71 protein-coding genes and 1 tRNA gene (2 of these 72 only partly in view) are annotated in these 54869 nt (G+C 29.3%); 18 read left to right on the top strand and 54 right to left on the bottom strand.

What is annotated here, in order from left to right; genetic code table 11:
- The 11 genes from AC5SLN_RS02865 to AC5SLN_RS02815 all read right to left on the bottom strand — a co-directional run.
- Positions 1–251, bottom strand: the beginning of a protein-coding gene (locus AC5SLN_RS02865; protein ID WP_494594034.1) for a sodium-translocating pyrophosphatase. It extends 1855 nt beyond the left edge of the window; only the first 251 of its 2106 coding nucleotides appear in the window; the start codon lies at positions 249–251; its stop codon lies beyond the left edge, outside the window.
- Positions 252–337: 86 nt separating this feature from the next.
- A complete protein-coding gene (gene thiL, locus AC5SLN_RS02860; RefSeq protein ID WP_494592448.1) occupies positions 338–1297 on the bottom strand; it encodes a thiamine-phosphate kinase in 960 nt (319 codons plus the stop codon).
- On the bottom strand, positions 1290–1694 hold the full coding sequence (locus AC5SLN_RS02855; protein WP_011282132.1) for a transcription antitermination factor NusB: 405 nt from the start codon (positions 1692–1694) through the stop codon (positions 1290–1292). The genes thiL and AC5SLN_RS02855 overlap by 8 nt, the downstream gene beginning before the upstream one ends.
- Before the next feature lie 2 nt (positions 1695–1696).
- Positions 1697–2083 carry a 6,7-dimethyl-8-ribityllumazine synthase gene (gene ribH / locus AC5SLN_RS02850; protein ID WP_006996882.1) on the bottom strand — a complete coding sequence of 129 codons (387 nt, stop codon included), beginning with the start codon at positions 2081–2083 and terminating at the stop codon, positions 1697–1699.
- Complete coding sequence (gene ribB, locus AC5SLN_RS02845) at positions 2083–3183, bottom strand: 3,4-dihydroxy-2-butanone-4-phosphate synthase (protein WP_006996881.1); 1101 nt, start codon at positions 3181–3183, stop codon at positions 2083–2085. Before ribB ends, ribH begins: the two co-directional genes overlap by 1 nt.
- Positions 3170–3763 carry a riboflavin synthase gene (locus tag AC5SLN_RS02840; protein WP_494594033.1) on the bottom strand — a complete coding sequence of 198 codons (594 nt, stop codon included), beginning with the start codon at positions 3761–3763 and terminating at the stop codon, positions 3170–3172. Before AC5SLN_RS02840 ends, ribB begins: the two co-directional genes overlap by 14 nt.
- Positions 3764–3767: 4 nt before the next feature.
- Complete coding sequence (gene ribD / locus AC5SLN_RS02835; RefSeq protein ID WP_494594031.1) at positions 3768–4868, bottom strand: bifunctional diaminohydroxyphosphoribosylaminopyrimidine deaminase/5-amino-6-(5-phosphoribosylamino)uracil reductase RibD; 1101 nt, start codon at positions 4866–4868, stop codon at positions 3768–3770.
- Positions 4849–5307, bottom strand: coding sequence for a transcriptional regulator NrdR (nrdR, locus tag AC5SLN_RS02830; protein ID WP_006996878.1), 459 nt, complete (start codon positions 5305–5307; stop codon positions 4849–4851). Before nrdR ends, ribD begins: the two co-directional genes overlap by 20 nt.
- Positions 5307–6617, bottom strand: a complete 1311-nt coding sequence (gene glyA / locus AC5SLN_RS02825) for a serine hydroxymethyltransferase (RefSeq protein ID WP_494594029.1) — start codon at positions 6615–6617, stop codon at positions 5307–5309. Before glyA ends, nrdR begins: the two co-directional genes overlap by 1 nt.
- A 2-nt stretch (positions 6618–6619) precedes the next feature.
- Positions 6620–7045, bottom strand: a complete 426-nt coding sequence (gene rpiB, locus AC5SLN_RS02820; RefSeq protein WP_494594027.1) for a ribose 5-phosphate isomerase B — start codon at positions 7043–7045, stop codon at positions 6620–6622.
- A 1-nt stretch (position 7046) separates the two neighbouring features.
- On the bottom strand, positions 7047–7688 hold the full coding sequence (locus tag AC5SLN_RS02815) for an aspartyl/asparaginyl beta-hydroxylase domain-containing protein (protein ID WP_494594025.1): 642 nt from the start codon (positions 7686–7688) through the stop codon (positions 7047–7049).
- Positions 7689–7760: 72 nt separating this feature from the next.
- On the opposite strand from AC5SLN_RS02815, the gene hemB reads away from it, so the two are divergent.
- Complete coding sequence (gene hemB / locus AC5SLN_RS02810) at positions 7761–8750, top strand: porphobilinogen synthase (RefSeq protein WP_494594023.1); 990 nt, start codon at positions 7761–7763, stop codon at positions 8748–8750.
- Here hemB and recO read toward each other — a convergent pair whose 3' ends face one another.
- From recO to dapA, 10 genes are read right to left on the bottom strand one after another with little or no spacing between them, the layout of a single operon-like run.
- Positions 8751–9431, bottom strand: coding sequence for a DNA repair protein RecO (recO, locus tag AC5SLN_RS02805; RefSeq protein WP_494594021.1), 681 nt, complete (start codon positions 9429–9431; stop codon positions 8751–8753). It lies immediately after the preceding gene.
- Positions 9428–10096 (bottom strand): ribonuclease III, encoded by a 669-nt coding sequence (gene rnc, locus AC5SLN_RS02800; RefSeq protein WP_494594019.1) that lies wholly within the window; start codon positions 10094–10096, stop codon positions 9428–9430. Before rnc ends, recO begins: the two co-directional genes overlap by 4 nt.
- Positions 10096–10830 carry a signal peptidase I gene (gene lepB / locus AC5SLN_RS02795; protein ID WP_494594017.1) on the bottom strand — a complete coding sequence of 245 codons (735 nt, stop codon included), beginning with the start codon at positions 10828–10830 and terminating at the stop codon, positions 10096–10098. The genes rnc and lepB overlap by 1 nt, the downstream gene beginning before the upstream one ends.
- The gene (acpS, locus tag AC5SLN_RS02790; protein ID WP_006996870.1) at positions 10827–11213 is read right to left on the bottom strand and encodes a holo-ACP synthase; all 387 of its coding nucleotides are present in this window, start codon (positions 11211–11213) and stop codon (positions 10827–10829) included. The genes lepB and acpS overlap by 4 nt, the downstream gene beginning before the upstream one ends.
- Before the next feature lie 2 nt (positions 11214–11215).
- Complete coding sequence (locus AC5SLN_RS02785) at positions 11216–11935, bottom strand: pyridoxine 5'-phosphate synthase (RefSeq protein WP_494594015.1); 720 nt, start codon at positions 11933–11935, stop codon at positions 11216–11218.
- Positions 11932–12519 carry an orotate phosphoribosyltransferase gene (pyrE, locus tag AC5SLN_RS02780; protein ID WP_494594013.1) on the bottom strand — a complete coding sequence of 196 codons (588 nt, stop codon included), beginning with the start codon at positions 12517–12519 and terminating at the stop codon, positions 11932–11934. The genes AC5SLN_RS02785 and pyrE overlap by 4 nt, the downstream gene beginning before the upstream one ends.
- Positions 12476–14221 carry a bifunctional (p)ppGpp synthetase/guanosine-3',5'-bis(diphosphate) 3'-pyrophosphohydrolase gene (locus tag AC5SLN_RS02775; protein ID WP_494594012.1) on the bottom strand — a complete coding sequence of 582 codons (1746 nt, stop codon included), beginning with the start codon at positions 14219–14221 and terminating at the stop codon, positions 12476–12478. The genes pyrE and AC5SLN_RS02775 overlap by 44 nt, the downstream gene beginning before the upstream one ends.
- Before the next feature lie 19 nt (positions 14222–14240).
- Positions 14241–14762, bottom strand: a complete 522-nt coding sequence (gene folK / locus AC5SLN_RS02770; protein WP_006996866.1) for a 2-amino-4-hydroxy-6-hydroxymethyldihydropteridine diphosphokinase — start codon at positions 14760–14762, stop codon at positions 14241–14243.
- A complete protein-coding gene (gene smpB, locus AC5SLN_RS02765; protein ID WP_020169462.1) occupies positions 14728–15198 on the bottom strand; it encodes an SsrA-binding protein SmpB in 471 nt (156 codons plus the stop codon). Before smpB ends, folK begins: the two co-directional genes overlap by 35 nt.
- Positions 15198–16079 carry a 4-hydroxy-tetrahydrodipicolinate synthase gene (gene dapA, locus AC5SLN_RS02760; protein WP_494594011.1) on the bottom strand — a complete coding sequence of 294 codons (882 nt, stop codon included), beginning with the start codon at positions 16077–16079 and terminating at the stop codon, positions 15198–15200. The genes smpB and dapA overlap by 1 nt, the downstream gene beginning before the upstream one ends.
- A 41-nt stretch (positions 16080–16120) precedes the next feature.
- On the opposite strand from dapA, the gene AC5SLN_RS02755 reads away from it, so the two are divergent.
- Complete coding sequence (locus AC5SLN_RS02755) at positions 16121–18334, top strand: lytic transglycosylase domain-containing protein (RefSeq protein WP_494594010.1); 2214 nt, start codon at positions 16121–16123, stop codon at positions 18332–18334.
- Here the strand turns inward: AC5SLN_RS02755 and AC5SLN_RS02750 are convergent.
- A tRNA-Ser gene (locus tag AC5SLN_RS02750) sits at positions 18335–18426 on the bottom strand.
- A gap of 68 nt (positions 18427–18494) precedes the next feature.
- Here AC5SLN_RS02750 and AC5SLN_RS02745 point away from each other — a divergent pair.
- From AC5SLN_RS02745 to AC5SLN_RS02715, 7 genes are read left to right on the top strand one after another with little or no spacing between them, the layout of a single operon-like run.
- Positions 18495–19748, top strand: coding sequence for a sarcosine oxidase subunit beta family protein (locus AC5SLN_RS02745; protein ID WP_494594009.1), 1254 nt, complete (start codon positions 18495–18497; stop codon positions 19746–19748).
- A complete protein-coding gene (locus AC5SLN_RS02740; RefSeq protein WP_006996861.1) occupies positions 19748–20023 on the top strand; it encodes a sarcosine oxidase subunit delta in 276 nt (91 codons plus the stop codon). The genes AC5SLN_RS02745 and AC5SLN_RS02740 overlap by 1 nt, the downstream gene beginning before the upstream one ends.
- 4 nt (positions 20024–20027) lie before the next feature.
- Positions 20028–23036 (top strand): sarcosine oxidase subunit alpha family protein, encoded by a 3009-nt coding sequence (locus AC5SLN_RS02735; protein ID WP_494594007.1) that lies wholly within the window; start codon positions 20028–20030, stop codon positions 23034–23036.
- Positions 23029–23592, top strand: coding sequence for a sarcosine oxidase subunit gamma (locus AC5SLN_RS02730; protein WP_006996859.1), 564 nt, complete (start codon positions 23029–23031; stop codon positions 23590–23592). Before AC5SLN_RS02735 ends, AC5SLN_RS02730 begins: the two co-directional genes overlap by 8 nt.
- 36 nt (positions 23593–23628) lie before the next feature.
- On the top strand, positions 23629–24396 hold the full coding sequence (locus AC5SLN_RS02725; protein ID WP_494578653.1) for a transporter substrate-binding domain-containing protein: 768 nt from the start codon (positions 23629–23631) through the stop codon (positions 24394–24396).
- A gap of 40 nt (positions 24397–24436) precedes the next feature.
- Complete coding sequence (locus AC5SLN_RS02720; protein ID WP_494594005.1) at positions 24437–25177, top strand: amino acid ABC transporter permease; 741 nt, start codon at positions 24437–24439, stop codon at positions 25175–25177.
- The gene (locus AC5SLN_RS02715; protein ID WP_494594003.1) at positions 25177–25440 is read left to right on the top strand and encodes a GNAT family N-acetyltransferase; all 264 of its coding nucleotides are present in this window, start codon (positions 25177–25179) and stop codon (positions 25438–25440) included. Before AC5SLN_RS02720 ends, AC5SLN_RS02715 begins: the two co-directional genes overlap by 1 nt.
- A gap of 39 nt (positions 25441–25479) precedes the next feature.
- Here AC5SLN_RS02715 and AC5SLN_RS02710 read toward each other — a convergent pair whose 3' ends face one another.
- The 7 genes from AC5SLN_RS02710 to gatC are packed head-to-tail and all read right to left on the bottom strand — an operon-like array spanning position 25480 to position 32123.
- A complete protein-coding gene (locus tag AC5SLN_RS02710; protein ID WP_271479691.1) occupies positions 25480–25965 on the bottom strand; it encodes a thermonuclease family protein in 486 nt (161 codons plus the stop codon).
- Complete coding sequence (locus tag AC5SLN_RS02705; protein ID WP_271563449.1) at positions 25928–27298, bottom strand: MATE family efflux transporter; 1371 nt, start codon at positions 27296–27298, stop codon at positions 25928–25930. The genes AC5SLN_RS02710 and AC5SLN_RS02705 overlap by 38 nt, the downstream gene beginning before the upstream one ends.
- Positions 27299–27307: 9 nt before the next feature.
- On the bottom strand, positions 27308–28213 hold the full coding sequence (gene trhO / locus AC5SLN_RS02700; protein ID WP_494594001.1) for an oxygen-dependent tRNA uridine(34) hydroxylase TrhO: 906 nt from the start codon (positions 28211–28213) through the stop codon (positions 27308–27310).
- On the bottom strand, positions 28213–28863 hold the full coding sequence (locus AC5SLN_RS02695; protein ID WP_494593999.1) for an O-methyltransferase: 651 nt from the start codon (positions 28861–28863) through the stop codon (positions 28213–28215). Before AC5SLN_RS02695 ends, trhO begins: the two co-directional genes overlap by 1 nt.
- Positions 28864–28899: 36 nt before the next feature.
- Positions 28900–30378 (bottom strand): Asp-tRNA(Asn)/Glu-tRNA(Gln) amidotransferase subunit GatB, encoded by a 1479-nt coding sequence (gatB, locus tag AC5SLN_RS02690; RefSeq protein ID WP_494593997.1) that lies wholly within the window; start codon positions 30376–30378, stop codon positions 28900–28902.
- Positions 30379–31836 carry an Asp-tRNA(Asn)/Glu-tRNA(Gln) amidotransferase subunit GatA gene (gatA, locus tag AC5SLN_RS02685; protein ID WP_494593995.1) on the bottom strand — a complete coding sequence of 486 codons (1458 nt, stop codon included), beginning with the start codon at positions 31834–31836 and terminating at the stop codon, positions 30379–30381.
- Positions 31836–32123 carry an Asp-tRNA(Asn)/Glu-tRNA(Gln) amidotransferase subunit GatC gene (gatC, locus tag AC5SLN_RS02680; protein ID WP_006996849.1) on the bottom strand — a complete coding sequence of 96 codons (288 nt, stop codon included), beginning with the start codon at positions 32121–32123 and terminating at the stop codon, positions 31836–31838. The genes gatA and gatC overlap by 1 nt, the downstream gene beginning before the upstream one ends.
- 51 nt (positions 32124–32174) lie before the next feature.
- Here gatC and ruvX point away from each other — a divergent pair, with 51 nt between their 5' ends.
- From ruvX to AC5SLN_RS02645, 7 genes are read left to right on the top strand one after another with little or no spacing between them, the layout of a single operon-like run.
- On the top strand, positions 32175–32630 hold the full coding sequence (gene ruvX / locus AC5SLN_RS02675; RefSeq protein WP_006996848.1) for a Holliday junction resolvase RuvX: 456 nt from the start codon (positions 32175–32177) through the stop codon (positions 32628–32630).
- Positions 32631–32672: 42 nt separating this feature from the next.
- The gene (locus AC5SLN_RS02670) at positions 32673–33614 is read left to right on the top strand and encodes an aspartate carbamoyltransferase catalytic subunit (protein WP_006996847.1); all 942 of its coding nucleotides are present in this window, start codon (positions 32673–32675) and stop codon (positions 33612–33614) included.
- Positions 33615–34901, top strand: a complete 1287-nt coding sequence (pyrC, locus tag AC5SLN_RS02665) for a dihydroorotase (RefSeq protein ID WP_494593993.1) — start codon at positions 33615–33617, stop codon at positions 34899–34901. It abuts the gene before it with no gap.
- Between the two features lie 2 nt (positions 34902–34903).
- Entirely contained in the window at positions 34904–35479 is a 576-nt protein-coding gene (plsY, locus tag AC5SLN_RS02660) for a glycerol-3-phosphate 1-O-acyltransferase PlsY (RefSeq protein WP_494593991.1), read from the top strand.
- Between the two features lie 37 nt (positions 35480–35516).
- Positions 35517–38108, top strand: a complete 2592-nt coding sequence (topA, locus tag AC5SLN_RS02655) for a type I DNA topoisomerase (RefSeq protein WP_494593989.1) — start codon at positions 35517–35519, stop codon at positions 38106–38108.
- A complete protein-coding gene (locus AC5SLN_RS02650) occupies positions 38105–38407 on the top strand; it encodes a hypothetical protein (RefSeq protein WP_494593987.1) in 303 nt (100 codons plus the stop codon). The genes topA and AC5SLN_RS02650 overlap by 4 nt, the downstream gene beginning before the upstream one ends.
- Positions 38408–38409: 2 nt before the next feature.
- Positions 38410–38871, top strand: a complete 462-nt coding sequence (locus tag AC5SLN_RS02645) for a RidA family protein (RefSeq protein ID WP_494593985.1) — start codon at positions 38410–38412, stop codon at positions 38869–38871.
- Here AC5SLN_RS02645 and AC5SLN_RS02640 read toward each other — a convergent pair.
- Together AC5SLN_RS02640 and AC5SLN_RS02635 are read right to left on the bottom strand one after the other, a co-directional pair.
- On the bottom strand, positions 38868–40166 hold the full coding sequence (locus tag AC5SLN_RS02640) for a UDP-glucose dehydrogenase family protein (protein WP_494593983.1): 1299 nt from the start codon (positions 40164–40166) through the stop codon (positions 38868–38870). The genes AC5SLN_RS02645 and AC5SLN_RS02640 overlap by 4 nt on opposite strands.
- Positions 40166–40978, bottom strand: coding sequence for a sugar phosphate nucleotidyltransferase (locus AC5SLN_RS02635; RefSeq protein ID WP_494593981.1), 813 nt, complete (start codon positions 40976–40978; stop codon positions 40166–40168). Before AC5SLN_RS02635 ends, AC5SLN_RS02640 begins: the two co-directional genes overlap by 1 nt.
- Before the next feature lie 4 nt (positions 40979–40982).
- Here AC5SLN_RS02635 and panC point away from each other — a divergent pair, with 4 nt between their 5' ends.
- The gene (gene panC / locus AC5SLN_RS02630) at positions 40983–41825 is read left to right on the top strand and encodes a pantoate--beta-alanine ligase (RefSeq protein WP_494593979.1); all 843 of its coding nucleotides are present in this window, start codon (positions 40983–40985) and stop codon (positions 41823–41825) included.
- On the opposite strand, the gene mgtE is transcribed toward panC, so the two are convergent.
- Positions 41822–43195, bottom strand: a complete 1374-nt coding sequence (gene mgtE, locus AC5SLN_RS02625) for a magnesium transporter (RefSeq protein ID WP_271563419.1) — start codon at positions 43193–43195, stop codon at positions 41822–41824. The genes panC and mgtE overlap by 4 nt on opposite strands.
- A 61-nt stretch (positions 43196–43256) precedes the next feature.
- On the opposite strand from mgtE, the gene lipB reads away from it, so the two are divergent.
- Positions 43257–43877: a lipoyl(octanoyl) transferase LipB gene (lipB, locus tag AC5SLN_RS02620; RefSeq protein WP_494593978.1), complete on the top strand. Its 621-nt coding sequence runs from the start codon at positions 43257–43259 to the stop codon at positions 43875–43877.
- On the opposite strand, the gene AC5SLN_RS02615 is transcribed toward lipB, so the two are convergent.
- The 22 genes in view from AC5SLN_RS02615 to rpsS are tightly spaced (at most 55 nt apart) and all read right to left on the bottom strand, a layout consistent with a single transcriptional unit that may run on beyond the window.
- Positions 43858–44772, bottom strand: coding sequence for an RluA family pseudouridine synthase (locus AC5SLN_RS02615; protein WP_006996836.1), 915 nt, complete (start codon positions 44770–44772; stop codon positions 43858–43860). The two genes, lipB and AC5SLN_RS02615, sit on opposite strands and share 20 nt — an antisense overlap.
- Before the next feature lie 24 nt (positions 44773–44796).
- Entirely contained in the window at positions 44797–45234 is a 438-nt protein-coding gene (rplQ, locus tag AC5SLN_RS02610; RefSeq protein ID WP_006996835.1) for a 50S ribosomal protein L17, read from the bottom strand.
- On the bottom strand, positions 45234–46262 hold the full coding sequence (locus AC5SLN_RS02605; RefSeq protein WP_006996834.1) for a DNA-directed RNA polymerase subunit alpha: 1029 nt from the start codon (positions 46260–46262) through the stop codon (positions 45234–45236). The genes rplQ and AC5SLN_RS02605 overlap by 1 nt, the downstream gene beginning before the upstream one ends.
- Before the next feature lie 3 nt (positions 46263–46265).
- Complete coding sequence (gene rpsK, locus AC5SLN_RS02600) at positions 46266–46718, bottom strand: 30S ribosomal protein S11 (RefSeq protein WP_006996833.1); 453 nt, start codon at positions 46716–46718, stop codon at positions 46266–46268.
- A gap of 7 nt (positions 46719–46725) precedes the next feature.
- On the bottom strand, positions 46726–47109 hold the full coding sequence (gene rpsM / locus AC5SLN_RS02595) for a 30S ribosomal protein S13 (RefSeq protein ID WP_006996832.1): 384 nt from the start codon (positions 47107–47109) through the stop codon (positions 46726–46728).
- Between the two features lie 55 nt (positions 47110–47164).
- Positions 47165–47806, bottom strand: coding sequence for an adenylate kinase (locus tag AC5SLN_RS02590; RefSeq protein WP_006996831.1), 642 nt, complete (start codon positions 47804–47806; stop codon positions 47165–47167).
- A gap of 4 nt (positions 47807–47810) precedes the next feature.
- On the bottom strand, positions 47811–49091 hold the full coding sequence (secY, locus tag AC5SLN_RS02585) for a preprotein translocase subunit SecY (protein WP_006996830.1): 1281 nt from the start codon (positions 49089–49091) through the stop codon (positions 47811–47813).
- A 10-nt stretch (positions 49092–49101) separates the two neighbouring features.
- The gene (rplO, locus tag AC5SLN_RS02580) at positions 49102–49563 is read right to left on the bottom strand and encodes a 50S ribosomal protein L15 (RefSeq protein ID WP_006996829.1); all 462 of its coding nucleotides are present in this window, start codon (positions 49561–49563) and stop codon (positions 49102–49104) included.
- Positions 49563–50075 carry a 30S ribosomal protein S5 gene (rpsE, locus tag AC5SLN_RS02575; protein ID WP_006996828.1) on the bottom strand — a complete coding sequence of 171 codons (513 nt, stop codon included), beginning with the start codon at positions 50073–50075 and terminating at the stop codon, positions 49563–49565. Before rpsE ends, rplO begins: the two co-directional genes overlap by 1 nt.
- 2 nt (positions 50076–50077) lie before the next feature.
- Positions 50078–50434: a 50S ribosomal protein L18 gene (gene rplR, locus AC5SLN_RS02570; protein ID WP_006996827.1), complete on the bottom strand. Its 357-nt coding sequence runs from the start codon at positions 50432–50434 to the stop codon at positions 50078–50080.
- Entirely contained in the window at positions 50434–50973 is a 540-nt protein-coding gene (gene rplF / locus AC5SLN_RS02565) for a 50S ribosomal protein L6 (RefSeq protein WP_006996826.1), read from the bottom strand. Before rplF ends, rplR begins: the two co-directional genes overlap by 1 nt.
- A complete protein-coding gene (rpsH, locus tag AC5SLN_RS02560; protein ID WP_006996825.1) occupies positions 50973–51368 on the bottom strand; it encodes a 30S ribosomal protein S8 in 396 nt (131 codons plus the stop codon). The genes rplF and rpsH overlap by 1 nt, the downstream gene beginning before the upstream one ends.
- Before the next feature lie 10 nt (positions 51369–51378).
- The gene (gene rpsN / locus AC5SLN_RS02555; RefSeq protein ID WP_006996824.1) at positions 51379–51684 is read right to left on the bottom strand and encodes a 30S ribosomal protein S14; all 306 of its coding nucleotides are present in this window, start codon (positions 51682–51684) and stop codon (positions 51379–51381) included.
- Positions 51685–51686: 2 nt separating this feature from the next.
- Positions 51687–52241: a 50S ribosomal protein L5 gene (gene rplE, locus AC5SLN_RS02550; RefSeq protein WP_011282153.1), complete on the bottom strand. Its 555-nt coding sequence runs from the start codon at positions 52239–52241 to the stop codon at positions 51687–51689.
- Entirely contained in the window at positions 52241–52489 is a 249-nt protein-coding gene (gene rplX / locus AC5SLN_RS02545) for a 50S ribosomal protein L24 (protein WP_006996822.1), read from the bottom strand. Before rplX ends, rplE begins: the two co-directional genes overlap by 1 nt.
- Positions 52490–52858: a 50S ribosomal protein L14 gene (rplN, locus tag AC5SLN_RS02540; protein ID WP_006996821.1), complete on the bottom strand. Its 369-nt coding sequence runs from the start codon at positions 52856–52858 to the stop codon at positions 52490–52492.
- Positions 52855–53091 (bottom strand): 30S ribosomal protein S17, encoded by a 237-nt coding sequence (gene rpsQ / locus AC5SLN_RS02535; protein WP_011282154.1) that lies wholly within the window; start codon positions 53089–53091, stop codon positions 52855–52857. The genes rplN and rpsQ overlap by 4 nt, the downstream gene beginning before the upstream one ends.
- Entirely contained in the window at positions 53084–53275 is a 192-nt protein-coding gene (gene rpmC / locus AC5SLN_RS02530; protein ID WP_006996819.1) for a 50S ribosomal protein L29, read from the bottom strand. Before rpmC ends, rpsQ begins: the two co-directional genes overlap by 8 nt.
- Position 53276: 1 nt before the next feature.
- Entirely contained in the window at positions 53277–53687 is a 411-nt protein-coding gene (rplP, locus tag AC5SLN_RS02525; protein WP_006996818.1) for a 50S ribosomal protein L16, read from the bottom strand.
- Between the two features lie 2 nt (positions 53688–53689).
- Entirely contained in the window at positions 53690–54370 is a 681-nt protein-coding gene (gene rpsC / locus AC5SLN_RS02520) for a 30S ribosomal protein S3 (protein WP_011282155.1), read from the bottom strand.
- Positions 54354–54752, bottom strand: a complete 399-nt coding sequence (rplV, locus tag AC5SLN_RS02515; RefSeq protein ID WP_494593977.1) for a 50S ribosomal protein L22 — start codon at positions 54750–54752, stop codon at positions 54354–54356. The genes rpsC and rplV overlap by 17 nt, the downstream gene beginning before the upstream one ends.
- 2 nt (positions 54753–54754) lie before the next feature.
- Positions 54755–54869: the end of a 30S ribosomal protein S19 gene (gene rpsS / locus AC5SLN_RS02510; RefSeq protein ID WP_006996815.1), read on the bottom strand. 179 nt of this gene lie beyond the right edge of the window; 115 of the gene's 294 nt are visible here — the last part of the coding sequence; the start codon falls outside the window, past its right edge; it ends in the stop codon at positions 54755–54757.

Genomic DNA, 54869 nt, shown 5'->3' with positions numbered 1-54869 from the left:
CCTAAACCAACTAATGGACTGAACACAAAGCAAATAATAACTAAAACAACAACTCCAACCACGGCAATTGTTTTATATTGTCTTGCTAAATAAGCCTTAGCACCAATTTGAATTGCTGATGCTATTTCTTGCATCTTGGCATTTCCTGCACTTGAATTAAGGATATTCATTCCTGTAAAAAAACCATAAACGATTGAAAGAGATCCAGCTGCTATGGTAAATAATAATATTGTTTCTATTAGTGAGTTCATTTTGCCTTTGGTTGTTTGGTTGTTAAATTTTATTCTTTAAAGTCCGGACAATACAAAAAAAGCAATAAAAGGCAATATTTAACTTTTTAAAACTTATGAAAATAACCTTTATTTTTAAGGGTAATTTGCCGATTTTCATTATCTACAATGGATGATTTTTTAACATGGCTTTGAATTGTGCCAATTTTAGTTAGCTTAACTCTACAATTAGTAGCTATTTTTCTTATGATTCTCATCTTATTTTTAGAAGCTGTAAATAAGACCTGATAATCATCACCATTAGAAATGTAATTAATCTTAGATAGTTTTTTAAGAGCAAGTATCTTCTTTAGGTTACTTGAAATTGGAATATCTTTTAAAAAAATTTTATAAGATAATTTCTGATTATTAATCATTTTATCAAGGTCCGCTATAAGTCCATCAGATATATCAATTGAGGTATTGGCAAACTTTTTAATTTGATCAATTAATTTTAATTGAATATTTGGCATAAAATATTGATTAGTAAAATATTTTTTTAATCTTGAATTAAGCTTAATTTTATTTTTTAAAACTAATAGCCCTAAATAGCTGTCTCCTATATTTCCAGAGACATATACATCATCATAAAGTTTAGCTTTGTTTCTATAGATAATATTATCGGCAAAACCTATTGAAGTAATTGTAAAACTTAACTTGTTAGAAAAAACTGTATCTCCACCACTTAAAAATATTTTATATTTATTTTGTTCTTGATTAAGTGATTTGCTGATTTTTGATAAATTTAATTTAGAAAAACTTTTTTTATTACCAGAACCAGAAATAAAATAATATTTTGGTTTAATACCTTTGCATATTAAATCTGAAATTGATGATCTAATTATTTTCTTAATGACAAGATCAGGTCTTTTAAAGTCTATGAAATGATTGCCTTCTGTATATGTATCAACAGATACTGCTAATTTATTTTTTTTATCAAAAAAAACATCATCATTCAAATTTAAGGCACTTGGTGATTTTTTAGAAAGTTTTTGAAAATAATTTTTTATTAATTCAAATTCATGCATTAGTAGTTCTTATTTTTTTAGCTATTTTGTCTAATATTGCATTTAAATATTTAGTTTGACCATCTTCTAAAAAAAAGTTTGATGCATCAAGATATTCTTTAATAATTATTTTGGAAGAAACTTTAGGTTTGTATAAAAACTCAAATATAGCAGATTTTACTATCACTTGAAAAACCTGGTCTAAATTAGTTAACTCTAAGTCTTCACTTAGATATTTTTTAACCTCTTCTTTAATAACTTCATCTCTTTCAATGGTACCTAAAACAACATCCTTAATGAATTTTTTAAATCTATGTTTGGGAAAAGTTAAGTCTGTGTCATCATTAAAAAAATTTCCATATAACTTTTGGATAATAATTACCCTCGGACTTTGATTGGGATTATATGGAGTTCTCATTGTTATTGAGATAGAACAGATATTACAGCTTGAGCTGCTTCTCTACCCTTTTTCTTCCTAGCTATAGCTTGACGCATATTAAGACAGGTAATAATTCCATTACCAATGGGTTTTTTGCTATCTACAGAAAGTTTCATTATTGCATCAGTTGAAGAATGAGAAATAAAATCAAAATGAGGTGTTTGGCCTTTAATAACACAACCAAGAGCTAAAAAAGCATCATATTTTTTAATATTCTTTGAAATCGTGACTGGTATTTCAAAAACACCAGGAACATTAATAATTTTTATTAAACTAGATTTGGGTAATATGCTCTTTGCACTACTTAGTAAACCCTTTGATATATCTTTATAATAATCAGCAATAACTATTAAATATTTTCTTTTCATTAAATAATTTCCTGTTTAGTAATCTTTATATCATAACCTTCCAAACCAATAACTTTTTTAAGAGACTTAGTAATTAATATCATATTTTTAATCTTTAAATCTTTAATTATTTGAGCACCAATACCATAATTTCTTATAAGCTTATCATTTCCTTTTTTATAGAAATTTTTATTTTTATAATCCTTAAGTGTTTGTGTAACAGATTTTAAATTTGTATCTTTTATAAAAACTAAAACACAGTTATTAAATTTCTTAAAATAATTTAAAGTTTTATCAAATGAATTTGGTAATTGTTGATTGATTAAATAATTTTGAACTACGTTAGAAGAAATTACTCTAACTCTTGGTATTATCCCTTTTTTAATATTTCCTTTAATCAAAGCAAAATGCTCAGATCCATCCAAAAGGTTTTCATAAATTCGAATTTTATATTTTTGATTTTTTACTTTAATATCTGATTGTTTTTTAAGTTTAATTAGTTTTTCTTTTTTTAAACGATAAGCAATAAGGTCTTCGATTTTACCTATCTTTAAATTATGTTTGTTTGCAAAATCGAATAAATCTTGACCTTTGGCCATTGTCCCATCTTCATTCATTATTTCACAAATAACTGCAGAGTTATTTTTTTTAGCAAGTTTTGAAATATCAACAGAGGCTTCTGTGTGGCCAGCTCTTACTAAAACGCCGCCATCTTTCGCAATAATTGGAAAAACATGTCCAGGTGAAACTATGTCTTTCTTATTTGCATTTTTTTTTGAAGCAATTTTAATTGTCTTTGCTCTATCTTTTGCTGAGATACCTGTTGTTATTCCTTTTTTTGCTTCAATAGAAATTGTAAATGCAGTTTTATTCCTTGATTGATTTATTGGTGACATCAAAGATAAATTTAAACGTTTTGCTTGTACACTATCTAGCGCCAGACAAATTAATCCGCGACCATATTTTGCCATAAAATTTATATTTTTAGCACTTGAGTCTGTGGTTGATATTATTAAGTCTCCTTCGTTTTCTCTTTTCTCATCGTCAACTAAGATAAACATACCGCCCTTCTTTGCGATATTTATTATACTTTCAATGGATGCATAATTATTTTTTTTCATTAAAATAATTTCTAACGTATTTAGATAAGATATCTATCTCTATATTAACTAGACTGCCTTTTTTTAACGAAGATAAATTTGTTAGCTTAAAGGTGTGTGGAATAACCCAAACTTGAAAACCTTTTTTGGTTACTTTGGAAATTGTTAAAGAAATTCCATTTATACATATAGATGCTTTATCAATTAAATTTGCTCGTTCTTTTTTGACAATTTCAAAATCAAATAAATACGATTTATCAATTTTTTTAATACTCTGTATTTTACCTACCGCATCAATGTGGCCTTGGCAAATATGTCCTGATATCTTTTGACCAAATTTTAAGGGAAGTTCAAGATTGATTTTATCATTTATTTTTAAAAATTTAAATTTTGATCTTTGTATAGTTTCATCAGAAAGATAAAATTCCATTATCTGTTTTTTGATATCGATCAATGTTAAGCAAACACCATCACAAGCAACTGATACACCCAGATCTTTATGTGTTAACTTTAAATCAGCTTTTACAAAAATATTAATACCTTTTGATCTTTTTTCAAATTTAGTAATTAAACCTTGATTAAAAATTATTCCATTAAACATAATATTATTTGTAAAGTGTAATTACATCTTTGCCTAACTTTTTATTAATTTTTAATTTATTTTTATAATTTTTCTTTAATTCTTTAAGAAAACCAATCTCTTTATGATTGACTAACTTTGATAAACTTTTAGTACATTTGTATAAATAAAATTCATTAAATAATTTTTTTTTAATAAGGTGTTTAGATAGATCATTTCCCCCTTCAACTAATAAATTCCTACAGCCAAGGACATAGAGTTTCATTAAAATTGATTTAATATCAAAGCTATTTTTATTTAATTTACTTTTGATTAAAGTTATACCTTTTTTTTTAAACATTAATTTCACCTCAGCTTTGGCGTTATGATAAAAAATTATAGTATTGTTTTTATTTGCTGTTTTAAAAATATATGAATTCTTTTTAATTTCTAAGTTTCTATCTAAAATTATTCTTTTAGGAGAAAATTTACTCAAACCTTCTAGTCTGCAATTGAGTTTTGGGTCATCTTTATTTAAAGTTTTGGAGGAAATCATTAACGAGTCATTTTTATATCTAAGAAAATGTGTAAATTTATCAGTATGAATATCTGAAATTCTTTTAGTATCTTTGCTATATATCAAATTATTTTTAGAAATTGCAATTTTACCAGTAACATAAGGAAGGTTTTTTTTTCTATTAAAAAAATAAGGTGCATAAAATTTATTAATTTGTTTTTTGAGTAAATCTTTTTTTACTAAAATATTTTTTGACTTAAGAATTTTTAAAGTTTTACCTTTAACTTTTTTATCAATATCTTCAACTCCATAGACAACTTCTTTAATTTTATTTTTAATTATAATATTTGTGCACGGAGGCGTTTTTCCATAATGACTACATGGTTCAAGGGTCACATACATTTTTGAGTCTTCTAAATTTTCATGTGAATTTTTAATGGCATTAAATTCCGCATGAGGTGTACCTTTAAAACCTGTTTGACCAATTGAAAGTATTTTATTATTTTTAACAATTACACAACCTACAGAAGGATTAATTCCAGTTAGTCCATGACGAGCTTTTGCCAAATTCAAGGCAAGCTCCATAAAAATTTTATCTTTAATTGAAAATTTATCTTTTTTTGTAGACATCTAATTTGTCCACGAATTGCACAAAGTCTTTTTCTTCTCTAAAATTTCTATAAACAGATGCAAATCTAACGTATGCAACAGGATCAAGATCTTTCAAACCTTCCATAACCATTGTGCCAATTGTATTTGATGAAATTTCACTTTGACCAAGTTCTTCTAAAGCTCTTGAAGTCCGACTAATAAATTTTTCTGCAGTTTCGGTATCAATAGGTCTTTTCTTTAATGCTATATAGATTGATTTAGAAAGTTTATCTCTATCAAACGATGATTTTCTTCCATTCTTTTTGACGACCATTATTTCTCTAAATTGTACTCTTTCGAAAGTTGTGAATCTAGCTCCACACACACAAAGTCTTCTTCTTCTTATGGCTGTTCCATCTTCTGTGGGTCTAGAATCTACTACTGATGTTTCACCTTTTTTGCAAATTGAACAAATCATTATTTTAAATTTTTATAGATTGGAAAGTTAGATGTAAGACCTATAACTTCATTTCTAACCTCTTCTTCAATTTTACTGTTATCCTCAGGGTTTTCAGACAAACCTTTTACAACTTTGGTAATTAATTCTCCTACTTTCTCAAACTCTTTTAAACCAAAGCCTCTAGTTGTTGCAGCTTGAGTTCCAAGTCTTATCCCAGAAGTAATCATTGGCTTTTCAGAATCAAAAGGTATTCCATTTTTGTTACAGGTAATATTAGCATTTGAAAGGCTTTCAGCAGCGGCATTACCCTTAACATTGAAAGGTCTTAGATCAACTAACATTAAGTGTGTATCAGTTCCACCAGAATAAATTTTAAAACCATTATTCTTAAGTGTCTCAGATAAAATTTTGGCATTTGCCAAAACTGATTTGATATAATCTTTAAAATCTGGTCTTAAAGCTTCCAAAAACCCAGCAGCCTTTCCAGCGATGACATGCATCAACGGTCCACCTTGATAACCAGGAAATACTGCAGTATTAAATTTTTTTGCTAGGTCTTCATGATTAGTTAAAATAATTCCACCTCTAGCACTTCTGAAAACTTTATGAGTTGTTGAAGTAACTACGTGTGCGTGTTCACATGGGTTAGGATAACCTTTACCAGCAACTAAACCTGAAAAATGAGCCATATCCACCATCAAATATGCCCCTACTTTATCAGCAATCTCTCTAAATCTTTTAAAGTCAATTACTCTAGAATAAGCGCTACCACCACAAATTATGAGTTTTGGTTTATGTTCTAATGCAAGTTTTTCAACATTATCATAATCAATAAGTTCAGACTCTTTATCAACGTCATACCCTATAGGATTAAACCATTTACCTGACATTGATATTTTTAACCCATGAGTAATATGTCCACCAGAATTTAAACTCATTCCCATAAATGTATCACCAGGATTTAATAGCGCTAAAAATACAGCACCATTTGCTTGAGCCCCAGAATGTGGTTGGGCATTTGCAAATTTACAATCAAAAATTTTCTTTAATCTCTCTATGGCTAAATTTTCAGCAACATCAACATGCTCGCATCCATTATAGTATCTTTTTCCAGGATATCCTTCTGCATATTTATTTGTTAATACAGAGCCTTGAGCTTCTAAAACAGCTTGAGAAACTATATTTTCAGAAGCAATTAATTCTATATGTTGTTGTTGTCTTTTTAACTCATCACTTATGGCTTTATGTAATTCTGGATCAGTAACAGATAAGCTGTCTTCAAAAAAGCTTTTATAATTTTCATTTAAATAGTTTTTTTCACTAGACATAATTAAATCTTTTTAATTCTTTTTGCGTGCCTTCCACCTTCAAACTTTGTATTTAAAAAAACGCTAACACAATTTAAAGCAGTTTTTTTAGTAAGAAGTCTTGATCCTAATGTAATGATATTTGCATCGTTATGCAATCTTGATAATTTAGTCGATTTCAAATTAAAACACTGAGCAGCACGTATATTTTTATGTCTATTTGCAACAATATTCATTCCCATCCCAGAGCCACATACGAGTATGCCGGCATGATTATTGTTTGTTTTAACTTTTTTAGCAACTTTATGAGCATAGTCTGGATAGTCAACACTTTCACTATTGAACGGACCTAAGTCTGTATAGTTAATTTTCTTTTTTTCTAAATGAAGTTTAATTAATTCTTTTAATTTATAGCCAGCGTGATCAGAGGATAAAAATATTTTTTTCAATTTAATTAAACTTATAATCTAAAACACAGGCTACCAAGTGAACTCTGTTTTCTTCACCACCATTAAAGGCATTATGGTATTTTACATTATTAGTTACCCACACTGAGCCATCAGCAGGCATGTGTTTTGCGACATTATCAATAACCATTAAGCAACCAGGGTTTGTAATTATAGGTATATGTAACCTTGGCTCTGGATCTCTATGCCAACTCAATGTTGATCTTGGCTCCTTAAGTAAAATTCTAACTCTACCTAATTTGTATTTTGAAGAAAGTGCATCAAATACTTCCTTGAAATAAGTGTTTTCATAGTCTGGTATAAATTCAGAGTATGCGGACTCATCTATTGAAACATCTCTAGTAACTTCTTTTCCTGATTTGTCTGGTTTTGTCCAGTAAGAGCCTCTAGCCTTGCTTCCTTTAATAGAATCTGGATCTCCAGGAATTTGTGTTAAACAAATAGCGCCAAAGTGAGCAATGCCTCCGCCATCATCAAATTTTCTTGTTTGAACAATTTGGTTATAAGCTTCTTGGAGTTTATTAATATCAAATTTAATATCTTGTTTTTGAAAATCACTAAAATCTAAAACTTTTTGATCTTTTTTTAGATCTAAGTCAATTATGTTAATGTTGTCTAAGCTCATGCAGTTGTTTTCTACCTTTTTTAATATATATTTGTATAATACATTTGTCGCATTTTAAAAGCAGATTTAAACATGATTACAGGAAATTACCCAAATTTAAGACTTAGACGTAGTCGTAAAAATGATTGGTCTAGAAGATTAGTTCAAGAAAATAGCCTGTCATCTAGCGATTTTATATTACCTATATTTTTGATTGATGGAAAAAATACAAAACAATCCATTAAAACAATGCCTGATGTTTATAGATACACAATAGATAAACTTGGAATTATTGTTGATAGAGCAATCAAAAGCAAAATACCTATGGTTGCATTGTTCCCTTATACAAATAAAACAAAAAAAAATGAAATTGGAACTGAAGCATTAAATGAAGACAATCTTGTTTGTAAGGCTATTCGATATATTAAAAAAAGATATAAAAATGAAATTGGTATTATGTGTGATGTAGCTTTAGATCCTTATACCTCACATGGTCACGATGGTTTAATAAAATCTGGCTACGTGTTAAATGATGAAACTATTGAAGTATTAATAAATCAATCATTGTTACAAGCAGAAATTGGCTGTGATGTTCTGGCTCCCTCAGACATGATGGATGGAAGAATAGGTAAAATAAGAAAAGCTTTAGATAAGGAGGGTCATGAAATGGTTCAACTACTTTCTTATGCAGTAAAATATGCTTCAAGTTTTTATGGTCCATTCAGAGATGCAGTTGGTTCTAAAGGTTTGTTAAAGGGTGATAAGAAAAATTATCAAATGGACTTTAGAAATAGCAATGAAGCAATAAGAGAAGTGGCGCTAGATATTAAAGAAGGGGCTGATATGGTTATGGTTAAACCCGGTATGCCTTATCTTGATATAATTAAAACAGTTAAAGATAATTTTAAAATTCCTGTTCTCGCTTACCAAGTATCAGGTGAATACTCATTATTAAGTAATAGTATCAAAAAAGGTCTAATAGATAAAAACTCAGTGTTAGAGAGCTTGATTGCTTTTAAAAGAGCCGGAGCAAACGCTATAGTAAGCTATTACGCAGATAGAATTGACGATTTAATTAGATAACTATTTTAAAAGATTAATAAAATGAGTTCTAGAAGTAGGAAGATTTAAATTATTTGGTTTTAGAATACTTTTTTCAAGGTAATCACTAACAAGCTTAAGTCCTTTAAGTAAATTTTTTAAATTAACATCCTTATTATTTTCATCTATTAGAAAATTTGGAATACTTTTTTTTTCAGATGAGGATTTAACGTAATAATTGACTTCACTATCAACAATTTCTTTTTCAGCCATAGTTTTTAATTCCAAATCATATCCCAATAATTTTAAAAGTTCTAACTCCCAGAAAATATATTTTTGAATCCAATTTTCAGAAGTTAATATTTCAAAAAATTTATCAATTAATTTAAAAATTTCTTTATTAGATTGCGCTTCAGCAGTAAGAAGTTTTATAAGGTGCATAGCCGATGTAATGCATGATAGTTTCTGATTTTCATCAAAATAGAGCGGTGTTAAAGCTTTTAAAATCTCTATTTTGAAATAACCGATTCTAGCAACACTTTTTGAATTATAGTTTACATAAATTTTATTACCAATTTGCAAGTAGTTTTTGATTTTTTTTGAGGTTCCGCCAAAAATTATCCCTGAAATTTTTCCATGATTTTCTGTAAAAACTTCAGCGATTATTGAATTTTCACTATATTTGTTTTTAGAAACTAAATAAGCACTATCGTCCCAATTCATTTTTTAAAAACATCCTCTAAACATAAAGAAGCAGCATTCTGTTCTGCATCTTTTTTAGAAGTTCCTTCTGCTGTAAAAAATTTAGTATTTTTTAATTTAACGGCAACTTTAAAAAGAGGTTTATGTCGAGGCCCTGTATTTGAGATTAGTTTATAAATAGGTAAAACTTTGAAAATTTTAAGTGAATATTCTTGTAGTTTTGTCTTAGCATCAATTTGAGTTATAACGCTCGCAATAATATGTTCACTCCATAAATTAAGAATAAATTTTTCAGTAAAATTTAAACCTTTATCAAGATAGATCGCTCCGATTAAAGCCTCTAAACAGTCTGCTACAATTTTATCTTCAATTTCAATTTTTTTATTCTTGGGGTTTAAAACTAAAATATATTTCTCTAGTTCAATTTTTTTTGCAATTTCTAAACATTTTTTTTTATTTACCAATGAAGCAAATTTTTTATCTAGCACGCCTTCCTTTTCTTCAGGATAAAGTTCTAGTAATTTTTTTGCAATAATAAGACCTAAAACTCTATCCCCTAAGAATTCAATCTTTTCATTGTTGTTTATTGAGTCAAAACTTTTATGCGTTAAACTCTTAATCAAAATTTTTTGATCAGAAAACTTTAACTTTAATTTCTTTTCTAATTTTATGGGGTTAGTTTTCATTAAATAATTTTCTTAAAAAACCTATCGAATCTAATTGTCTTATGCCATTTCCAAAAAGAAAAGATATTTCCAATTCTAAAATCAGATGAAAAAAAAATAAATTGAGCTTTACCAACTAAATTATCTTCATGTACATATCCAACACTAGTCAAATATCTACTATCTTTAGAACAGTCTCTATTATCTCCTAAAAAAAAGTAGTGTTGAGGCGGAACTATAAAGTTATCTGAACTTTCAAAACTATAACTTTTTAAATAAACACTATTATGTGTTTTGCCATTTGGAAGCTTTTCCTCAAATGTATTAACATCTATTGTTTGATTTCCACAATAAATTTTATCATTTTGAGAAATTCTAGATTTTAATATTTGATTATTATTTACGAATAAATCGCCGTTAATAAATTGAATATTGTCTCCTGGGAGACCAATTAATCTTTTAATATAATCAGTTCTGTTATCAGCTGGTGTTTTAAAAACAATAATATCTCCAACCTTAGGTTTATTATAAAATAGTCTTCCATTTATTATTGGTGGACTAAAAGGAAAAGAATGCTTGCTATAACCATAAGAATATTTCGTAACAAACAATCTATCACCAATTAATAACGTTGGTTCCATTGATGATGAGGGAATATAAAAAGGTTGAATAAAAAGAGATCTAATAACAATAGCTATAACTAAAGCATAAAAAATTGTTTTAATATTATCGATTATAATTTTTTTTGATATCATTTTTTTTGTAAAATCACGTAGGCTACAGAATATTTTTTTTCATCTGAAATTGACAGAAAGAAATTAAAGGATGATATTTTAAATCGCTTTTTAACAATTTTTTTTATTTTGTCTGTGACCACAAATGAGGGTTTACCTAACTTATCGTTAATTACAGTTATATCCTTAAAATTCAAATTCTCTCTGAAACCAGTTCCAATTGCTTTAGAAAATGCTTCTTTGGCAGCAAATCTTTTAGAATAAAAAGATTTTTTATTAGTTATTTTTTTTGCTAACAATATTTCTGAGCTAGAAAAAACTCTTTTAATAAAATTAACATTTTTTAAAGATTTATGTATTCTAATATTTTCTACTATATCAACACCAATACCTAGAATTTTCATATTTATTTATTGGTTATTTTTTTAAATATTGTAATGGTTTTTTTTAAACCATGAGTAAGTGACTCACCAATTATAAAATGACCAATATTAAATTCCGTAATTTCTTTAATTTTACTTAGTATAGAGGTAGTTTTGTAGTCAAGACCATGACCTGCATGAACCTCGATACCAAGTTTAACGCCCAGTTCTGAACATTTTTTTATTTTTAAATATTCATTTTTATAACTTTTATTTTCTTTTATTAAATTTGAAATTTTTCCTGTATGTAGCTCAACACAAGTAGCATTTAATTCTTTTGCAATTTTTATATCTTTTAAGTTTGGGTCAATAAATAGACTTGTTCTAATATTCTTCTTATTAAATAATGATATTATAGATTTAATTTTTTTCTTACTTTTAATTAAATTTAATCCACCTTCTGTTGTCACCTCTTTTCTTTTTTCAGGAACTATACAAATGAAATTAGGTCTATTCTTTAATGCTATATCAATTATTTCTTTGTTAAGTGAAATTTCTAAATTAGTAATTATTTTTCTACTTTTGCAAATTTTAACAACATCAGAATCTTTTATGTGTCTTCTGTCTTCTCTTAAATGAATGGTAACTGAGTTTGCTCCACATTTAATAACATGTTTGGCAATAGTAAATGGGTCGGGATGAAAAGATCCTCTTGCATTTCTTACTGTTGCAACATGATCAATATTAACACCTAGTCTTTTCATTTAATAAATCTACTTCCAGGAACTGTAATTGGAGTATTTTTAAGACTTTCAGGTAATTTATTACTCTTAAATGTTGGAACATCTATCTTCATATGTGAGATAATATTTTTTTTTATTTTTAATGAATTCTTGGTCGATCTGTCAATAATCGAGGCAAAACCAATAAGCTTTGCACCAGGTTTTGTTATCAATTTAACACACTCTAAACTCGATTTACCAGTTGTTATAACGTCTTCGATTATTAAAACTTTTGATCCTTTTTTTATTTGAAAACCTCGTCTTAAAGCAAATTTACCATTAACTCTTTCACAAAAAATTGTTTCTTTTTTTAAAATTTTACCAATTTCATAACCAATAATAACTCCACCCATTGCTGGAGCTAAAATCAAATCTATTGATTTAAATTTTTTTTTAATTTTTTTTGCTAATGAATTACAAATATCTTCTGCTAAATGTGGAAAACTTAAAAGTTTGGCACATTGAATATATTTAGGTGAATGCAAACCTGATGAAAGAACAAAATGACCTTCTAAAAGAGCATTAGTTTTTTTTAAAATATTTAAAGATTTTTTGTGTGAAAGCATTCCTTTTTTCCTCATGTCTAATGATTTTAAATTTAATATCTTTTTGTTTTAGCTCACTGATAAAATTTGTAAAGTTTTTCAGGTCTCTAATAATAAGATTAAATCTGAAGTTAATATAATCTTTAGTTTTTTCTTTCATCTCTACACTTGATATATTCAGTTTATGAGAGCCTAATGATGTAGTTATTTCGCCAAGTTTACCGGGTTGATCTGGGAGAGAAATCCAAAGTGTTGTATTGTATTTTTTTATTCTTTCTTCTTTTTGTTCACCTTTAGAATGCCAGTATCTTCTAATAGCAGCTCTTGCTTTTCCAGTTTTTGTAATTGGTATCCAATGCAATGATGGTGATTTATTTTTAGAGGTTATGATTTCAACTACGTCACCGTTATAAAGTATGTTTTGTAATTCACTGTCGTTACCGTTAATTTTACAAGATATTGCATGATCGCCAACTTTTGTATGAACAGCATATGCAAAATCTATTGGTGTTGCATCTTTTGGCAATTTGATAACTAAGCCTTTTGGTGTAAAGCAAAAAACATTTTCTTGAAACATTTGTAGTTTTGTATACTCAAAAAAATGTTCAGGGTTTTCATTTTTACCAATAATTTCCACAAGGTCAGCTAACCAGTCATATTCTTTCCATGTTAATGAATCAAATTTTTCAGATGATTTATATTTCCAATGGGAAGCAATACCTCTTTCGGCAAATTCATGCATTGGCATTGTTCTTATTTGAATTTCAATAGGTCTTCTATTTGGACCTATCACAGCTGTATGCAATGACTGATAATTATTTATTTTTGGTGATGATATATAATCTTTAAATTTTCCTGGTATACAATTCCAGTGTTGATGAAAAATTCCTAAAGCTTTATAGCAATCTTCTCCACTATTAAGAATAATTCTAAATCCAATTATGTCTGTAATTTGCTCTAATGATGTTCTTTTTTTTTGAACTTTTCTCCATATAGAAAATGGAGTTTTTTCTCTTCCAAAAATTTCAGCATTAATCTTATGTTCGTTTAAAAGCTCACTCAATTGTAAAGAAATAGAATTAAAACTATTTACTTTGTCTTCTTTAATTTCGTCTAATCTTTTTTTAATAAGTTCACGTGCTTCATTATTCAAAACTTTAAATGATAAGTCTTCAAGTTCATCTCTAATTCTATGCATGCCCATTCTATCTGCTAAAGGAGCATAAATTTCCATTGTCTCTCTCGCTATACGTTCTTTTTTTTCAACTTTAGATATAGCATCAATAGTTCTCATATTATGTAAACGATCTGCCAGCTTTACAAGTAATACTCTTATGTCTTTTGATGTAGCTAAGATTAATTTTCTAAAGTTTTCTGCTTTAGATGATGATGTTGCTTGATTTTCAAAAACAGAAATTTTGGTTACACCATCTACAAGATTGGCAATCTCTTCACCAAATTCATCTTTAATATTTTCATAAGTTGCGTGAGTATCCTCAATCGTATCATGTAAAAGCCCTGTAACAATAGTAGCACTGTCTAACTCTAGCTCACTAAGTATTGAAGCAACAGCTATAGGGTGATTTGAATAAGGGTCACCTGAATCACGTTTTTGGTTTTTGTGAGCTTTAACAGCATAATTATATGCTTTACTTAATTTTTCTGGATTTAAAAATTTATTATAAGTTTTAACTTTATTTATTAACTCTTCTGAATTAATCATTTTTAACTATAACACCAATTTATATTTGTTTAATAGATCTTAAATCTTTAATTGATAAAGAATTAATTAAATTTACTATATTAATCTTAGATTCTGGATGCTTCCAACTTCTGTTTATCTCAAATAATGGTAACAATACAAAATTTCTCTTAGTCATCTCTGGATGAGGTATTATTAACTTGTCACTATTTATATTCAAAATTTTTTTATCATAATCAATTATATCAATATCACATGTTCGTGGAGCATTTTTTTTTAGTCTAACCCTGCCTAATTTTAATTCAATATTGTTACAAATTTTTAATAATTCTAAAGGTGTTAAGATTGTCTCGATTTCTATTACAATATTTATGAAACTTGGCATTAAAGGATTTGGCCAAGATTTTGATAAATAGTGAGATGAAACTTTTTTTATCTTAATTTTATTTTTCTTAAGTTCAGACAAGGCTATATGAATGTTGGTAATTTTATTACCTAAATTTGATCCTATTGCTAAATATGATTGTTTAACTTGATTTTCTAATATGTCTTGCTTTTTCACGATTCCAGTCTCTATTTTTTTTAGTAGCTCTTTTATCAAATTGTTTTTTACCTTTTGCGACTGCTATTTCTATTTTAGCTTTTCCCTTTTTAAAATACATCTTTGTTGGAACAAGTGTAAAGCCATCCCTCTGCATTTTACCAATTAATTTGTTAATTTCCTTTTTGTTTAATAATAATTTTCGTTCATCTGTTGGATTATGATTTGAATAACTGGCTTGCTTAAATGCAGCAATATGAGAGTTAATTAAAACTATTTCACCGTCTTTCTCTACAGCATAAGAGTCTGCAATATTAACTTTTCCATCTCTAATAGATTTAATCTCAGACCCTTTAAGAACTATCCCAGCTTCAATTAAGTCTTCAAAAAAAAAATTAAAACTTGCTTTTCTATTTAAACAAATAATTTTTAAACCAGAATTGGCTTTCTTGTTCATTAGAGTAGATTTGCTGATACTAAAGCTTCTTTAACAATATCTTTGGTTGGGTCTGTAACTTTAACTAAAGGTAATCTAACCTCATCATCACAAAGACTCAGAAGTTTTGCAGCATACTTAACAGGGCTTGGATTGCTTTCTATAAACATTGAGCTGTGAATGGGTTGTAAAATTTTATCTAACCTGATTGCTTCAAGCTTACTTTCATTATTTTCTATTTTTGAGGCTTTTTGAAAATCAGAACATAACTTAGGAGCAATGTTAGCAGTTACACTTATAGAGCCTATCCCACCTCTGTTATTAAATTCTAAAGCGTTATCATCATTACCTGTTAGTTGAACAAAATCAGTTCCCATTTTATCTTTTTGTTGATTAACTCTATCTAGATCACCAGTTGCATCTTTAACACCAACAATATTTTTCAATTCAAATAATCTAGCCATTGTATCAACAGACATATCAATTACAGATCTTCCAGGAATATTATAAATTATAATTGGTATCCCACATTTATCGTTTATTGCTTTATAGTGTTGATATAAACCCTCTTGAGTTGGTTTGTTGTAATATGGAGTTACTACTAGGGCCGCATCTGCTCCCGCTTTTTCTGCATGAGTTGTTAAAGAAATTGCTTCTTTAGTCGAATTAGAACCAGTACCAGCAATAACTATATTTTTTCCATTACTTTCTTTAACACATAAATCTATTACTTTTTGATGTTCATCATGGCTTAATGTCGGCGACTCACCTGTTGTCCCAGCAGGAACCAAGCCGTTTGTACCGTTTGATATTTGAAAATGAATTAGCTTAATATAAGCCTCAACATCTAGCTCATTATTCTTAAACGGGGTTATTAAAGCAACATTTGATCCTTTGAACATAAATACTTATAACATAGTTTAAAGATTCATTTAGTAAATTTATGCCCAGAAAGATAATTTTTTTTATAAAATCACTATTATTAAGTTTGGTAATTATAGGGAATATATTTGCTGCTGAAATATCAATAATTCCTTTAAAAAAACCTATTTTAGATGAAGAAGTTAAGAAGCAAAAGATATCTCAAGGGATCCTTAAACCTAAACCTAAACCATCACAAAAAAAAGAAGAAGTCAAAATCATAACAGTCAAAAAAAATAAAAAAAAAATTAATTTTCTCATTCCTAAAAGTAAGCCATTAATAGTTAAAAGTGAAAAATCTGTAGTTCAAAAAAGATCAAAATACTACAGCCAAAAAGACTATGATATTGCAAAAAAATCTATCCAGGCAATGGAAAAAAGTCAATGGACAACTGCATTGAAAAATTCAAAAAAAGCTAAAGATAAATCCATATATAATTTTATACAATGGAGACATTTATTAACAACAGGAAACCAAGCTACGTTTTATGACTACATAACTTTTATACAAAATAATAAAGACTACCCAAGAATAAGTAGAATAAAATATTTAGCAGAACAAAAACTTTCAACGGATAAAATTTCTCCTAAAAAAATTATTAATTGGTTTGGAGTTGATGAGCCCTTAAGTGGCTATGGTATGCTGGTATTAGGTGAAAGCTTTATACAAACTGGAGATAGTGAAAAAGGAATTGCTTTAATTAAGAGAGGCTGGATTACAGCAGAACTTTCTAGAGCTAACATGAAGTCTTTAAGTAAAAAATATAGAAAATATTTAAACTCAAAAGATTATGTAAATAGAGCTGATTATTTAGCATGGGAAAATAAATATTGGGATTTAAAAAGAATGCTTCCTTATTTACCTAAAGATTATCAACTACTTTATACAGCTAGACAAATTTTGATGAGCAAATCTTATGGTGTTGACCAGGCAATAAAAAATGTTCCACAAAAATTCAAAAATGATGCTGGTCTCAATCATGATCGACTTAAATGGAGAAGAAAAAGAGGCAGAATTGATAGTTCACTTGAAATATTGTTTTCAATTAAAAATAATAAAGATTATCTAGTGAGACCAGATAAATGGTGGGTTGAGAGAGCAATCATGACACGAGCTCTTATTTATAAAAATAAATATGAGACAGCTTATAAAGTTGCTAGCCAACACTCACTAGATAAAGGATCAAAGTTTGCTGAGGCAGAATGGTTAAGTGGTTGGATTGCATTAAGTTTTTTAAATGACCCTATTTTAGCAGTTGACCATTTCAATAACTTTTATCAAAACGTTAGCTATCCTATAAGTTTGGCGAGAGGCGCTTATTGGCTTGGTAGATCTTATGAAAAAATTGGTGATAAACGACAATCAGAAGATTGGTATCGTGAAGCAACAAAATATTTAACAACTTACTATGGTCAATTAGCTTTTTTAAAAATCAATCCTAGTCAAAATTTTGAACTTGAAGAACAAGCTAATGTTAAAGATGAGTATCGAAAATATTTTTATAATAAAGAGCTTGTAAAAATTACACATCTTTTAAATGAATTAAATAAAGATAAATATACCAAAAATATACTGAGACATTTAGCTAATGACAATATTGCAAGTGGAAGTGAGATTTTAGCAGCTGAACTTGCTACAAATATATCAAGATACGATTTTGCGATCCAAGTATCAAAGTTAGCCTCATATGAAAAAAGATTTCATAATACTTTTAATTATCCAATTATAAGTGTCCCCCAGTATGTTAATGGCAGAAAAATACCTGAAACAGCTTTTATACTTTCTCTTATAAGACAAGAAAGTGAATTTGACATGAGAGCAAACAGTCATGTTGGTGCACAAGGATTAATGCAAATAATGCCCTATACGGCTAAGCTAGTTGCTAAACAAGCAAAACTTCCATATTCAAAATCAAGGTTAACTTCTGATCCTGAATACAATATTAATCTAGGCTCTCATTATATAGCTGGTTTAATTTTACAATATGATGGTGCCTACCCTTTTGCTACCGCCGCATATAATGCCGGTCCTAAAAGAGTTAAACACTGGAAAAAAATAAACAAAGATCCTCAAAAAAAACAAATTGATTTTGTAGACTGGGTTGAATTAATTCCATTTAAAGAAACTCGTAACTATGTTCAACGTGTTATGGAAAACTACAATGTTTACAGATATATCTTGGAAAAAAAGCCTATTAAAATGAAAGACTTTTTTAAAGATCAGCCTTTATTTTAATGGCGGAAGAGGAGGGATTCGAACCCTCGGTACAAGTTTCCCCGCACGGTCATTTAGCAAACGACTGGTTTCAGCCTCTCACCCACTCTTCCACTGCGACATTGATATAACCGATTGTATTGAATATTCAATATTTATAAAGTAATTCTTGAATAATATTATGAAAAATAAGTATTCAATATTCTCATTAGTCAAAAATGCTTTTTCCTATCATGAAAATTGGCAAAAAGCCTGGAAAGATCCCACTGTAAAAAAAGAATATGATGCGGTTATTATTGGTGGTGGTGGTCATGGTTTGGCAACTGCTTACTATTTAGCAAAAAAACATAATATGACAAATATTGCAGTAGTAGAAAAAGGCTGGATTGGTGGTGGTAATACAGGAAGAAATACTACGATTATAAGATCTAATTATTTATGGGATGCTAGTGCTGGTCTTTATGATCATGCTTTAAAATTGTGGGAAGGTTTATCTCAAGAAATAAATTACAATGTAATGTTTAGTCAAAGAGGTGTGATGAATCTTGCACATAACTTACAGGATGTTAGAGATTTAAAAAGACGAACACATGCTAATAGATTAAATGGCATAGATGCAGTTTACTTAAGCACAGAAGAAGTCAAAAAATTTTGCCCTATCATTAATACCTCGCAAGATATTCGATATCCTGTACTGGGTGGAACTTTACAAAGAAGAGCTGGTACCGCAAGACATGATGCTGTTGCTTGGGGGTATGCAAGAGGTGCAGATAAAATGGGTGTAGATATAATTCAAAATTGTGAAGTTAAAGGAATTAAAAGAAATGGTGATGAAGTAGAAGGCATTGAAACAACTAAAGGTTTTATAAAAACTAAAAAAGTTGGAGTGGTTGCTGCTGGTCATTCAAGTGTGCTAGCAAACATGGCAGGTTTAAGATTACCTTTAGAAAGTAAACCTCTTCAAGCTCTAGTTTCAGAACCAGTTAAACCTATTATTGATACAGTAGTGATGTCTAACGCTGTACATGCATATGTTAGTCAGTCTGACAAAGGTGAGCTAGTAATAGGTGCAGGCACTGATGATTATGTTTCCTATTCACAAAAAGGTAGTCACGATATTGTTGAGGGAACATTAAATGCAATCTTAGAACTTTACCCAATTTTTAGTAGAATGAGAATGCTTCGACAATGGGGTGGAATTGTAGATATCTGCCCAGATGCTAGTCCTATTATTAGTAAAACGACGATAAAAGGTTTGTACTTTAATTGTGGTTGGGGAACTGGTGGATTTAAAGCAACACCTGGATCAGGTGATTTATTTGCTCACACAATCGCAAATGATGAACCACACAAACTAAATGCTGCATTTAATTTAAATAGGTTTATCAGTGGAGACCTTGTTGATGAACATGGTGCAGCGGCGGTAGCTCATTAATGTTTTTAATTACTTGTCCTTTTTGCGGTGAACGAGAACAAAGTGAATTTAAAGCTGGTGGTGAAGCTCACATTGAAAGACCTAAACAACCCACGGAATTAAGTGATGATGAATGGGCAGAATACTTATTTATGAGAAAAAACATTAAAGGTATTCAATTTGAAAGATGGAACCATGCTCACGGATGTAGAAAGTGGTTTAACATGGTGAGGGATACTTCAAATGACCAAATTAAAGCTGTTTATAAAATGGGTGAAAAACCTCCTATAAAATAATTTAATGCTAAAAAATTTAAGAGTTACAACTAGTAAATATATCGATGAAACTTCAAGAGTTTCTTTTAAATTCAATGGAAAATCTTTTTTTGGATACATGGGTGATACCCTTGCCTCAGCTTTGCTAGCTAATGGTATTCATTTAGTAGGAAGAAGTTTTAAATATCATAGGCCACGAGGAATCATGACTTCGGGATCTGAAGAACCTAATGCAATTGTACAAGTTAATAACAACACAGCACTAACAGAACCCAATGTTAGAGCAACCGAACTAGAAATCTATCATGGGCTTGAGGCAAACAGTCAAAACTGTTGGCCTAGTGTTGACTTTGATATTGGAGGTATAAATAATTTCTTATCCCCACTTCTACCTGCTGGTTTTTATTATAAAACATTTATGTGGCCTGCTAATTTTTGGGAAAAGTATGAATATGTTATAAGACATTCAGCAGGACTAGGAAAATCTCCAACAGTTCCTGACCCTGACATATATGATCATAAATACATTCACTGTGATGTTTTGGTTATTGGAGCTGGTATTAGTGGAATTATAGCTGCAAAAACTGCTGCAAAAAATAATCTTAAAACATTATTACTTGATGAAAAAAATGAAATCGGTGGATCTACAATTTTCCAAAATTCAGATCATGTAAAAATAAACGATCAAAATTCTTCTGTTTGGTTAGAAAATGAAATTAATGAATTAAGAAATATTGAAAACCTAGAAATTAAAACAAGAACTAGTGTTGCTGCTTATCATGGATATAACTATTTATTAGCTAGAGAAAATTTAACTGATCACCTTCCTAAGAATGAAAAAAATAAAAAAATAAGACAAAGATTATTAAAAATTAGAGCTAAAAAGGTTATTGTTGCTACTGGTTCTTTAGAAAGACCTCTGGTATTTAATAATAACGATAGACCTGGTATTATGCTTTCATCTGCAGTTAAAAAATATGCAGATTATTATGGTGTTGCAACTGGTCAAAAAAATATATTTTTTACTAATAATGACACAGCTTATGAAAGTGCAATTTCATTACAAAAAAAAGGTATTAAAGTTGAAGCAATCATAGATATTAGAAAGCAATCTAATACTGCATTTACTAAAGAAGCTGACGATTTAGGGATTAAAGTTTATAGATCACACACAGTTGTAAATACTGAGGGTTATAAAAGAATTAATAAAATTACAATAATGGAATTGTCAGAAGATGGTCAATCTTTTGCAAATCCAGAAAAAATAGAACTTGATTGTGATTGCCTAGCAATTGCAGGTGGATGGACGCCAGCCGTTCATTTGTTTACTCAATCAGGAGGTAAATTAAAATTTAGAGAAAAAGATCAAGTATTTATTCCTGATATATATTCATCAGCTCAAATTAGCATTGGTTCTTGTAATGGTGATTTTGATTTAGATGATGTTATAAAAAATTCTACAAAATCTTTAAAAGAATTTTTAAATATAAATGAAACTGAATTTGACAATTTAGAAATAAATTGTCCTAAAGATAATAAGATTAGAAATATTTGGCTACTTCCATCCGATAAAGTTTTAGGAAAAACAAAACCTTTCGTAGATTATCAAAATGATGCAACTGCAAAAGATATTAAACTTGCTCTAAGAGAAGGTTTTAGATCGATTGAACATGTAAAAAGATATACAACAACTGGAATGGGTACCGATCAAGGAAAGCTTGGTAATATGCATGCCCTTGGTATTATTGCAGAAACTGCTGGTGTTAAGATGGGTGAGCTTGGAACTACAACGTTTAGACCTCCTTACACTCCATTAACATTTGGAACAATTGTTGGACGAAATGTTGGTGAATATTTTGATACATTTAGAAGAACGCCAATGAATGACTGGCACATAGAAAATAAAGCTGAATTTGAAAATGTTGGTCAGTGGAAAAGAGCTTGGTACTATCCAAAAAATAATGAAACAATGCATGAGGCCGTTCAAAGGGAAAGTAAAGCTGCAAGAAATAGCGCTGGTATATTAGATGCTTCAACTCTTGGTAAAATTGATATTCAAGGAACGGATGCTTCAGAATTTTTAAACAGAGTTTATACAAATGCTTGGTCAAAACTTGCCATTGGAAAATGTCGTTATGGTTTAATGCTTAATGAAGATGGTATGGTTTACGATGATGGGGTCACAACTAGACTTGATGAAAATCATTATATTATGACCACAACAACAGGTGGTGCTGCAAACGTATTAGGAAAACTAGAAGATTACCTACAAACTGAATGGCCTGAACTAGATGTGTATTTGTCATCTGTAACGGATCATTATGCAACAGCTAGCATCTGTGGGCCTAATAGTAAAAAAATTCTTAATAAATTAATACCTGATCTTGATCTTTCAGATGAAAGCTTTCCACACATGTCATTCAAAAATACAAAAATTGGCAATATTAAATGTAGAATTATGCGTATTAGTTTTACTGGTGAACATAGTTATGAAATTAATATCCAAGCTAACTATGGTGAAGACTTATGGAAAAAATGCATGGAAGCAGGTAAAGAATTTAACATCACTCCTTATGGCACTGAGACAATGCACTTATTAAGAGCAGAAAAAGGATTTATTATTGTTGGCCAAGATACGGATGCAACGATGACACCTATAGATTTACAGATGGATTGGATTGTTAGTAAAAAGAAATATGACTTTATTGGTAAAAGATCTCTTTATAGATCTGACACCATGAAAGAAGATAGAAAACAATTAGTAGGTTTACTGACAGATAATCCAAGTGAAGTTTTAGAAGAAGGAGCTCAAATAGTTGCTGACACTAGTTTAAAACCAGTTGAAATGCTAGGTCATGTAACTTCAAGTTACTATAGCCCTAATTTAAATAAATCAATTGCCCTAGCAGTAGTTAGAGGTGGAAAAAATATGCTAGGTCAAAAATTATTTATCCCAATGGAAAATAAAAATATTAATGTGACGATTGTTGATCCTGTTTTTTTTGACAAAGAAAATTTGAGGTTAAATGCTTAATTATAAAACTTCTATTAAAGGGGATATAACATATTCTGATTTAGAAATTAAAGAAATCAAACCTATTATGAAATTAATCATAAGAGGTAAAACAAAAGATTTTATTACTGCAGTAGGTAAAAATCTTAATATGGTTTTACCCACTGAGGCTAATACGTCTACATCAGCAGAGAAATTAACTGCATTTTGGTTAAGTCCCGATGAATGGATGTTAATATCAAATGAAACTGTGAGTGAGGAAAGTAACACTTATCAAGTTGAAGATGAATTAATTAAAAATATATCTAAAGTTAAATTGGGCGCTGTAACTGATGTTAGCGACCAATTTGTAATGTTAAATATCAAAGGTGGTAAGGTTTTTGATTTATTTGCTACAGGTTCCCCTTTCAATTTTAATGATTTTAAAACAAAAAAAGGACCAGTTGTTCAAACAATATTATCTCATATTGATGTAATTATTCATCATAAAGAGATTAATGAGGTAAATTTATTTGTTAGAAGGTCTTTTTCTGAGCATTTACACTCTTGGTTGAGTGATAGTGCGTCAAGGTTATAAGCTTATATTTATTAAAATTATTGTTATAAAAAGTTTATGAAAAAAATACTTCTTGTGGTGCTATTAGCACTTTTACCCTTTTCTCTTAACGCAGAATCAAAACTTGATCAGATTTTATCCTCTGGTGAGTTAAAAGTTGGAACAACAGGCGACTGGGATCCAATGACCATGAAAGATCCTGCTACAAATAAATATAAGGGATTTGATATTGATGTCATGCAAGAATTAGCAAAAGATATGGGTGTGAAAATTACCTTTGTACCAACTGAATGGAAAACAATTGTTTCAGGAATTACCGCAGGAAGATATGATATTTCCACAAGTGTCACTAAAACTCCAAAAAGAGCAGAAGTTGCTGGATTTACAGATTCTTATTACAAGTATGGAACTGTTCCATTAGTACTTAAAAAGAATTTAAAAAAATATTCAACATGGAAATCTTTAAACAATAAAGATGTAACGATTGCTACAACACTTGGGACTTCTCAAGAGGAAAAAGCTAAAGAGTTCTTTCCTTTGTCTAAATTACAATCAGTTGAGTCACCTGCAAGAGACTTTCAAGAAGTATTAGCTGGTAGAGCTGATGGAAACATTACAAGTTCAACAGAGGCTAATAAGTTAATTATCAAGTACCCTCAATTAGCAATTGTTCCTGATGGAGAAAAAAATCCTGCCTTTTTAGCAATGATGGTTAGTAAAAATGATCAAGTTTGGAATGATTATGTAAATGAGTGGATCAAAAGTAAAAAATCCTCTGGTTTCTTTAATAAACTACTCGCTAAATATAATTTAAAAAGCTTATAAAAAATTAGATATTAATCTCTAATTCATTATAACTTTAAGAGTGAAAAATTTACTTTTTTTACTTTTAATTTTACCCCTTACCTCTTGTAGTGGTCAGGAATTGGGTTGGTTTATTCTATCACCTAACAATGTTGAAGGTTTAACAAACCTAAAATTTTTATTAAGTGGTTTAACTACAACTATTTATATTTCAGTAGTATCTATAATTATATCTGCAATTTTAGGGTTTATCGTTGCAATTCCTTCTTTAGCTAAGAATAAATTTTTAACATACATAAATATTGGATATGTGGAAATTGTAAGAGCAATACCGTTACTAGTTTTAATATTATGGATTTATTATGGTTTACCTATAATGACTGGATTAAGTTTCAGTCCATTTGTGTCTGGAATAATTGCGCTGGCAATAAGTGAAAGTGCTTTTCAAGCAGAAATTTTTAGAGCAGGAATAAACTCAATTAAAAAATCACAATGGGAAGCAGGCTCATCACTGGGTTTAACTTTTTATAAAAGGTTAAGATTAGTAATTCTTCCACAAGCAATTAAAAATATCCTTCCTGCATTAGGCAACCAGTTTGTATATGTATTAAAAATGTCTTCATTAGTATCAATTATAGGTATTGGTGACTTAACAAGAAAAGCAAATGAATTAGTTGTATCAACCTATAGACCATTAGAAATTTATACATTTTTAATCTTGGAATATTTAATTTTGATATTAATTGTTTCTTTCTTAGTGAGAAAATTTGAAAAAAGACTTAAACAAGATGGTAATAATTAATGAGTAATTTAGATTATGATGTTGATCTAAATGATGGTGTTATTACTTTTAAAAACATTAATACTACACTTGGTTTTGTTCGGTATAATGAGACAGCCGAAGTGGAGTATATTTTTGTTAACCCCATGTTTAGACGTCAAGGACTTGCTAAAAAACTATTAAGTATCGTTGAGGAAAAAACTAAAATCAAACCCACACCTCAAGACCCAATCAGTCCTTTAGGTGAAAAGCTCTTTAAAATTAATAAACAAGAGATTAACTAGAATTTTGGAGCACCTGTTAACAGAACTACCCTATTAGCTTTAATTTTTCTTAGATTTTCTGTAATCCCAAGGATAATCAAACTCCATTGACCACATACCTATTTTATTAATTCTTGCATAATCTTCATCAGATACAAATTTTTTTGAATACCTTCTATAGGCAAATGCATAGCCACTTCTAACTAAATAACTTGATAAGCTTTCATTATTAACAAAACATTCGGCTAGTGTTCTTTTGTATTGATCTTTTCCTTCACTAATACATTCAACATTATTGTTTGAAATTTTATCAATAAGGATTTGTTTTGCTGTAATTCCACAAGGATCCTTAGCTCCTTCGTTAAGGCAAGTTTGTTTTAATTCAGGTGTGTCTATCCCTGTAAATCTAATTTTTTCTCCATTAAGATGAATTGTGTCTCCATCTACAATTTTGATTGTTTGAGATTTGACTTGGTTAATAGTTAAAATAAATATTAGTGCTGAAACACTAATAAGAAAAATGGCTTTTTTTTTGTTTAAAAACATTATTTAAAAAATATCCAATAAAGATGATTACTGCAATACCCATAAACCAATTGGTTGCCATGATGGTATAAAAAATATCCGCATAATCTCCTCCTCTAATATTAATTACATACCATAATGATAAGAACGGAAATGCAGTTAACCTTAGAACGCTTAAGTAAAGACTATAAATTGGTTTTTTAAGTGCCTGAAAGACAGCTGTTGTAATAAAGAATACTGGGTAAATAGGAGCTATTAATGCAGCAACTTTTAAATATATAGCACCATGATAAATAGCCTCTACATTATCTGTAAACTGAGATACAAAAAACTCTGCACCGAAGAATAAAACCACACCTGCTACGGCCATAAACGATGATCCAAAAAATAATGCCTTAGTATAAAGCTCTCTAATACGGTTATAATTTTTAGCACCAAAGTTTTGTCCACCTATGGAAAGTACTGCTGTATTTAAACCAATTACTGGTAGTAAGAAGACTTGTTCAACCCTTAAGGCTGCACCATAACCTGCTGTTGCAAGATCACCAAATTGTCCAATAAAATATAAGATGTTAAAAATACCTACTCCAATAAATAACATGCTAATCATAATTGGCATTGCTTGTGTGAACAATTCTTTAAGAAGAACAAACTTAGGAATAAAGCATTTAATAGATAAATATTTTCTTAATTTACATGAGTTAATTTTATAGGCTAAATAAATAGTACCAATAGATTGAGCGATAACAGTTGCTATTGCAAGGCCACCTATACCATAAGCTGGAACAATTCCGTATCCCCAGATAAATAATGGGTTTAAAAAAATATTTAAAAAGAAGCTAAAGATAAGAACATTTCTATAACTTTTAGTATCTCCCTGTGCATTTAAAGCTCCATTTAAAGAGATTTGGATCATAACTATAAATGTTCCATAAAAAATTATATCTAAATACTCTCTAGTTAAAGCGATACCAGCAGCATCAGAGCCCATAACGCTCAAGAGAAAATTAGAGGCGTTTAATCCAAATAAAGTAACAACAATAGAAGTGACCAATGAAAAAATTACTGATTGAGCAATAAATAGTGAAGCTTTATTAATTTTTTTAGCACCTAATAAATTGCCAATACATGAGTTCGTTGCAGCACCAATTCCAACACCAACAGCAATGATAACAAAATATATGGGAAATGATTTAGCAATAGCACCTATAGCTTCTGCAGAAATTCTACCCGCAAACCATGTATCAACTAAATTATAAAATGTTTGAAATAATGAACCAACACTTGCTGGGATGGTTACTTTTCTAAGTAATTCCCAAATTGGATCTTTAGTTAATTTAATGGCTTTGGACAATTATTTTTCCTATTTAAATTCTTTTTGAAATATATGCTTCGATCCGCTCTTTTTAGCAAGGTTTATTTGCTTTTGTCTCATTCGAAATCTCTCTTTTTGAGTTTGAGTTAAATTATCATGACAATTTACACATGAAACACCCTCCTCATATTTTTTAGACTTCTTATCTTTTGGTGAAACTGGTTTTCTACATCCACTACACATTGAGTATGTACCAGTTACTAATCCATGTTTAACACTGATTCTGTTATCAAAGACAAAACATTCCCCATTCCATAAACTTTCTTTTTTTTTAATATTTTTTAAATAATTTAAAATTCCACCTTTTAGCTGATAAACATTTTTAAAACCTTTTTTTTCTAAAAATACTGAAGCTTTCTCACATCTTATTCCGCCAGTACAAAACATTGCAATTGGTTTTGTTTTTTTTAGTTTATTTAGGTATTTTGGAAATTCTCTAAAATTAGCAACATCAGGATTAACTGATCTTTTAAAGGTACCTACATTATATTCAAATGGTTTTCTTGAGTCTAAAACTAATGTGTCTTTATCATTAATTAACTTATTCCATTTTTTAGGATCTATATGATTTTCTTTCTTATTTTTTGATGACAAAGAAAGACCCATGGGAACTACTTCTTTTTTAATTTTTACTTTTGGCTTATGAAATGGTTGAAATTTACTTTTTGAAATATTTTCACTATCAAACTTTTTAAAATTCAATATCTTTTTAATCTTGGTGATAGTTGACTTTAGATCGTTAGCTTTTCCTGAGATTGTTGCATTTACTCCTTCATTAGCTATAATTATTGTTCCTCGAATATTTTTTTTAATCAAATAATCCTGTAGTAAAATCTTATTTTTTTTTAAAGAAGTGAGTTTTTTAAATTTGTAAAAACCAAAAACATCAAACATTATATCACTCTACAAACAGTCATACCGTCACCTAAAGGGACAATGATTTGTTCCACTCTTATATCGTTTGCAACATAAGTATTAAAATCTCTAATATTTACAGTGAATTTATCTAAATTATCTTCATCAGCGACCTCACCATGCCATAAAACATTGTCTACAATAATCAATCCACCTTTGTCTAATAACTTCAGTGATCTTTCATAATATTCTTTATAATTCATTTTATCGGCATCAATAAAAACCATGTCAAATTTACTATTCTTTAATTCATCTAAACTATCTAATGCAGGCTTAACAATTGTTTGAATTTTATTATTAAGATTAGCTTTTTTAAAAAAACTTTCTGCAATCTTGTTGGTTTCTTTGTCTTTATCTAGCGCTATAAGTTTGCCATCATCTGGTAATGCTAAAGCTATTGAAAGTGCACTTAACCCAGTAAAAGTACCAATTTCAAGTACATTTTTAATGTTAGAAGTTTTTATAATTAAATGAAGAAAATGACATTGAGATGTTGCTACTTGCATTCTCTTAATATCTCCAAGTGTATTATTGTAATCGATTATTTCTTGCTGAATGGGATTTAGTTTCAAACTAAAATTATTTATATATTTTTCAAGTTTTTCTGTAGTTTCAAGATTCTTACCCATGGTATTTTAAGTCCTTTGTATCTACCTATTTTAAGACTATTGAAGTTTTTTCTTTAATATTTCATTTATTAGTTGTGGATTAGCTTTACCACCTGAAACTTTCATTGCTTGACCTACAAAGAAACCAAATAGCTTTTCTTTACCATTCTTATATTCAATAGCTTTTTCTCTATTAGTATCAATTATTTTATCTATTAACGCTTCTAAAGCTTTAGGGTCACTTTCCTGTTTTAAACCTTTTTCTTCAACAATTATTTGAGGATCTTTGTCTTCATCAATCATCAATTCAAATATTGTTTTAGCTATTTTTCCAGAAATTGTTCCATTCTTAATTAGATTAATTAACTTTGCTAAATTTTTGGCACTTATTGGACTTTGTGTAATTTCTAAATTTTTATTATTTAAAACAGCAAACAATTCACCTGTAATCCAGTTAACTGCTAACTTCATATCTCGGTTTTTGCCCATTTTAGCAACAACTTCCTCAAAATATTTAGCTGTTTCAATATCTGATACTAAAATTGTTGCTTCGTAAGCAGAGACTTTAAACTCATCAATAAATCTTTTTTTCTTATCGTCTGGTAATTCTGGGATATCTTTTTTAAGTTTTTCTATAAATTCATCTGTTACTTCTAATGGTAATAAATCTGGATCTGGAAAATATCTATAATCATGAGCATCTTCTTTAGATCTCATAGATCTTGTTTCATTTTTCTTAGTATCAAATAATCTTGTTTCTTGATCAATTGTTTTACCTTCTTCAATTAAATCAACTTGTCTATTAGCTTCATAATCAATAGCCATTTGCATAAATTTAATTGAGTTAACATTTTTAATCTCACAACGAGTTCCGAGTTTATCAGAGCCTTTAATTCTAACAGAAATATTGACATCAGCTCTTAAAGAGCCTTCTTGCATATTTCCATCACAGGTACCAAGGTATCTCATAATAGATCTTAATTTTTTAATATAAGCACTAACCTCATCTGGAGTTCTCATGTCTGGTTTGCTTACAATTTCCATCAAAGCTACACCAGATCTATTTAAGTCAACTAATGTATTTTGTGGGTCCATATCATGAATACTTTTTCCAGCATCTTGTTCTAAGTGTAATCTTTCAATCCCTACTTCCTTTTGACCATGTGCCATATCAAGAATAACTGTTCCCTCTCCTACTATTGGATACTTAAACTGTGAGATCTGATAACCTTGTGGAAGATCTGCATAAAAATAATTTTTTCTATCAAAAACTGATCTTTTATTAATTTGAGCTCTTAAGCCTATTCCCGTTTTAATTGCTTGCTTTACACAGTACTCATTAATAACCGGAAGCATTCCTGGAAATGCTGCATCTACTAAACTTACTTGTGTATTAGGTTCAGCACCGAATGTTGTTGATGAAGATGAAAATAATTTTGAATTTGATGTAACCTGAGCATGAACTTCAAGACCAATTACTACTTCATAAACATTGTCTCGTCTTTCGATTAAGTATTCTGAATTATCTTTAGTCATTTATTTAATCCACCAGTCAGTAATTTTATTTTTAAACTGGATTTTCTCTTCCATAGCATAGGCAATGTTTAAAATATTTTGTTCATCAAAAGCTTTACCAATAATTTGTAGTCCCAATGGATAACCTTTGGCATCTATTCCTGCTGGAATTGATATTGCTGGTAATCCAGCTAAATTCACTGGAACTGTAAATATATCATTTAAATACATTGAAACTGGGTCATTAGTTTTTTCACCAATTTTAAAAGCAGCACTTGGTGTTGATGGAGTTAAAATTGCATCAACTTTTTTGTAAGCTTCATCAAAATCATTTTTTATTAATTTTCTAACTTTTTGTGCCTTTAGATAATAAGCATCATAATAACCAGAGGACAAAACATAAGTCCCAATCATTATTCTTCTTTGAACTTCACTACCAAAACCTTCAGATCTTGTCTTTTCATACATATCGATAAGGTTTTCACCTTTAGATCTAAAACCATACTTAACACCATCATATCTTGCTAAGTTTGAAGAGGCCTCTGCAGGAGCCACTATATAATAAGTGGGTAGAGCATAGTTTGTATGAGGTAGTGAAATTTCTACAATTTCAGCACCACAATCTTTTGCATACTCAATGCCCTTAGTCCATAAATCCTCTATCTCTTTTGGCATTCCATCAACTCTATATTCTTTAGGAATTCCAATTTTCTTACCTTTAATATTATTTGTTAATTCTTTACTGTATTCATTTCTTTTAAAATCAATTGATGTTGAGTCTTTTTCATCATAAGTACTAATTATTTCTTGAAGCAATGCACAATCTTTTACATCTTTAGACATTGGCCCTGCTTGATCTAATGAAGATGCAAAAGCAACAATTCCATATCGTGAACAACTTCCATAAGTAGGCTTTAATCCAACGGTACCTGTAAATGAAGCAGGTTGTCTAATAGAGCCACCTGTATCAGTTCCAATTGTAATAGGCGTTAAATTAGCTGCTAGAGCTGATGCAGAGCCTCCTGAAGAGCCGCCTGGTACTAAACCTTTGTCTATTGGACTTTGTACATTTCCAAAAAAACTAGTTTCATTAGATGAGCCCATTGCAAATTCATCACAATTTAACTTACCAAGTAATATTGCACCTTCATTCCAAATATTTTGAGTAACAGTAGATTCGTACGGCGGAATAAAATTATTTAAAATTTTACTACCTGCTGTAGTTTTTACATCTTTGGTACAAAACAAATCTTTAACTGCTATTGGAACACCTGGAAGTTTTGAATCAAAATTTGGTTTTTGATCAAAACTTTTAGCTTTTAAAAGCGCGTTAGAAAAATCTTCAGTTATGTAAGTATTTAAATCTCTAGATTTTTCTCCTCTATCAATAAAAGCTTTGGTAGTTTCTTCAGAAGAAATCTTTTTATCTTTAATATTTTTAACTAATTCAGTTAATGTGAGTGATGTAATATCAGACATTATTCAACAACCCTTGGTACTACAAAAAAATCTTCATTTTCCTCCGGTGAGTTTTTTAATATTTGATCTCTAATATTTTCACTTTTAACCTCGTCGGCTCTTAATTTTAATGTGGTCTCTGCAACAGAAGTTAAAGGCTCAATATTATCAGTATTGAGTTCATTTAATTTTTCAATGAAATCAAATATAGAGTTAAGATCTCCAGCTAATTTATTAGCTTTTGCATCATCAACTGAGATTCTTGATAATTTAGATATATGCTTTATTGTTTTAAGATCAATTGTCATGTGGTAATTAAATATGTCGGCAAACTATCACTTAAGTATAAAATATACAATATGATCACAATTGAAGATTTTAAAATAAAACACACAAATAAGGTGAGATTTATTGGTTTAGATTTAGGGTCTAAAAGAATTGGCGTCTCAATTTGTGATGAAAGACAATCCATAGCCACACCCTTTAAAACCATAAACAAAACCAACACAAACGAACTAATTGATGAACTTAAGATAATAATTAAAGATAATAATATTGGTGGAATAATTGTAGGGAACCCAGTTAATATGGATGGCAGTCTAGGTAGATCCGCTCAATCAGTTAATGATGTTGCATCAAATATATCAAAATCTATAGACCTACCGGTAATTTTGTGGGATGAGAGACTTTCAACAGTTGGAGCATTTAATCTATCGAGTTTATTAGACGTTAACGTTTCAAAAAGAGTTAAAACCATTGATCAAAATGCTGCAGCCTTTATTTTACAAGGGGCAATAGACTTTTTAAATAATTAATACTTGCCATAGTGATGGTTAATAGTTATAGAGTTAATTTTAATGGCAACCAAAATAAATAAAGCTATTAAAATCTCTCAAAAACACCTCCTAGGGATTCAAGATCTATCAATTAATGATGTTAATTTTATTTTAGAAGAAGCTAAAAGTTTTATCAAATTAAATCAAAGTAAAAACAAAAGATTAAATGTCTTAAGTGGTAAAACTCAAATTAATTTGTTTTTTGAGCCTTCAACAAGAACACAGAGTTCATTTGAATTAGCTGGAAAAAGATTAGGTGCAGATGTTATGTCAATGAATATGGCAAATTCAGCTATTAAGAAAGGTGAAACACTAATAGATACCGCAATGACTTTAAATGCAATGCATCCTGATATAATTGTAATTAGACACCAAGACTCAGGAGCATGTAATCTTTTATCTCAAAAAGTAAATTGTGCAGTACTTAATGCTGGTGATGGAAGCCGTGAACACCCTACTCAAGCTTTATTAGACGCTTTAACAATTATAAATCGTAAAAAGAAAATTGAAGGTTTAAGAGTTGCGATTTGTGGTGACATAACTCATTCACGTGTTGCAAGATCAAATATTTATCTTCTAAATATGCTGGGTGCAGAAGTTAACATTATTGCACCATCAAATTTAATGCCAAAAGAAATAGAAAAGTTTGGGGTTAATACTTTTACAGATATGAAAAAAGGTTTGAAAGATTGTGATATTGTAATGATGTTAAGGTTACAAAATGAAAGGATGACTAGTTCTTTCTTGTCTTCTAATAGAGAGTACTATGAATATTATGGACTAACTCCAGATAAGCTTGCTCATGCGAAAGATGATGCTTTAATTATGCATCCAGGCCCTATGAATAGAGGAATCGAAATTGACACTAAATTAGCAGATGACATTAACAGAAGTGTAATTAAGGAACAGGTTGAACTAGGTGTTGCAGTAAGAATGGCTTGTTTAAAAATATTTTGTGAATAAATGAAAAAACAATATTTTATAAATGCAAATATAATTGACCCTTATAACTCTATCAATGAGAACGGCGGATTAATTATTGGAGAAGATGGCTTTATTGAAGCTGTTGGTAAAAAAGTAAATATTAATAACATTCCTTCAAGAGAAAAAGTAATAGATTTAAATGGCAAATATATATTCCCAGGTCTAGTTGATATGCGTGTCTTTGCAGGTGAACCTGGTTATGAATATAAAGAAAATTTTAGAACTCTAAGTAATGCAGCTCTTGCAGGAGGTGTTACTTCAGTTGTTACTATGCCTAATACTGACCCAATTATAGATAACGTTTCAATAGTAGATTTTTTAAAAAGACGTGGAAGAGACAAATCTAAAATTAATGTTTTTCCAAGTGCTGCTCTTACCAAAAATATTGAAGGAACTAGCATGACTGAATTTGGTTTACTTCAAAGCAGAGGAATAATTGGATTTACTGATGGAGTTAAAACAATTCAAAATACTAGATTAATGTCACGTATAATGAATTCAGCTAAAGACTTAGGCGCACTGATCATGCAACACGCTGAAGATTATGATTTATCCAAAAATGGAATGATTAATTCTGGAATTATTGCAACTAAACTTGGATTATCTGGAATACCTGCTGTTGCTGAAAGAATAATTATTGAAAGAGATTTAACGTTACTTGAAAACATTAAATGCAGATATCACATATCACAGATTTCAGCTGCTAAATCAGTAGAAATTATCGAGGAAAGAAAAAATAAAGTTAAATTTACGACAGGTGTATCCATAAATAATCTTTCATTAAATGAAAATGATATAGGAGATTTTAGAACTTTTTTAAAATTATCACCGCCATTAAGAACTGAAGAAGATAGAATTGCTCTAGTACAAGGATTAAAAGATGAAACAATCGACGTTATTGTATCTGATCACAAACCAGAAGACGAAGAGCAAAAAAGATTAACATTTGCACAAGCGTCTACAGGGGCCTCTGGAATAGAAACGCTTTTATCATTAAGTCTAGAATTATATCACAATGGCTCTGTTAAATTAGAAACTATCATTAAAGCTTTAACATCAAACCCTGCAAAAATTTTAAAAATTAATAAGGGTAATCTTTCAGTGGGCAATGAAGCAGATTTTTGCATTGTTGATATTGACAAGCCATGGGTTGTCAAAAAAGATAAGCTTGTCTCCAAATCAAAAAATACATCTATTGAAGACAAAAAACTCCAAGGAAAAGTCACTAATACATTTGTAAAAGGTGAAGAATTATTTAAGTTATAATAATGGAATATTTAATTGTTGCATTAAGCTCATATTTATTAGGATCAATACCCTTTGGTTTTATACTTACAAAAATATTTTTAAAAAAAGATATTAGAGATATTGGCTCAGGAAACATTGGAGCTACAAACGCCCTTAGAACAGGTAATAAAACATTAGGCTACGCAACTTTACTACTGGATATAACAAAAGCTGTATTGCCTGTTTTATATGTAAAATTTAATTATCCTGATTATATCTTTATTGCATCATTAAGTGCATTTTTAGGTCATGTTTTTCCAATATGGCTTCAGTTTAAAGGAGGCAAAGGTGTTGCAACATATGTTGGTATATTATTTTCTATAAACATTTTTTTGGGTTTGGTATTTATTATTAGTTGGGCTGTTACATTTCTTATTTCAAAATACTCATCACTTTCATCACTAGTTGGTAGTTTAATGGTGCCAATGTATTTAATAATTTTTGAAAATTATAATTCAATATTTTTCATAATAATGTTTGTGCTTATATTCTACACGCACAGAGAAAACGTCAAACGATTGAAAAACAAAGAAGAAACTAAGACTAAAATTTATTGATTTGACTATCTAAGTCTTTTAAGTAATTTGTTTAGTAATGAATCTTGTAGTCGTAGAAAGTCCAGCTAAAGCAAAAACTATCAACAAATATCTTGGTGATGAATATATTGTTTTAGCGAGTTATGGTCATATTAGAGACCTTCCCTCAAAAAATGGTTCTGTTGATCCAGAAAATAATTTTAAAATGGAATGGGAAGTCGATAGTTTTTCTAAAAAATATCTTAAAGAAATTACAGATGCAGCTAAGATTTCATCAAAAATCATATTAGCAACTGACCCAGACAGAGAGGGAGAAGCAATTGCTTGGCATGTTAAAGAATATTTAAATGAAAAAAAATTAATTAAAGACAAGCATATAGAAAGAGTTGTTTTTAATGAAATTACAAAAAAAGCTGTTATTCATGGAATTGAAAACCCTCGACAAATAGAGCCATTACTTGTTGATGCCTATATGGCTAGAAGAGCCTTAGACTATTTAGTTGGCTTTAATATATCACCAATTTTGTGGACAAAGTTACCAGGTTCTAAATCTGCTGGTCGTGTTCAGTCAGTTGCCTTAAAATTAATTACAGAACGAGAACATGAAATAGAGCTTTTTGATCCTGAGGAATTTTGGACTTTAAGTATTCAATTCAACGATAGTGATAAAAATTCTATATTAGCAAGTATCACTCAATTGAATGATAAAAAAATTGAAAAATTTTCTTTTAAAAATAAAGCTGAAATTGATAAAGCAATGGAAGAGGTTAAATCTAAGAATTTCAATATAAATGACATCTCTAGCAAAGTTGTTAATAGAAACCCTTCTGGCCCTTTTACTACCTCCACATTACAGCAAGTTTCTTCTGGTAGGTTAGGATTTGGAGCGTCACGTACAATGCAAATAGCTCAAAAACTTTATCAAGGTATAGAAATTGACGGTGAAACTATTGGTCTTATCACGTATATGCGAACAGATGGCACTAACCTGTCCACAGACGCTATAGATACTTTTAGAAAATATATAAAAAATGAATTTGGTGATGAATATGTTCCAGATAACGCTGCAAGTTACTCTGGAAAAAAAGCTAAAAATGCTCAAGAGGCACATGAAGCAATTAGACCCACAGATATAATGCGAGCACCAGATACAGTTAAAAAATACCTAAGTCCAGATCAGCATAAATTATATGATTTAATTTGGAGTAGAGCCTTATCCTCTCAAATGAAACCCGCTCAATTTGATAGAAATACTATAACGATATCTTCGGATGATAATGGAACAATTTGTAAAGCTAGTGGATCTGTTATTAAATTTGATGGCTTTTTAAAGGTTATGAAGGATAACAAAAAAGATGATGATGAAGATATCCTTCCTGAAATGAACAAGGGCCCAGTTAATATAGAATCTTTATTAGATGAACAGCATTTTACACAGCCACCACCAAGATACTCAGAAGCAAGTTTGGTTAAAAAATTAGAAGAATTAGGTATTGGGAGACCTTCAACATATGCAAGTATAATATCTGTTATATCTACAAGAGGATATGCGGAAACAATTAATAAAAGATTTCACCCAACTGATCGTGGTAAATTAATTTCTGCTTTTCTTGAAAAGCTTTTCTCTAAGTATGTTGATTATAACTTCACAGCAAGTTTAGAAAATCAACTTGATGATATTACTACCGGGAAGGAAGGATGGATAAAAGTTCTAGAGTTATTTTGGAAAGACTTTAATCAAAACGTATCTGACGTTAAAGAGAAAAGAACTAGGGAGGTTTTAGATCTATTAAACGATAGTCTAGGAAGTTTAATTTTTGAAAGAGATGCAGATGGAAATATTAATAGACAATGCAAGTTATGTGACAGTGGATCATTAAGTTTAAAAAATAGTTTTAGAGGTGGTGCTTTTATTGGTTGCTCAAATTATCCAGATTGTAAATTTACCAGACCCCTGTCTAAAGCAAAAGCAGCTGCTCAATCTCAATTAGCTGAACCAAAATTTATAGGTAAACATGAAAATGGAAATGACATGTACCTTAAAAATGGAAGGTTTGGTCCCTACTTACAGTATGAAAAAATTGAGGAAATAAAAGAAGAGATTATAATTGAAACAAAAAAGAAAAAGAAAACAAAAAAAAAGAAGATAGAAAAAGAAGATAATAATTTAAGAAATGTCTCAATACCTAAAGGAATTACATTAGATAGCGTGGATCTTGATAGAGCTAAATTTTTATGTTCATTACCAAAAAGTTTAGGCATTAACCCTGAAAATCAGAAAGATATAATATTAAACTCAGGAAGATTTGGCCCATATTTGAAATGTGAAAACAAATCAGCAAGAATTGAAAATGTTGAGGAGATCTTCTCAATTGGACTTAATAGAGCAATAACTCTAATAGCGGAGGCTAAACCTGGTAGAATGTCTGCATCAATTATAAAAGATCTAGGAGAACACCCTGAAGACAAAAAACCTGTTAGAGTAATGAAAGGGCAATATGGGCCTTATATTAAATATAAATCTCTTAATGCAACAATTCCAGAGGAAAAAGACCCTTTAGAACTTAATATGGAAGAAGCTTTAATATTAATTGAGAAAAGAAAAGAATACGATAAAAATAAAAAAGTTAAAAAAAAGAAAAAGAAATGAAAAAAATAGTATTTATAACATTAATTGCATCAGTCCTTATGTCTAAAACTATGGCTGAAAAAATTGATTGTAATCAGTTTGAAAAGGTTAGTGCAAAATACATAGAGTGTTCAGCAAAAAATCTAAAAGAAAAATCTTCAGAACTTAAATTAAAAGCAACGGTTGGAGTTGAAGAACTTAAAGATAAAATAACTACTAATGCTAAGAGTGGAAAAAAGAAATTTGACAAATCTAGTTTAAAAGAAAAGCTTGTTAAATTTAAAAACAGTAAAACATTAACTGAAATTATGGAGAAATAATCATGTCTTATGAAGATAAAATAAAAGAATTAAACTTAGAACTGCCAGAAGCAAGAGATCCTGTTGGATCATATCTTGCATCAAAACAAATTGGTAAAATGTTATTTATCTCAGGACAAATTTCTACTGCAGCAAATGGAGAATTAATCAAAGGTAAGGTTGGTAAGGATTTAAAAACTGAAGATGGATATGAAGCAGCTAAACGTTGTGGCCTAAACATAATATCTCAAGTTAAAAAAGCTTGTGGCAATGATCTTTCAAAAGTAAAATCTTGTATAAAACTTACAGGGTTTGTTAATTCAACAGAAGACTTTATAGAGCAACCCAAAGTAATAAATGGTGCTTCAGATTTAATAGTTTCAGTTTTTGGAGATTCTGGAATGCACACAAGAGCTGCAGTTAGTACAAATAGTTTGCCCCTTGGTGTATCAGTTGAAGTTGATGCTATTTTTGAATTAAATTAATTTCCAATACTAAAATATTTAATTTTCTGATCTTTCATCTTATTAGTAGAGTAAATATTTCTCATATCAAAAATTGAGAATTTTTTATTTTTAACATCTTTTTTGAAATTAATAGTTTTAAAATCATTCCATTCTGTATGAATAATGATTAAATCTGATTTTTTAATTGCGTCTTTAATGTTGTTTGAAAAAGTAACATTATTAAATTTTTTAAAATCTGACTTTTCACCAGTAGGATCAAAATAATTTATTTTTGCACCTTTTTTAATTAATGCAGGGATCATTGTTAGACTTGAAGAATCTCTCATGTCATCAGTATTTGCCTTAAATGTAACACCTAAGAAACAAATATTTTTATTGTTTACTTTATTTTTTAAAATATCAAAAACTCTTTTTAACATTAATGATGATCTATTTTCATTCGATTTAATGACACTTTTAATAACCGTTAAATTTGTTTTAAATTTATTAGCAGTAGCTGTAATAGCTTTAGTATCTTTAGGAAAACAAGATCCGCCATAAGCAGGACCTGCTCTTAAAAAACGGCTGCCAATACGATCATCAAGCCCCATCCCAATGGAGATATCCTCCACATTAACATTAATTTTTTCACATAAATTGGCTAGCTCATTAATAAAAGTAATCTTTGTTGCTAGAAAAGCATTAGAAGCATATTTTATTAATTCGGCTGCTCTTCGAGACGTATTAACGTATTTTGCACCTTTTGATATCAATGGCGAATAAAGATTTTTTAAAATCTTATTAGATTTTTTATTGTGCGTCCCAATAACTACTCTGTCAGGGTAGGTAAAATCTCTTATAGCATCACCTTCTCTTAAAAATTCAGGATTTGAAACCACTGAAAAAAATTTTTTTGATACTTTTTTTGAAATAATCTTTTCTATTTCGTCTCCAGTTGTCACAGGTACAGTAGATTTAGTTATAATAATTTTAAATCTTTTAATAGATTTGCTAATTTCTTTTGCAACATTGTATACCTGGCTTAAATCAGCATTATTTCCATTTTTTTTAGTGGGAGTGCCGACACAAATAAAAATAATATCCGACCTTGAAATTGAATCTTTTAAATTCGTAGAGAACTTTAAACGATTATTTTTATAATTTTTAATGAGTAATTCATCTAAACCAGGTTCGTATATTGGGATAATACCATTTTTTAAGTTTTCAATTTTATTCAAATCTTTATCAACACAAATTACGTCATTTCCTAAGTCGGAAAAACAAACTCCACTTACTAAACCAACATACCCCGTTCCTATCATACAAAGTTTCATTATTTAGAAATCTCCAAAGTTGATTTAATATAACCCTTCATTGTTCCACAATCTAAGTATTTACCTGAAAAATTGTGACCGATAAATTGATTATCATCTTCTATTAAAGCTTGGATAGCGTCAGTGATATGAAATTCACCACTTTTACCTGGTTTTAGAGATTTTAATTTAGAAAAAATTGTTTTAGGTAATATATATCTTCCTATTACAGCATTATTAGAAGGTGAAGTTTTTATAGAAGGTTTTTCAACAACATTATTTATAATAAAATTATTTTTATCAATTTTTTTTTTGATGTTGTAGATACCCCACCTAGATACATCATTTTTATTAACCTTCATACTTGCCATAACTGATGCTTTAAATTTATTATGCACAGTAATCATGGACTTAGAGCAGTTTTTTTTAATTATCAAATCATCAGGTAATAACATTAAAAAATATTTATCTGTAATAAATTTTTTAGTCTTGTAGACAGCATCACCAGTTCCCAATGGTTTGTCTTGAAAAACAAATTTAATCATTTTTTTATATTTGAGAATTTTTTTATATTCTTTGATAATTTTTGGATCATTTTTTTTCTTGATAATATCTTTATAAAATTTATCATTATAAAAATATTTCTTTATCATCAATTTTTTTTTAGAAATAATAAATACAATTTCCTTAATACCAGCCTCAATACATTCTTCGATAATATATTCTAACCCTGGTTTTCCATTAATAGGTAGAAGCTCTTTAGCAAAAACACTTGTTAGTGGTAGTAGTCTAGTACCAAGACCAGCTAAAGGAATTATAGCTTGTTTAATCATATAAATGTTTTACTTATTAATATTCTTATTACAAATGAAATTAATAAAATTAAAAACTGATTTAATTAAGGCAATTGAGTTAGATAAAAGATTAGGTTTTGTCCCAACAATGGGTAGTTTGCACAAAGGTCACAAAACATTAATAAAAACATCACAAAAAAACTGCAAAAAAACATTAGTAAGTATTTTTGTTAATCCAACTCAATTTAATAATAAAAAAGATTACAAAACATACCCTAAGAATTTAAAGCAAGATTTGAGTTACCTTAAAAAACTTAAAGTTGACTATGTATATTTGCCAACCATTAAACAAATTTATTGGAAAAAAAATAATGAAATTAAGCTAAATAAATCACAAAAAATATTATGTGCAAAATTTAGAAAAGGACATTTTGAAGGTGTACTTGATGTTTTGGATCGTTTTATTGAATTAATTTCTCCACAAAAAATGTTTATGGGAGAAAAAGATTTTCAACAATTTTTCTTGGTTAAAAACTATATTGAAAATAAGTACAATACCAAAGTTCACGTATGTAAAACAGTCAGAGAAAAAAACAAACTAGCTTTATCTTCCAGAAACTCTTTATTAAATAAGAAAAGTTTTATTAATTCAGGAATAATTGCAAAAAAATTTTTATCTTTAAAAAATGAGATTAAAAATAATAAAAAAAATTACAAAAAAATGATATTTAATTTAAAAGAAGAACTATCTAAAAATTTTGATATTAAAATTGAATATTTGGAATGTAGAAACACACATAATTTAAGCACAAATATTATGAACAAACCTTTTAAACTTTTTGTGGCCTACTATATTAATAACGTACGATTAATTGACAATTTTTAGAGAAAATAAGCACTAACACCAAGAAATGAAACAAAACCTATAACATCTGTAATAGTTGTTACAAACACACTTGATGCAATAGCAGGATCAATATCCATTTTTTTTAAAGTTATAGGTACTAAAATTCCAAATAAACCTGCAACAATCATTGTAACTATCATTGACATGGAAATTATTAGAGAAAGTAGAGAGTCTTGAAACCAAACTTGAACTACTAAAGCACTTATTATTGCAAATATGATGCCATTTAAAATACCAATATTAAATTCTTTTAAAATATTTTGTGTAAAATTGTTTTTTGTTAAGTCATTTGTTGCTAATGTTCTTACAGTTACAGCCAAAGTTTGCATTCCAGCATTACCACCCATAGATGCAACGATTGGCATAAGAAATGCAAGGACAACCATTTGTTCGATTGTTGCACCAAATAAACTAATAACCCACGTTGCAAGAAATGCTGTAAATAAGTTTAATAAAAGCCAGTTAAATCTTCTTCTAGTTTTCTTAAAAACTCCATCAGTAATTTCTTCATCCCCTACCCCAGCTAATCTCAAAGCATCTTCTTCGGCTTCTTCTTTTAATACAGTTAAGACATCGTCATACATGATCATACCAACCAACTTGTTTGATTTATCGACAACAGCCGCTGAATTTAAGTTATAATTTTCAAACACGTTACCAACTTCTTCTTTGTCCATATCAACCGGAATAAGTAGTTGAGATTCTGACATAATAGAAAGCATTTTAGTTTCTCTCGAAGTAGTTAAAACTTTAGATGATGGAACGGTTCCAATCGGTTTAAAATCTTCATCTATAATAAAAATTTCTAAAAATTCCTCAGGTAAATCTTTATTTTCTCTTAAATAGTCAATTGTTTGACCTACAGACCAATTGCTAGGAATGGCCGTGAACTCACGTTGCATTATTCTAGCAGCTGTGTCTTCCGGATAACTTAAGCTTTCAAGTAAAGCAAATCTATCTTTTGGAGGTAAGGAGCTTAATATTGTATTCTTATCTTTTTCATCAACATTTTCTAAAATTGTAATCGCATCATCAGATTCAAGATTTTTTAAAAGTCTAACAATAGTATCAGGTGAAAGATAAGCTATGATTTCAGACTGCACCGACTCGTTTAATTCAATAAAAACTTCTGGATCTATATTGAAATTATTAAGTTTAATTAAGCTTTCTCTATCATTTTGACCAAGATGTTCAATTATATCAGCCGCATCAGCAGGGTGCATCTCGTTAAAAGAATTAGTAATAAATTGAGCATCATTGTTAGCAATCTTAGAAGTAACAACTTTTATGTACTCTTTATTAAACTCAAAATTAACTTTTTTATCTTTTATTTTTTTTATTAAAGACATAAATTTACCTATAAATCAATTTTGCACTAATAGTGCATAATAAAAATAATACAATTTATAAATGAATATAGAGATTAAAAAGTCAATAAAACCAATAAAATATGAAGATGCAATAAAACTGCTTGAAGAAAGATTATTGCAGATAAACAATGGTCAAAAAAAGGATTTAATATGGATCTTAGAACATGAAGAGGTTTATTCAGCAGGTACGAGTTATGAAGAAAAAGAAATTCTTAACAAAGATATTAGTCTAGTAAAAACAAACCGTGGAGGAAAAATTACTTATCATGGTCCAGGTCAATTGATTTGTTATTTTGTGATAGATTTAAAAAAAAGAAAAAAAGATATAAGAAAATTTATAACTTTAATTGAAGAGACGATTATTAACAGTTTATCAAAATTTAATATTAAGACTTTCGGTGATCCAAAAAACATTGGTATTTGGACTGACCATAAAGGTAAAATTAATAAAGTTGCAGCAATAGGTGTAAGAGTAAGTAAGTGGATAGCTTATCATGGATTTGCAATAAATATTAATAACGATCTTTCAAAATATAAAAATATTATTCCGTGTGGTATTTCAGACAAAGGAGTAATCAATCTTAAAGAAATTAAAGATCAAGACTATAAGAATTTAGATGAAATTATTATTGAAACCTTTTCTAAGAATTTGGAAATCTAAGTCTTTTTGTCTTTAAAAGTTTTTTAAAATAATCTGGTAATAATGCTGTGTAGGTATATTTTTTATCATTAATCATAAATTTAATTTGATATGAATGAAGCATTAAATTTTTATTTATTGCTTTATCTGTGTTGCTAAATTTATATTTTTGATCTCCGTAGATTGGACATCCTACTGCATAAAGTTGTTTTCTTAGTTGATGTTTTCTTCCTGTGATTGGTTTCATTTCAACTAGACTACATATAGAATTTTTATCTAAAACTTTATAAAGTGTTCTAGCTTTTTCAACTACCTCTCTATCATTATCATATCTGGTTAAATCATCATTCCACTCACCAGAGTCTTTTTGCAATTCTCCATGGCATATAGCCAGGTAAGTTTTATGAACTTTTCGAAGTCTAAATAAAGAGGTTAATAACTGAGCGGATTGTCTGTGTTTTGCCATAATAAAAACTCCAGATGTATCTTTATCAAGTCTATGTACAGAAAATGGTTTTGTGTCCTGAAAAATTTCACTACGAGCAAATATATCTACAAGATTTTTTTTAGATTTAGTTCCACCTTGAACTGAAATACCAGAGCTTTTATTAAGAACAATGAAATCATCATTATTGTCAATTATTAATTCTTCATTTTCTTTAATAACTTCTTCTGAAGGTACAAATTTAATTGTCTTTTGAACAATTGTTTCTTTAAAATCAAAGTTGAATAAATCTATAGTGTCACCTGTCTTTACTTTATGAGAGCTTTTAATTTTTTTATTATTGATTTTAACTTTTCCACTTTTTAAACTTTTTTCAATTAGACCTTGAGGGTAATTGCCAAGATTATTACGTATCCATCTATCGATACGCATATCGTTAAACGTTGAATCAACGTTAAAAGACTTTTTCATGATGATATAATTTTATATAAAAAATTAAGCAGTAGCTAATTTTTTTTCTTCAGTTTTATCTTTAGCTGGATCTTTTTTCTTTCTATCAACTCTTTTTGCCTCAACATCTCTATCTACAAATTCTATTACAGCCATAGGTGCATTGTCACCATATCTAAAGCCAGCTTTGATGATTCTTGTGTAGCCACCATTTCTTGCTTCATATCTTTTTGACAATGTTTTTTTTACTTTATTCGCAGATGTTATGTCTTGTAATTTAGACATTAACATTTTTGTAGTTTGAAGAGTCTCTTTTTTTCCTAAAGTTATGATTTTATCAGCTTGAGGTTTTAAGAATTTAGCTTTTGGAAGTGTTGTAGTGATCTGCTCATATTTTATTAAAGAATTAAGCATATTCTTCAATAAAGCTTTTCTATGTTCAGAAGTTCTATTTAACTTCTTATTAGCCATTCCATGTCTCATTAGATTTGCTCCTCTAACTTTTTAGACATTTCAGCTATATTTTCTGGTGGCCAGTTCGGAATCTCCATACCTAAGTATAAAGACATACCAGTTAAAACTTCTTTTATTTCATTAAGTGATTTTCTTCCAAAGTTAGGTGTTCTAAGCATTTCACCTTCTGACTTTTGAACTAGATCTCCAATGTAAATAATATTATCATTTTTAAGACAATTCATAGAACGCACAGATAATTCAAGTTCATCAACTTTTCTTAATAAATTCTTATTGAATTCAGGCTCAGATGAAACTTCTTTTACAGGTACTTCAACAGGTTCGTCAAAATTAACAAACATATTTAGTTGATCTTGGAAAATTCTAGCAGAATAAGCAACGGCATCTTCAGCAGAAATTGATCCATTAGTTTCAACTTCCATAATTAATTTATCATAATCAAGGGCTTTTCCTTCTCTTGCTGTGCTTATAGAGTAAGAAACCTTCTTAACTGGACTATATAAAGAATCTATAGCAATTAATCCCAAAGGTGGTTCTTCTGGCTTGTTCATTACTGCAGGAACGTATCCCTTACCTGTTCCAACATTCATTTCCATATGAAAATGCGTATTTTCATCTAAATTACAAATAACCAGATCAGGATTTAAAATTTCAATATCAGCAACTGGTGCTATGTCAGAAGCTTTAATTTCTCCAGGACCTTTAGCATCTAAAATAAGTTTTTTAGTAGTTTCTGATGAGCTTTTTAAAGCTAATGATTTAACGTTTAAAACTATGTCAGTAACATCTTCTCTAACACCTTTGATAGATGTAAATTCATGTAAAACACCATCAATTTGAATTGAAGTTACAGCAGCACCTCTGATTGATGAAAGTAAAATTCTTCTTAAAGAATTACCTAAAGTTAAACCATATCCTTTTTCTAAAGGCTCTGCGATAATTTTTGCATGTGACTTGTCATCACTAATTTTAACATCTAATTGAGCTGGTTTAATTAATGCTTTCCAGTTTTTAGCATTTACATTTAAACTTTCCATTTATTAAACTCTCCTTTTTTTTGGTGGTCTTACGCCGTTATGTGGCATTGGTGTTGTATCTTTTATTGAAAGAATCTTAAATCCTCTCGCTTGTAAAGCTCTTAATGCAGTTTCTCTTCCTGAACCAGGTCCTTTAACCTCAACTGATAAAGTTTTCATTCCATATTCTAAAGCTTTAGATGCAGCAGAATCTGCAGCAATTTGTGCAGCATAAGGTGTTGATTTTCTTGAACCTTTAAAACCTTTTTGTCCAGCAGATGCCCAAGAAATTACATTTCCATTAGTATCTGCAATTGAAATTATTGTATTGTTAAAAGTAGACTGTACATAAGCAATACCATTAAGAATATTTTTTTTTATTTTCTTTTTTTTGGAATAAGAACTTTTCTTAGATTTTTTATCTACTTTTTTTTCTACAACAGCATCTTTATTCTCAACTTTATCTACTTTAGCCATAAATTAATTATTTTTTAAGTGGAGTTAATTTTTTACCAGCAATTGCTATTGCTTTACCTTTTCTTGTTCTTGCATTACATCTTGTTCTTTGTCCTCTAACAGGAAGTTTTTTTCTATGTCTAGATCCCCTGTAACAAGCAAGGTCAATTAATCTTTTAATAGTTAAAGAGTAATCTCTTCTAAGATCACCTTCGACTTTAAAATTTGCATCAATGTATTCTCTAATTTTTAAAATATCTTCGTCAGTAAGTTCATTTATTCTTTTTGCTTTAGGAATTTCTAAAGAAGTACAAATTTGGCTAGAAAATTTATTACCAATACCATAGATGTACGTTAGTCCTATGTGGACAAGTTTGTTTTGCGGAATGTTTACACCTGCTATACGAGCCATATTTTTGAGAATAAATTTAGCCTTTTATATAAGAAGATGTTCCAAAGTCAACGTCTTAAACCTTAAGAATTTCATTAATTTTATTGGTTATTTGATCAATTTCACCTGCTCCATCAATTTCAGTGAAATTTGAATTTTTTGAATAGAATTCTAACACTGGTTTTGTTGAAGACATATAAGTGTCATATCTAGAAATAACAATTTCAAGATTGTCATCTTTTCTTTTCTTTAAGTGTTCAACACCACAAGGATGAAGCTCTATTTGCTCCTTATTAAAATATTCATTTAACGTCATATTACATTTTTCACAGGTCATTCTGCCCATAATACGTTTTTCAATAATGTCTCTTGATACATTTAAAAATATAGTATGCCCTATTGTTTGGTTAAACTCATTTAATAAAACTTCTAAATTAATAGCTTGTTCAACATTTCTTGGATAGCCATCAAAAATAATTCTATCTCTATATTTTAAATTAGTTAAAGATTGTCTTAATAAAGTATTTACGATCTCATCTGAAACAAATTTGCCATTAGATATTAGCTTTTCTATATCCACTCCAAGATCAGTTTTAGATTTAACTTCATCTCTTAATAGATTTCCTGTTGATAATTGGAAGTAATTATGTTTTTTAACAATAGATTGAGCTTGAGTCCCCTTACCCGCTCCTGGAGGACCAAAAAGAATTATATTCACTTAATTATTTTCCGAATTTTGTTTTTTTAATTAATTGCTCATATTGAGAGCTCATTAATCTAGTTTGGATTTGTGTAACGGTATCAATTGCAACTACGACAACAATCAAGATTGAAGTTCCACCTAAATAAAAGGGTATTGGATAATTAGCAATTAGAAATTCTGGCATTAAACAAACTATTGTTAAATACAATGCCCCAATTGTCGTAAGTTTTGTCACAATTTTTTCAATATACAAAGCTGTATTTTCACCTGGTCTAATCCCAGGTACAAAACCACCATATTTTCTTAAATTATCAGCAGTCTCAGTTGGATTAAATGTTATGGATGTGTAGAAAAAAGTAAAAAATATTATTCCAGAAGCATAAAGCAACATGTAAAGGGGTTGTCCTTGTGTAAAGTATGAACTTAAATTTAAGAATGTATCATTGTCTGAAAAACTAAAATTAGAAAAGGTAACAGGCAATAATAATAAAGCTGAAGCAAAGATTGCTGGAATAACACCGGCTTGGTTAATCTTTAAAGGTAAATGAGAAGATTCACCACCGTACATTTTATTTCCCATTTGTCTTTTAGGGTAATTTATTAAAATTTTTCTTAATGCTCTTTCCATGAAAACAATGAACATAATTGTTGCGACTAATAATACAAAAATTCCAATAATCATAATTGTAGATACAGCGCCCGTTCTACCCAACTCGAATGTAGTAACTAAAGCACGTGGAATTTCAGCAACAATACCAGCAAAAATAATCAACGAAATACCATTACCGATACCTCTTTGTGTTATTTGTTCACCAAGCCACATTAAAAACATTGTACCAGCAACAATGGTTGATACCGCTGTTATAGTAAAAAATAAGCCTGGATTAATAACTAAGTCAGCAGAAGATTGTAAACCTATAGATAATCCGTAACCCTGAATAGTAGCAAGAATTACAGTTCCATATCTTGTGATTTGAGTTATTTTTGCTCTTCCAGTTTCACCTTGTGCCTTTAAATTTTTAAAATAATCAGATACGCCAGTTAATAACTGAACTATGATTGAAGATGAAATATAAGGCATAATTCCAAGTGCGAATATAGCCATTCTACTTACAGCCCCGCCTGAAAAAACATTGAACATTCCAAGTAATCCTTTTTGATTACCACTCATCATTGTTTGTAATTGCTCAGGGTCAATGCCTGGAATTGGCACAAAAGTACCAAATCTATAAACTGCTAAGATAAATATTGTAAAGATTATACGATTTTTAAGATCATTAGTTTGAGAAGAAGAGCTCATAATATCTTAATTATTTTTTTAATTGTATTGTTCCGCCAGCTTTCTCTAATTTTTCTACAGCAGATTTAGAGATTAAGTCAGCTTCGATATTAACTTTATCTTTAATTTCACCTGTACCTAGTATCTTTAATTTTTGTGAATTTTTATTGATCAATTTAAGTTTTTTAAGTAATGCCATATTAATAACATCACCAGAATTAATTGTTTTTTCAGTTATAAAAGTTTGAATTTTTTCCAAGTTCATTATTGCAATAACAGCTTGGTATCTCTTAATTGCATTAAAGCCTCTTTTAGGTAATCTTCTATATAAAGGCATTTGACCACCTTCAAAAGCTTTAATAGCAACACCAGATCTAGATTTTTGACCTTTAACACCTCTGCCAGATGTTTTTCCTTTTCCAGAACCGATACCTCTACCGACTCTCATCTTTTTTTTGTATAAAACTTTTCCTGTAGTATTTAATGTAGTCATTATCCTCTTTTTTCGATTACATCAGAAATTTTTTTATTTCTAATTGTTGCAATATGCTTTGGTGAATTTTGTTTTGAAAGAGCTTTCATCGTCGCTCTTATCATATTGTGAGGGTTTGATGTACCCATTGATTTAGCAACTATATCTTTAATTCCTAAAACTTCACAAACTGCTCTTACAGGACCGCCTGCAATAATACCTGTTCCCTTAGGAGCAGATCTTAAAATAATTTTACCAGCACCATCTTTACCATAAACATCATGATGAATAGTTCTACCTTCTCTTAGCGGCACATGGATTAAAACTCTTCTTGCTGTTTCATTGGCTTTTTTAATTGCATCAGGCACCTGTTTGGCTTTAGCATGCGCTACTCCAATTTTACCTGCTTGATTACCAACTACTACTAAAGCTGAAAAACCAAATCTACGACCACCTTTTACTACTTTTGTAATTCTGTTGATGTGAACTAATTTTTCTAAAATACCGTCGTCTTTTTTATCTTTAAAATCCATAATTAAAATTCCATTCCATTTTTACGTAGTGTTTCAGCAAAAACTTTAACTCTGCCGTGGTATTTGTATATACCTCTATCAAAAAATATTTTTGATATTTTCTTTTCTTGGGCTTTCTTTGCAAGTTTCTCTGCTACTATTTTAGAAATTTCTGTTTTATTTACTTTGTCCATAGAACGAATGTCTTTTTCAACAGAAGAACATGACACTAGAGTAATGTTTTTAACATCATCAATAATTTGAGCTGAAATATTTTTTGCAGATCTTGATATGCTTAGTCTTAATCTATCAGATGATGCAACTTTTTTTAATTTACCAGTAACTCTAAATTTCTTTCTTTGAATGGTGTTTAATTTCATTATTTCTTCTTCCCTTCTTTTCTTAGAATGTATTGACCTTGCTCTCTAATACCTTTGCCTTTATATGGCTCTGGTTTTCTAAAAGCTTTGATTTTTGAAACAACCATACCTACTTGTTGTTTATCAGATCCACTAACTTTAACTACCGTCTGTTTTTCAACAACAATTTTAATTCCTTCAGGAATATCAAAATTAATATCGTGGCTATAACCTAATTGTAAATTTAACTGTTTATCTTTTAATGCAGCTCTGTAACCCACTCCAACAAGCTCAAGAATTTTTTCATAGCCAGTACTTGACCCAATAACAGCATTATTGATTAAGCTTCTATTCATGCCCCATAATCTTTTTGAGTTTTGATCCTTTACTTTAGGGCTGATAGATATTTCTTTTCCTTCGGTAACGTCAAGATTAAACATTTCAAGATCAATATTAAGTGATTTTTTACCTAAAGGTCCCTCAATGTTAAGAACACTACCAGAAAGTACTGCTTTAACTTTTTCAGGGATTGAAATACTTATTTTACCAATTTTAGACATTAAAATACCTTACAAATTATTTCGCCACCAACTTTTTGTTTTCTAGCTTCAATATCAGTCATTACACCTTTTGGTGTTGATACAATAGCTATTCCTAGTCCGCCATTAATTTTTGGCAAACTATCAGCACTTGAAAATATTCTTCTACCAGGCTTAGATACTCTCTCAAAAGTACTAATTACTGGATTTCCAGAATAATATTTTAAGTCAACTGACAATGTGGGTTTATTATTTTCAGTTTCAATTTTATAGTCTTTTATAAATCCTTCACTTTTAAGAATATCTGCAATCTTAACTTTAAAGTTAGAAGAAGGTAATGCTACTTTCTTGTGATTTCTCACTTGTGCATTTTTTATTCTTGCGATCATATCCCCTATTGGGTCACTTAAACTCATATTATCCTTTCTACCAACTCGACTTAGTCATGCCAGGAATTAATCCATGCAGTCCCAAGTCTCTTAAGGCTATTCTTGATATTTTTAATTTTCTGTATACACCGTGTGGTCTTCCAGTAATTTGGCATCTATTCATAACTCTGTTTTTTGCAGAATTACGAGGTAAATTTGAAAGCTTTTGCTGTGCTTTAAATCTTTCTTCTAATGATATTTTTTTATCCATTACAATTTTCTTTAATGCTTGTCTTTTTTTGAAAAGCCTATCTGAAAGTTTAATTCTTTTATTGTTTTTATTTACTGCGCTTACTTTAGCCATTCTTAATTGTCTCCTTTTTTAATAAATGGAAAATTTAGTTTTTCTAAAAGAGCAAAACTATGATCTTTATTTAAAGCAGAGATCACAACTACAATATCAAGACCTCTAATCTTATCAATTCTATCAAAATTAACTTCTGGAAAAATTATATGTTCTTTAATGCCAAACGTATAATTACCAAACTTATCAAATCCTTTGGGAGATAAGCCTCTAAAGTCTTTAATTCTTGGTAAAGCAATATTTACAAGTCTATCTAAAAATTCATACATTTTGTTGCCTCTTAAAGTAACTTTTAAACCAGCGTTTGTACCTTTTCTCGTTTTAAAGTTTGCTACTGATTTTTTAAATTTAGTCACAGTTGGTTTTTGACCTGTAATTTTCCCTAAATCTTCTTCAGTAGATTTCATAATTTTTGCATCAGCACCATCAAGACCAAGACCCATGTTAATAACAACTTTTTCAACTTTTGGCCCCATATAGGTATTTTTATATCCAAGGGTTTCTTTAAGCTGTGGTTGGATTTCTTTGTAATAAAGTTCTTTTAATCTAGGTATCATTATTTCTTAGCCTCAGTTTTTTTTGTTTTAGCTTTTTCGTCAATAAGTTTAAGGTTTGAAATGTGGATGAAGCTCTCTTTAGAGACTATTCCACCTTTTTTTTCTTTTGTAGTTTTAACATGTTTTTTCACAATGTTAATTCCTTGAACTTTTGCTCTGTTATTAGGTCTATCGATTTCAATAACCTCACCCTCTTTTTTTTTATCTCTTCCTGTTAAAACTCTAACTTTTAATCCTTTTTTAATCATTTATAAAACCTCTGGAGCCAATGAAATTATTTTCATTTGACCTCTACTTCTTAATTCTCTTGTTACTGGACCAAAAATCCTAGTCCCCACTGGTTCACCTTTATCATCAACTAAAACAGCTGCATTATTATCAAATCTAACTTTAGATCCATCTTCCCTATGAATTCCCTTTTTAACTCTAACTACAACAGCTTTATGAACAGAACCTTTTTTAACTTTTCCTTTAGGTAATGCCTCTTTAACTGCGATAACGATAGTATCACCAATACTTGCGTATCTACGTTTAGAGCCACCTAAAACTTTAATACATTCTATTCTTTTTGCACCAGTGTTATCAGCTACTAATAATTCAGTTTGTACTTGTATCATTTAGATTCATCCATTACTTGAAATTTTTTATTCTTAGAAAAAGGCTTACACTCAATAATTGACACTGTGTCTCCAGTTTTAAATTTATTGTTTTCATCGTGTGCGTTATATTTTTTTCTAACTTTAACTACTTTTTTTAATACTGGGTGCGAATATTTTCTTTCAACAGATACAGTTATAGTTTTGTTTGGTTTATCGCTTGTTACTACTCCTGTTAATATTTTTTTAGGCATTTAATTTTCCTTTTAGTGTAGTTTTTAATCTAGCTATAGTTTTTTTAGTTTGTCCAATTTTAGATGGATCTGTAACTTGTGAATTAATTTTTTGAAATCTAAAGTTAAATAAATCTTTTTTTAATTTATCAATATTTTTGATAACTTCGTCCTTAGATAATTTTTTAATTTCTTGTTTTTTCATATTATGCAAATCTCTTAATAAATTTTGTTTTTATAGGTAGTTTAGCTGAAGCCTTATAAAGTGCTTCTTTTGCTATTGTTTCTGAAACACCATCAATTTCAAATAAAATTCTACCTGGCTTCACTCTGCAAGCCCAATATTCAGGAGCTCCTTTACCTTTACCCATACGTACTTCAACAGGTTTTTTTGAAACGGGTATATTTGGAAAGATTCTTGTCCAAACACGTCCCTGTCTTTTCATGTGTCTTGTTAAAGCAACTCTAGCAGCTTCTATTTGTTTTCCTATAATTCTCTCTGGCGCCATAGCTTTTAATGCAAAAGATCCATAGTTAATCTTGCTAGCACGTGTAGCTGTTCCATGAATTCTTCCTTTATGAGCTTTTCTGTATTTTGTTCTAACTGGCTGTAACATAATTATTCTTTAACCTCTTTTGGAACTATCTTGTTAGTTTCTTGGCTAAATTCTTTAGCGAATACTTCACCTTTATAAATCCAAATTTTTATTCCAATAATACCAAATGTTGTTAATGCTTCAGCTTCTGCATAGTCAATATCTGCTCTTAAAGTATGTGATGGTATACTTCCTTCTCTTAACCATTCAGTTCTAGCTATTTCATTTCCACCTAGTCTACCACTAATAGAAACTTTAATGCCTTTTGCACCAAGTCTTAAACATGATTGCATAGCTCTCTTCATGGCTCTTCTATATGATATTCTTTTAACTAATTGTTGTGCTATATTTTCAGCAACTAAATAAGCATTTGTTTCCGGCTTTTTAACTTCTTTAATATTAAGTGTTACTTCATTGTTAGTAAATTTAGATAAATTGTTTTTTATTTTATCAATATCGCTACCTTTCTTTCCAATTACAAATCCAGGTCTTGATGTGTAAATAGTAACAAAACATTTATTAGAGGTTCTCTCTATCATAACTTTAGATACACCAGAATTAACAACATTTTTCTTGATATATGCTCTGATCTTAAAATCTTCGATAAGATAATTTCCAAAATCTTTCTTTTTTGCATACCAGACAGAATCCCAACCTCTGTTTACACCTAGTCTGAAACCAACAGGATTAACTTTTTGACCCATGACTCTCCATTTGTTTTGCTTCTGATAATATAATTGTAATAGTTGAATAAGGTTTTAAAATTGGTGCAGCTCTACCTTTTGCTCTTGGTCTGAATCTTTTCATAACAACTTTTTTCCCACAGTATGCTTCTTTAACAATTAGTTTATCTATGTCGTATTGATTGTTATTTTCAGCGTTAGCAACAGCTGATGAAACTGTTTTTCTTATTTCTCTAGTAATTCTTTTTGCAGAAAATTGAAGCTCTCTAATAGCTACATCAACTTTTTTTCCAACAATTGCTTTAAGTATTGGGTTAAGTTTTCTAACACTAGATCTAATATTATTATTTACAGATCTAACTGAATCTACTTTAGTTCTGTTAATTTTCTTTTTTTTATTCATAATTATTTTTTCTTCTCAGCTGGTTTTCCTTTTTTTTCAGCTGGTGTATGTCCAAAAAATGTTCTAGTTGGAGAAAATTCACCTAATTTATGACCCACCATATCTTCAGATATAGTA

It is taken from the genome of Candidatus Pelagibacter sp. PS_31 (assembly GCF_059417865.1).
The sequence above is the reverse complement of the archived record's forward strand: the minus strand, read 5'-3'. Positions and strand labels throughout refer to the sequence as shown.

Excerpts from the sequence above, each read along its gene's own strand:
- thiL (WP_494592448.1), bottom strand. The coding sequence starts at position 1,297 with ATGCATGAATTTGAATTAATAAAAAATTATTTTCAAAAACTTTCTAAA.
- AC5SLN_RS02855 (WP_011282132.1), bottom strand. The coding sequence starts at position 1,694 with ATGAGAACTCCATATAATCCCAATCAAAGTCCGAGGGTAATTATTATC.
- ribH (WP_006996882.1), bottom strand. The coding sequence starts at position 2,083 with ATGAAAAGAAAATATTTAATAGTTATTGCTGATTATTATAAAGATATA.
- ribB (WP_006996881.1), bottom strand. The coding sequence starts at position 3,183 with ATGAAAAAAAATAATTATGCATCCATTGAAAGTATAATAAATATCGCA.
- AC5SLN_RS02840 (WP_494594033.1), bottom strand. The coding sequence starts at position 3,763 with ATGTTTAATGGAATAATTTTTAATCAAGGTTTAATTACTAAATTTGAA.
- ribD (WP_494594031.1), bottom strand. The coding sequence starts at position 4,868 with ATGTCTACAAAAAAAGATAAATTTTCAATTAAAGATAAAATTTTTATG.
- nrdR (WP_006996878.1), bottom strand. The coding sequence starts at position 5,307 with ATGATTTGTTCAATTTGCAAAAAAGGTGAAACATCAGTAGTAGATTCT.
- glyA (WP_494594029.1), bottom strand. The coding sequence starts at position 6,617 with ATGTCTAGTGAAAAAAACTATTTAAATGAAAATTATAAAAGCTTTTTT.
- AC5SLN_RS02815 (WP_494594025.1), bottom strand. The coding sequence starts at position 7,688 with ATGAGCTTAGACAACATTAACATAATTGACTTAGATCTAAAAAAAGAT.
- hemB (WP_494594023.1), top strand. The coding sequence starts at position 7,761 with ATGATTACAGGAAATTACCCAAATTTAAGACTTAGACGTAGTCGTAAA.
- recO (WP_494594021.1), bottom strand. The coding sequence starts at position 9,431 with ATGAATTGGGACGATAGTGCTTATTTAGTTTCTAAAAACAAATATAGT.
- rnc (WP_494594019.1), bottom strand. The coding sequence starts at position 10,096 with ATGAAAACTAACCCCATAAAATTAGAAAAGAAATTAAAGTTAAAGTTT.
- lepB (WP_494594017.1), bottom strand. The coding sequence starts at position 10,830 with ATGATATCAAAAAAAATTATAATCGATAATATTAAAACAATTTTTTAT.
- acpS (WP_006996870.1), bottom strand. The coding sequence starts at position 11,213 with ATGAAAATTCTAGGTATTGGTGTTGATATAGTAGAAAATATTAGAATA.
- AC5SLN_RS02785 (WP_494594015.1), bottom strand. The coding sequence starts at position 11,935 with ATGAAAAGACTAGGTGTTAATATTGATCATGTTGCAACAGTAAGAAAT.
- pyrE (WP_494594013.1), bottom strand. The coding sequence starts at position 12,519 with ATGCTTTCACACAAAAAATCTTTAAATATTTTAAAAAAAACTAATGCT.
- AC5SLN_RS02775 (WP_494594012.1), bottom strand. The coding sequence starts at position 14,221 with ATGATTAATTCAGAAGAGTTAATAAATAAAGTTAAAACTTATAATAAA.
- smpB (WP_020169462.1), bottom strand. The coding sequence starts at position 15,198 with ATGAACAAGAAAGCCAATTCTGGTTTAAAAATTATTTGTTTAAATAGA.
- dapA (WP_494594011.1), bottom strand. The coding sequence starts at position 16,079 with ATGTTCAAAGGATCAAATGTTGCTTTAATAACCCCGTTTAAGAATAAT.
- AC5SLN_RS02755 (WP_494594010.1), top strand. The coding sequence starts at position 16,121 with ATGCCCAGAAAGATAATTTTTTTTATAAAATCACTATTATTAAGTTTG.
- AC5SLN_RS02745 (WP_494594009.1), top strand. The coding sequence starts at position 18,495 with ATGAAAAATAAGTATTCAATATTCTCATTAGTCAAAAATGCTTTTTCC.
- AC5SLN_RS02740 (WP_006996861.1), top strand. The coding sequence starts at position 19,748 with ATGTTTTTAATTACTTGTCCTTTTTGCGGTGAACGAGAACAAAGTGAA.
- AC5SLN_RS02735 (WP_494594007.1), top strand. The coding sequence starts at position 20,028 with ATGCTAAAAAATTTAAGAGTTACAACTAGTAAATATATCGATGAAACT.
- AC5SLN_RS02730 (WP_006996859.1), top strand. The coding sequence starts at position 23,029 with ATGCTTAATTATAAAACTTCTATTAAAGGGGATATAACATATTCTGAT.
- AC5SLN_RS02725 (WP_494578653.1), top strand. The coding sequence starts at position 23,629 with ATGAAAAAAATACTTCTTGTGGTGCTATTAGCACTTTTACCCTTTTCT.
- AC5SLN_RS02715 (WP_494594003.1), top strand. The coding sequence starts at position 25,177 with ATGAGTAATTTAGATTATGATGTTGATCTAAATGATGGTGTTATTACT.
- AC5SLN_RS02710 (WP_271479691.1), bottom strand. The coding sequence starts at position 25,965 with ATGTTTTTAAACAAAAAAAAAGCCATTTTTCTTATTAGTGTTTCAGCA.
- trhO (WP_494594001.1), bottom strand. The coding sequence starts at position 28,213 with ATGTTTGATGTTTTTGGTTTTTACAAATTTAAAAAACTCACTTCTTTA.
- AC5SLN_RS02695 (WP_494593999.1), bottom strand. The coding sequence starts at position 28,863 with ATGGGTAAGAATCTTGAAACTACAGAAAAACTTGAAAAATATATAAAT.
- gatB (WP_494593997.1), bottom strand. The coding sequence starts at position 30,378 with ATGACTAAAGATAATTCAGAATACTTAATCGAAAGACGAGACAATGTT.
- gatA (WP_494593995.1), bottom strand. The coding sequence starts at position 31,836 with ATGTCTGATATTACATCACTCACATTAACTGAATTAGTTAAAAATATT.
- gatC (WP_006996849.1), bottom strand. The coding sequence starts at position 32,123 with ATGACAATTGATCTTAAAACAATAAAGCATATATCTAAATTATCAAGA.
- ruvX (WP_006996848.1), top strand. The coding sequence starts at position 32,175 with ATGATCACAATTGAAGATTTTAAAATAAAACACACAAATAAGGTGAGA.
- AC5SLN_RS02670 (WP_006996847.1), top strand. The coding sequence starts at position 32,673 with ATGGCAACCAAAATAAATAAAGCTATTAAAATCTCTCAAAAACACCTC.
- pyrC (WP_494593993.1), top strand. The coding sequence starts at position 33,615 with ATGAAAAAACAATATTTTATAAATGCAAATATAATTGACCCTTATAAC.
- plsY (WP_494593991.1), top strand. The coding sequence starts at position 34,904 with ATGGAATATTTAATTGTTGCATTAAGCTCATATTTATTAGGATCAATA.
- topA (WP_494593989.1), top strand. The coding sequence starts at position 35,517 with ATGAATCTTGTAGTCGTAGAAAGTCCAGCTAAAGCAAAAACTATCAAC.
- AC5SLN_RS02650 (WP_494593987.1), top strand. The coding sequence starts at position 38,105 with ATGAAAAAAATAGTATTTATAACATTAATTGCATCAGTCCTTATGTCT.
- AC5SLN_RS02645 (WP_494593985.1), top strand. The coding sequence starts at position 38,410 with ATGTCTTATGAAGATAAAATAAAAGAATTAAACTTAGAACTGCCAGAA.
- AC5SLN_RS02640 (WP_494593983.1), bottom strand. The coding sequence starts at position 40,166 with ATGAAACTTTGTATGATAGGAACGGGGTATGTTGGTTTAGTAAGTGGA.
- AC5SLN_RS02635 (WP_494593981.1), bottom strand. The coding sequence starts at position 40,978 with ATGATTAAACAAGCTATAATTCCTTTAGCTGGTCTTGGTACTAGACTA.
- panC (WP_494593979.1), top strand. The coding sequence starts at position 40,983 with ATGTTTTACTTATTAATATTCTTATTACAAATGAAATTAATAAAATTA.
- mgtE (WP_271563419.1), bottom strand. The coding sequence starts at position 43,195 with ATGTCTTTAATAAAAAAAATAAAAGATAAAAAAGTTAATTTTGAGTTT.
- lipB (WP_494593978.1), top strand. The coding sequence starts at position 43,257 with ATGAATATAGAGATTAAAAAGTCAATAAAACCAATAAAATATGAAGAT.
- AC5SLN_RS02615 (WP_006996836.1), bottom strand. The coding sequence starts at position 44,772 with ATGAAAAAGTCTTTTAACGTTGATTCAACGTTTAACGATATGCGTATC.
- rplQ (WP_006996835.1), bottom strand. The coding sequence starts at position 45,234 with ATGAGACATGGAATGGCTAATAAGAAGTTAAATAGAACTTCTGAACAT.
- AC5SLN_RS02605 (WP_006996834.1), bottom strand. The coding sequence starts at position 46,262 with ATGGAAAGTTTAAATGTAAATGCTAAAAACTGGAAAGCATTAATTAAA.
- rpsK (WP_006996833.1), bottom strand. The coding sequence starts at position 46,718 with ATGGCTAAAGTAGATAAAGTTGAGAATAAAGATGCTGTTGTAGAAAAA.
- rpsM (WP_006996832.1), bottom strand. The coding sequence starts at position 47,109 with ATGGCTCGTATAGCAGGTGTAAACATTCCGCAAAACAAACTTGTCCAC.
- secY (WP_006996830.1), bottom strand. The coding sequence starts at position 49,091 with ATGAGCTCTTCTTCTCAAACTAATGATCTTAAAAATCGTATAATCTTT.
- rplO (WP_006996829.1), bottom strand. The coding sequence starts at position 49,563 with ATGACTACATTAAATACTACAGGAAAAGTTTTATACAAAAAAAAGATG.
- rpsE (WP_006996828.1), bottom strand. The coding sequence starts at position 50,075 with ATGGATTTTAAAGATAAAAAAGACGACGGTATTTTAGAAAAATTAGTT.
- rplR (WP_006996827.1), bottom strand. The coding sequence starts at position 50,434 with ATGAAATTAAACACCATTCAAAGAAAGAAATTTAGAGTTACTGGTAAA.
- rplF (WP_006996826.1), bottom strand. The coding sequence starts at position 50,973 with ATGTCTAAAATTGGTAAAATAAGTATTTCAATCCCTGAAAAAGTTAAA.
- rpsH (WP_006996825.1), bottom strand. The coding sequence starts at position 51,368 with ATGAGTTTAAGTGACCCAATAGGGGATATGATCGCAAGAATAAAAAAT.
- rpsN (WP_006996824.1), bottom strand. The coding sequence starts at position 51,684 with ATGGCTAAAGTAAGCGCAGTAAATAAAAACAATAAAAGAATTAAACTT.
- rplE (WP_011282153.1), bottom strand. The coding sequence starts at position 52,241 with ATGATACCTAGATTAAAAGAACTTTATTACAAAGAAATCCAACCACAG.
- rplX (WP_006996822.1), bottom strand. The coding sequence starts at position 52,489 with ATGATTAAAAAAGGATTAAAAGTTAGAGTTTTAACAGGAAGAGATAAA.
- rplN (WP_006996821.1), bottom strand. The coding sequence starts at position 52,858 with ATGATACAAGTACAAACTGAATTATTAGTAGCTGATAACACTGGTGCA.
- rpsQ (WP_011282154.1), bottom strand. The coding sequence starts at position 53,091 with ATGCCTAAAAAAATATTAACAGGAGTAGTAACAAGCGATAAACCAAAC.
- rpmC (WP_006996819.1), bottom strand. The coding sequence starts at position 53,275 with ATGAAAAAACAAGAAATTAAAAAATTATCTAAGGACGAAGTTATCAAA.
- rplP (WP_006996818.1), bottom strand. The coding sequence starts at position 53,687 with ATGTTACAGCCAGTTAGAACAAAATACAGAAAAGCTCATAAAGGAAGA.
- rpsC (WP_011282155.1), bottom strand. The coding sequence starts at position 54,370 with ATGGGTCAAAAAGTTAATCCTGTTGGTTTCAGACTAGGTGTAAACAGA.
- rplV (WP_494593977.1), bottom strand. The coding sequence starts at position 54,752 with ATGAATAAAAAAAAGAAAATTAACAGAACTAAAGTAGATTCAGTTAGA.